This window comes from Arsukibacterium sp. MJ3 (assembly GCF_000987765.1).
Taxonomy (GTDB): Bacteria; Pseudomonadota; Gammaproteobacteria; order Enterobacterales; family Alteromonadaceae; genus Alishewanella.
The window spans coordinates 1-57,671 of record NZ_LAHP01000010.1 but is presented as its reverse complement, the minus strand read 5'-3'; the positions used below and the strand labels follow the sequence as shown (position 1 = coordinate 57,671).

General features: G+C 46.0%; 41 protein-coding genes, 1 tRNA gene and 1 pseudogene (1 of these 43 running past the window's edge). 20 read left to right on the top strand and 23 right to left on the bottom strand.

The genetic code is table 11. The features are described 5' to 3' along the window. A protein-coding gene (locus VT06_RS09130) for a spermidine synthase (protein WP_235357394.1) crosses the window boundary here: on the top strand, positions 1–1,608 show its 3' portion. Its footprint begins 435 nt before the window's first position; only the last 1,608 of its 2,043 coding nucleotides appear in the window; the start codon falls outside the window, past its left edge; its stop codon occupies positions 1,606–1,608. 251 nt (positions 1,609–1,859) lie between these two features. Here VT06_RS09130 and VT06_RS09125 read toward each other — a convergent pair whose 3' ends face one another. Both VT06_RS09125 and VT06_RS17550 read right to left on the bottom strand, forming a co-directional pair. Next, the gene (locus VT06_RS09125; protein ID WP_046553989.1) at positions 1,860–2,336 is read right to left on the bottom strand and encodes a hypothetical protein; all 477 of its coding nucleotides are present in this window, start codon (positions 2,334–2,336) and stop codon (positions 1,860–1,862) included. Positions 2,337–2,339: 3 nt separating this feature from the next. Further along, the gene (locus tag VT06_RS17550) at positions 2,340–3,722 is read right to left on the bottom strand and encodes a hypothetical protein (protein WP_052750213.1); all 1,383 of its coding nucleotides are present in this window, start codon (positions 3,720–3,722) and stop codon (positions 2,340–2,342) included. Positions 3,723–4,524: 802 nt separating this feature from the next. Between VT06_RS17550 and cls the strand changes: the two genes are divergently transcribed. Beyond that, positions 4,525–6,045: a cardiolipin synthase gene (cls, locus tag VT06_RS09115; protein WP_161795039.1), complete on the top strand. Its 1,521-nt coding sequence runs from the start codon at positions 4,525–4,527 to the stop codon at positions 6,043–6,045. A 520-nt stretch (positions 6,046–6,565) separates the two neighbouring features. On the opposite strand, the gene putA is transcribed toward cls, so the two are convergent. The 8 genes and pseudogenes from putA to VT06_RS18725 all read right to left on the bottom strand — a co-directional run bounded on the left by putA (position 6,566) and on the right by VT06_RS18725 (position 15,428). Further along, positions 6,566–10,372 carry a bifunctional proline dehydrogenase/L-glutamate gamma-semialdehyde dehydrogenase PutA gene (gene putA, locus VT06_RS09110; RefSeq protein ID WP_046553988.1) on the bottom strand — a complete coding sequence of 1,269 codons (3,807 nt, stop codon included), beginning with the start codon at positions 10,370–10,372 and terminating at the stop codon, positions 6,566–6,568. Positions 10,373–10,929: 557 nt separating this feature from the next. Beyond that, a complete protein-coding gene (locus VT06_RS09100; protein WP_046553986.1) occupies positions 10,930–11,268 on the bottom strand; it encodes a YajD family HNH nuclease in 339 nt (112 codons plus the stop codon). Between the two features lie 267 nt (positions 11,269–11,535). Further along, positions 11,536–12,027, bottom strand: a pseudogene (locus tag VT06_RS18840) (alpha/beta hydrolase); the annotation flags it as partial. A gap of 344 nt (positions 12,028–12,371) precedes the next feature. Continuing rightward, positions 12,372–12,656, bottom strand: a complete 285-nt coding sequence (locus VT06_RS18465) for an RDD family protein (protein WP_200897947.1) — start codon at positions 12,654–12,656, stop codon at positions 12,372–12,374. After that, complete coding sequence (locus VT06_RS18460) at positions 12,551–13,186, bottom strand: hypothetical protein (protein WP_200897946.1); 636 nt, start codon at positions 13,184–13,186, stop codon at positions 12,551–12,553. Before VT06_RS18460 ends, VT06_RS18465 begins: the two co-directional genes overlap by 106 nt. Continuing rightward, positions 13,150–13,362 (bottom strand): hypothetical protein, encoded by a 213-nt coding sequence (locus VT06_RS09085; RefSeq protein ID WP_046553984.1) that lies wholly within the window; start codon positions 13,360–13,362, stop codon positions 13,150–13,152. The genes VT06_RS18460 and VT06_RS09085 overlap by 37 nt, the downstream gene beginning before the upstream one ends. A 57-nt stretch (positions 13,363–13,419) precedes the next feature. After that, the gene (locus tag VT06_RS09080; RefSeq protein WP_046553983.1) at positions 13,420–15,168 is read right to left on the bottom strand and encodes a hypothetical protein; all 1,749 of its coding nucleotides are present in this window, start codon (positions 15,166–15,168) and stop codon (positions 13,420–13,422) included. Positions 15,169–15,305: 137 nt separating this feature from the next. Beyond that, positions 15,306–15,428 carry a hypothetical protein gene (locus tag VT06_RS18725; RefSeq protein ID WP_255353033.1) on the bottom strand — a complete coding sequence of 41 codons (123 nt, stop codon included), beginning with the start codon at positions 15,426–15,428 and terminating at the stop codon, positions 15,306–15,308. Between the two features lie 127 nt (positions 15,429–15,555). On the opposite strand from VT06_RS18725, the gene VT06_RS09075 reads away from it, so the two are divergent. The 5 genes from VT06_RS09075 to VT06_RS09055 all read left to right on the top strand — a co-directional run bounded on the left by VT06_RS09075 (position 15,556) and on the right by VT06_RS09055 (position 20,377). Then, positions 15,556–16,263, top strand: coding sequence for a DUF4386 domain-containing protein (locus VT06_RS09075; protein ID WP_046553982.1), 708 nt, complete (start codon positions 15,556–15,558; stop codon positions 16,261–16,263). Further along, positions 16,260–16,811, top strand: a complete 552-nt coding sequence (locus VT06_RS09070) for a hypothetical protein (protein ID WP_046553981.1) — start codon at positions 16,260–16,262, stop codon at positions 16,809–16,811. Before VT06_RS09075 ends, VT06_RS09070 begins: the two co-directional genes overlap by 4 nt. A 249-nt stretch (positions 16,812–17,060) precedes the next feature. Beyond that, positions 17,061–17,468, top strand: coding sequence for a BlaI/MecI/CopY family transcriptional regulator (locus tag VT06_RS09065; RefSeq protein ID WP_046553980.1), 408 nt, complete (start codon positions 17,061–17,063; stop codon positions 17,466–17,468). 2 nt (positions 17,469–17,470) lie between these two features. Continuing rightward, complete coding sequence (locus VT06_RS09060) at positions 17,471–19,018, top strand: M56 family metallopeptidase (RefSeq protein WP_046553979.1); 1,548 nt, start codon at positions 17,471–17,473, stop codon at positions 19,016–19,018. Positions 19,019–19,135: 117 nt separating this feature from the next. Then, the gene (locus VT06_RS09055) at positions 19,136–20,377 is read left to right on the top strand and encodes a serine hydrolase (RefSeq protein WP_046553978.1); all 1,242 of its coding nucleotides are present in this window, start codon (positions 19,136–19,138) and stop codon (positions 20,375–20,377) included. A 93-nt stretch (positions 20,378–20,470) separates the two neighbouring features. Here the strand turns inward: VT06_RS09055 and rraA are convergent, their stop codons facing one another. The 6 genes from rraA to VT06_RS09025 all read right to left on the bottom strand — a co-directional run bounded on the left by rraA (position 20,471) and on the right by VT06_RS09025 (position 33,006). Beyond that, positions 20,471–20,953, bottom strand: coding sequence for a ribonuclease E activity regulator RraA (gene rraA / locus VT06_RS09050; protein ID WP_046553977.1), 483 nt, complete (start codon positions 20,951–20,953; stop codon positions 20,471–20,473). Positions 20,954–21,154: 201 nt separating this feature from the next. Then, entirely contained in the window at positions 21,155–22,567 is a 1,413-nt protein-coding gene (locus tag VT06_RS09045) for an FAD-dependent oxidoreductase (protein ID WP_046553976.1), read from the bottom strand. Between the two features lie 9 nt (positions 22,568–22,576). Next, positions 22,577–27,052, bottom strand: coding sequence for a glutamate synthase large subunit (gene gltB, locus VT06_RS09040; RefSeq protein WP_046553975.1), 4,476 nt, complete (start codon positions 27,050–27,052; stop codon positions 22,577–22,579). A 397-nt stretch (positions 27,053–27,449) separates the two neighbouring features. Continuing rightward, on the bottom strand, positions 27,450–28,631 hold the full coding sequence (gene iadA / locus VT06_RS09035; protein WP_046554063.1) for a beta-aspartyl-peptidase: 1,182 nt from the start codon (positions 28,629–28,631) through the stop codon (positions 27,450–27,452). A gap of 10 nt (positions 28,632–28,641) precedes the next feature. After that, positions 28,642–30,126 (bottom strand): putative basic amino acid antiporter YfcC, encoded by a 1,485-nt coding sequence (yfcC, locus tag VT06_RS09030; RefSeq protein ID WP_082122485.1) that lies wholly within the window; start codon positions 30,124–30,126, stop codon positions 28,642–28,644. 60 nt (positions 30,127–30,186) lie between these two features. After that, positions 30,187–33,006, bottom strand: a complete 2,820-nt coding sequence (locus VT06_RS09025) for a TonB-dependent receptor domain-containing protein (RefSeq protein ID WP_046553974.1) — start codon at positions 33,004–33,006, stop codon at positions 30,187–30,189. Positions 33,007–33,438: 432 nt separating this feature from the next. Here VT06_RS09025 and VT06_RS09020 point away from each other — a divergent pair, with 432 nt between their 5' ends. Continuing rightward, positions 33,439–35,280, top strand: a complete 1,842-nt coding sequence (locus VT06_RS09020) for a cyanophycinase (protein ID WP_046553973.1) — start codon at positions 33,439–33,441, stop codon at positions 35,278–35,280. A gap of 41 nt (positions 35,281–35,321) precedes the next feature. Beyond that, positions 35,322–37,613: an ATP-binding protein gene (locus tag VT06_RS09015; RefSeq protein WP_046553972.1), complete on the top strand. Its 2,292-nt coding sequence runs from the start codon at positions 35,322–35,324 to the stop codon at positions 37,611–37,613. Positions 37,614–37,651: 38 nt separating this feature from the next. Here VT06_RS09015 and arcA read toward each other — a convergent pair whose 3' ends face one another. The 5 genes from arcA to trmB form a co-directional block, all read right to left on the bottom strand. After that, positions 37,652–38,359, bottom strand: coding sequence for a two-component system response regulator ArcA (gene arcA, locus VT06_RS09010; protein ID WP_046553971.1), 708 nt, complete (start codon positions 38,357–38,359; stop codon positions 37,652–37,654). 198 nt (positions 38,360–38,557) lie between these two features. After that, positions 38,558–40,288 (bottom strand): HAMP domain-containing sensor histidine kinase, encoded by a 1,731-nt coding sequence (locus VT06_RS09005; protein ID WP_046554061.1) that lies wholly within the window; start codon positions 40,286–40,288, stop codon positions 38,558–38,560. A 140-nt stretch (positions 40,289–40,428) separates the two neighbouring features. Continuing rightward, positions 40,429–40,767, bottom strand: coding sequence for a hypothetical protein (locus VT06_RS17535; protein ID WP_052750209.1), 339 nt, complete (start codon positions 40,765–40,767; stop codon positions 40,429–40,431). Positions 40,768–40,771: 4 nt separating this feature from the next. Further along, complete coding sequence (locus VT06_RS08995) at positions 40,772–41,791, bottom strand: class I SAM-dependent methyltransferase (protein WP_046553970.1); 1,020 nt, start codon at positions 41,789–41,791, stop codon at positions 40,772–40,774. Then, positions 41,791–42,531: a tRNA (guanosine(46)-N7)-methyltransferase TrmB gene (trmB, locus tag VT06_RS08990; protein ID WP_046553969.1), complete on the bottom strand. Its 741-nt coding sequence runs from the start codon at positions 42,529–42,531 to the stop codon at positions 41,791–41,793. Before trmB ends, VT06_RS08995 begins: the two co-directional genes overlap by 1 nt. Before the next feature lie 131 nt (positions 42,532–42,662). Here trmB and mutY point away from each other — a divergent pair, with 131 nt between their 5' ends. From mutY to rlmM, 5 genes are all read left to right on the top strand, one after another. Then, positions 42,663–43,733, top strand: coding sequence for an A/G-specific adenine glycosylase (gene mutY, locus VT06_RS08985; RefSeq protein WP_235357393.1), 1,071 nt, complete (start codon positions 42,663–42,665; stop codon positions 43,731–43,733). Positions 43,734–43,746: 13 nt separating this feature from the next. After that, positions 43,747–44,019: an oxidative damage protection protein gene (locus VT06_RS08980; RefSeq protein ID WP_046553968.1), complete on the top strand. Its 273-nt coding sequence runs from the start codon at positions 43,747–43,749 to the stop codon at positions 44,017–44,019. A 21-nt stretch (positions 44,020–44,040) separates the two neighbouring features. Next, positions 44,041–44,976, top strand: a complete 936-nt coding sequence (locus tag VT06_RS08975) for a transcriptional regulator GcvA (protein ID WP_046553967.1) — start codon at positions 44,041–44,043, stop codon at positions 44,974–44,976. Further along, positions 44,957–45,598, top strand: a complete 642-nt coding sequence (locus VT06_RS08970; RefSeq protein ID WP_046553966.1) for an alpha/beta family hydrolase — start codon at positions 44,957–44,959, stop codon at positions 45,596–45,598. Before VT06_RS08975 ends, VT06_RS08970 begins: the two co-directional genes overlap by 20 nt. Before the next feature lie 133 nt (positions 45,599–45,731). Then, entirely contained in the window at positions 45,732–46,811 is a 1,080-nt protein-coding gene (gene rlmM, locus VT06_RS08965) for a 23S rRNA (cytidine(2498)-2'-O)-methyltransferase RlmM (RefSeq protein ID WP_046553965.1), read from the top strand. Between the two features lie 32 nt (positions 46,812–46,843). Here the strand turns inward: rlmM and VT06_RS08960 are convergent, their stop codons facing one another. Beyond that, positions 46,844–47,974 (bottom strand): endonuclease/exonuclease/phosphatase family protein, encoded by a 1,131-nt coding sequence (locus VT06_RS08960; protein WP_152659001.1) that lies wholly within the window; start codon positions 47,972–47,974, stop codon positions 46,844–46,846. A 382-nt stretch (positions 47,975–48,356) separates the two neighbouring features. Between VT06_RS08960 and VT06_RS08955 the strand changes: the two genes are divergently transcribed. The 5 genes from VT06_RS08955 (at position 48,357) to VT06_RS08935 (ending at position 54,673) form a co-directional block, all read left to right on the top strand. Further along, positions 48,357–51,500 carry a TonB-dependent receptor gene (locus tag VT06_RS08955; RefSeq protein ID WP_046553964.1) on the top strand — a complete coding sequence of 1,048 codons (3,144 nt, stop codon included), beginning with the start codon at positions 48,357–48,359 and terminating at the stop codon, positions 51,498–51,500. 122 nt (positions 51,501–51,622) lie between these two features. Beyond that, positions 51,623–52,255: a uridine kinase gene (gene udk / locus VT06_RS08950; protein WP_046553963.1), complete on the top strand. Its 633-nt coding sequence runs from the start codon at positions 51,623–51,625 to the stop codon at positions 52,253–52,255. 20 nt (positions 52,256–52,275) lie between these two features. After that, complete coding sequence (locus VT06_RS08945) at positions 52,276–53,484, top strand: NupC/NupG family nucleoside CNT transporter (protein WP_046553962.1); 1,209 nt, start codon at positions 52,276–52,278, stop codon at positions 53,482–53,484. A gap of 30 nt (positions 53,485–53,514) precedes the next feature. After that, entirely contained in the window at positions 53,515–54,462 is a 948-nt protein-coding gene (locus VT06_RS08940; protein ID WP_046553961.1) for an isopenicillin N synthase family oxygenase, read from the top strand. Positions 54,463–54,587: 125 nt separating this feature from the next. Continuing rightward, positions 54,588–54,673, top strand: a tRNA-Leu gene (locus VT06_RS08935). A 31-nt stretch (positions 54,674–54,704) separates the two neighbouring features. Here the strand turns inward: VT06_RS08935 and VT06_RS08930 are convergent. Next, positions 54,705–56,171 (bottom strand): RimK family protein, encoded by a 1,467-nt coding sequence (locus VT06_RS08930; protein WP_046553960.1) that lies wholly within the window; start codon positions 56,169–56,171, stop codon positions 54,705–54,707. Between the two features lie 162 nt (positions 56,172–56,333). Between VT06_RS08930 and VT06_RS08925 the strand changes: the two genes are divergently transcribed. Next, positions 56,334–57,470, top strand: a complete 1,137-nt coding sequence (locus VT06_RS08925; RefSeq protein WP_046553959.1) for a GNAT family N-acetyltransferase/peptidase C39 family protein — start codon at positions 56,334–56,336, stop codon at positions 57,468–57,470. Positions 57,471–57,671 lie beyond the last annotated feature (201 nt).

Below are 57,671 nucleotides of genomic sequence, written 5' to 3'. Positions count from 1 at the left end.
GTTGGTTCACTGGGTGGCTTGCTGACTTATCCTTTTCTGTTAGAGCCGTTATTAAGCCTGAGTGCACAACGCCAGTATTGGGTAGCCGGTTTTGTGTTATTTGCCTTGTGTTGTTTGTTGCTTATATGGCGTGAATTGGGGCAGTTACCCCGCAGTTGGCGAGCAGCGAGTGCGCGAGTGAACTCACATTATACGCTGCGCTGGCTGGCGTTATCGGCTTGTGGCGTGGTACTGCTATTGGCGGTTACCCAACAGCTTACCCAAAATGTGCCGCCCGTACCATTTCTGTGGATACTGCCACTGTGCTTATATCTACTCAGTTATATTGTGGTGTTTAATAAACCAACTTGGTATCAACGCGGTGTGTGGCTCTATTTGTTTTGCCTCGGTATGGTGTTTGCGCTGTTGTTATTTTACCTTGGCGGCCAATTTGATTTAATTTCGCAGTTGTTGATTTACCTGCTGATCTTATTTAGCGGTTGTATGCTGTGCCACGGCGAACTGGCCCGCTTAAAGCCAGAGCCGCAGTATTTAACTGGTTTTTATTTGCTGCTGGCCGCCGGTGGCGTGCTGGGTAGCGCCGCCGTTAATGTATTAGCGCCATTGTTATTTAACCAGTATTGGGAGTTTTTACTGGGTTTGTTGGCCATTTATCTGTTACTAGTTTTGCCAGATAAAAATGCCAAGCCTCGCTGGCAACAGGCGTTATGGCTTAGCGGCGCTATGCTGTTTGCGTTAAGTATTATTGGCTTAGAATGGCAGTTGGGCCAGCATAATATTTATAGTGAACGAAATTTTTATGGCAACCTAATAGTGCGCGATTTAACGGTAACTGACCCGGCAGGTCAGAGGCAACTTCAGCGTCAACTTATTGATGGCACCACCAGTCATGGTGCACAATATCTTGAGGCTCCGCTATCGGGTTTCGCGCAAAGTTATTACCGCAAAGGCACGGGTGCGGCATTGGCGATGCAACATTTTTTACCAGCAGCTTTATCACGCAATATTAACCAGTTGCAGCAACGACAATTTGGCCTGGTGGGTTTGGGCGCCGGCGCGTTGGCCGTATACGGTAAGCCCGGCGACAGTATGCTGTTTTATGAACTGAACCCCGCGGTAATAAAGGTAGCCACTGAGTATTTTAGTTATCTTAAAGACAGTGCGGCTAACATTGAAATAGTAGTGGGTGACGCCAGGCTAACGTTAGCTGCTCAGCTGGCGACAGGGCCGGCACAATTTGATGTTCTGGTATTAGATGCCTTTAGTAGCGACAGCATTCCGCAGCACTTACTCACTATTGAAGCGATGCAGCTGTATTGGCAGCATTTGCAAAGCGATGGCGTGCTGGCGGTGCATGTCTCGAATAATTATCTGGATTTAACCAGCTTACTGCGAAATCAGGCAGCGAAGCTGGGGTTTAAAGCCTATTTTATTGCTACTGAGGCTGCCGGTATTCAGCCGGCAGCAGAGTGGGTACTGATTAGTAATAACCAACGCTTTATTAACCAACCGCTGGTTCAGCAGGCACTTAGCCCATGGCCATCGGCGTTAAAACCAGATGTTAGCTGGACAGATGAGCGAAGTAATTTGCTGCAAGTGTTGAAGTAATCTGGTCTTATCAGGGCAGGTTGGTTGGCGTATTTATGTAACAGCAGTATGGATGCTGCACAGGCTAAAGGGGCACAGGGATGTGATCTCTGAAGCCGGTGAAGTCAGTATTCTCAACTTGCCTGCCCCTGCGTCCACTATAAAAGAAAAATGGGTCAGAGTGATTTACTGGATTAGGAACAGCCTTCCTTTGGGTTAAGTAGTTCGCTGCGGTTACGCGCGATTAATTGCCAATTCCATTGCGCTGCAAGTTACAACTGACGAAGTACATTTAACAAACCACCTTCTTTTAGCAGCCGATCGGATACTTGGATCTCCTGAAAATCTTCTCTAAATTTTAAGTTGTCACGGCTGGCATTTATGAGGACAAAACCTTTACTGCGGTCGTCACCAACCGCCATTACGCGACGTACGGACAACTCTTCACCCTCAACTACCTCTGTCACTGAGTTTTTCCCAGAAGGTTCGCCACCTTCAGCGGCAGAGCGCCATAACCTATTTTCGATAGCGTTAATTAACCAAGTCGCCGCAATGCGCGGAAACTCAGTTTGGTACAATAATATTCCCGGTTCATCCTGTCTGTTTTTATATGGTGATGGAGATTTTTTAATAAAAATCAAATCATTGTCTGACGAAACAACAAACAGCTTTTCGTCGTCAAACAGTAAATAATCCATACTAGCTTCAACTTGGTAGCCACTGGGTAAATTGTCTGTATGTAGTAACATAGCTTAGCCTCTGAGGGGTTTGGCGGGTAATATGGCTACAGATGAGCCTAGCTCATTAACGATTAGTGGATCACGTTCGAAGGTAAAGGTTTCGGCCACACCAAATTGTTGAGGAACATTTTTACCATAGCGATTCTTGCTGTTGACTTTTGTTAGACCATTACCTGAATACAAAGAGTTAGCACCACACTCAGATTGAATCTTATGTCGTAATATCACTTTGTTGATTTTCTCATCATCGGCATTTATTGTCATCAAATGCTCTTTCACTGCATCGGCGTTGTGTTCACTTTTTCCGGTAGCTGCATAATCCGCCATGAAAGCTTCGTATTCTACAGAAAATTCTTCATTTAATACTGCTGATACATCACCAATATTGCCTAGCTCTTTTGCAGACAGCTCATTGTTACAAAACGCTGACATCTTATCGAATGTTGGCACAAAACTTTGTCGTTCAGCTTTCGGCGGCATGTTGTGTGTATCAATAACAACGAGTGAATACTCGTTGTCAGGAGAATAATCTTTAATACCCAATATGCATGCTAGTAGCTCTGGATCGGTATCAGCTGCCTCAGCCATATCAAACGTCGTTGCCCAGTATGGAGCTCTGTCTGTGGGGCGCTTAAAACCGAGTGTAGACGTTTTAATATCTTCAGCGCTTTTATTTATCAAGCGAACAAGAAAACGGTCATTGGCGATATCACCAGCTTCTGCCATTGCCAGCAATTCAGCATCAGAATGTTTGGGCTGAAAACCACTTTGCTCAATTTGCTTTCGCCGCTCTGCCAGAATATGTTGGGCATGCTCAAGATTTTCGGGTTCAACTTTTTTAGAAGGTGTAGGTTTGGCCGCAGCTGCCTGTGTGCTTGTCACCTCATGCACTGCCGCTTTAGCTTGAACCGTTTCATTTGCCGCCACGCCACCACCTCTGGGCTTGGTTTTACTTAGCTCGGGCGGGGCCGCAGCATTGCTGTCGGCGTCTACACTACCCGCAGCGCTATAGTCACCATTACCGGAGCTTATGGGTTGCTTTGCCCAGCCGTCGTTAAGGCGCCATACTCTAAGCTCGTCACGTTGAAACAGGGTTAGCAGCTCGGTGGTTAACTGGTTGTTGTCCAGGCCAGATAAGTCGGTTGCCCAGGGTTTGGCGTAGCGGTATAAGTTACGCATAATGCTGTCGCGCTGCCAGGTGGGTTCGATATCCTGCAGAAAATAGCCGCCATAAATATTGTTGTACACCGCTGTTACTACTGCAGAGTCGGGCAAATCAACGTATGTGATGCGGTTTTTGCTGGCAAAAAACAGCTCGCCCCATTTGCCATAAAATAGCTGGCCGTCGAATAATAGTGGTTTTAAGTCTTCGGGAATTTCCGCTTCCATCCACATCTATGGCACCTATGTCACTGCTCGTGCGGCAACAATTAACGTTTATTTAAAAAAGTAATACATTCTGTTTTCTTATTAGGGGCTTGTCAACTGTAAATCGAATAAGGAGTCGGAGCTAATAATCGCCATGCCTTTGCAAGACATTGAAATACAAAGTATTAATAAAAAGTGTCTTTAATTAGCTCCGCCCCCTTTTTCCGAAATGATTCAAATACAGATAGAGGAGGTCCACCAATTCTTGCGAACGCCTGAGACCTAAGAAAGTGGGAGTGGGATTTGAAGGCGCATTGGTCCTTACTCAAGTGCCAAATTCATCGTTATATGGTACTTGTAAACAGGGTGCGAGTTTACGCCATTGAATATGTTGGGCGACTTCGATTTGCATCTTAAAATTGTGGATGTTAATTTGGCCGCTGTGAATGATTTTTTTCAAAGCCTATGCATAGCTTGATGCCGAAACCGGGAGTGACGAGGCTACTCGTAGCCCATGTTCAAAGATGTGCAGATATTCAGTTGGGAGAATGATGTGATGAAACCCCATGAATCCGGACTATTAGCGATCTGGCAAGCGTTTGCGGGGGCAATCGAAAATATCTTCGAAAATCAATCAGAGAATCAGTTTGCTACTAGTGTTGAAATTTAGTGCACGGTCAGAGAAACGGAAACCAGTATCTTTGAAGCCATTATCAATATTCTACATAATGGATTTAACAAGGCTTTCAAACCCAGACTTGAGGGGCTGGGCCCCAAGCCAGCAGATGCGCCTGAAGATTGAGTGGAATATAACTTGCCGGAGCAGACTGTGCCAACCACTTACCCGTTTAAAAACTCAATCCAAAAAATCTTTACTGCTGCCAAAAATTGGCGGCGTGACAAGCCACGTCCTCCGTGGAGCCGCAAACGCAAAATAGTAACAACATCAGTTTTGTTGTTTCTGGCACATTTGGTTGGGGCGCTGACTTCACTTCATGCGGTGATGAGTGATCGCAGTTCTCAAGGCGCAATAGCGTGGGTGGTTAGTTTGAATACCTTCCCTTATGTCGCCGTGCCAGCCTACTGGGTACTGGGGAAAAGTGAATATGACGGCTACGTTAAGGCCTACCGTTCGGCCTTGGAAGATCCCGAAAAGAAACTGGCTGAAGTGTATGAGTACGTGCGAAAAAATGAAGTAGGCTCGAATGACGATGAAGAACGAAGCTTGGTGGAAAAACTCAAGGGCTTGCCTTACACCACAGGAAACAAGCTGGAACTCTTGATTGATGGGCGCGCTACGTTCAAGGCGATGACCGAAGCTATTGAGTCCGCAAAGAGCTATGTGCTGTTTCAGTTCTATATCATACGAGATGACGAGCTCGGGCAACATTTCAAAGACTTGCTGATCAAAAAGGCCAGCCAGGGAGTCAAAATATATTTTCTTTTTGATAGGCTTGGTAGTCGTAAATTGTCAAATGCCTACCAGCAGCAACTGATCGAAGCGGGCGTTGAGGTGGCCAGTTTTGGCCATCTTGATAAAGGCACAGGTATATTCCAGATAAATTTCAGGAACCACCGAAAAGTAGTTGTGATTGATGGTCAAAAAGCGTTGGTGGGTGGGCTGAACATTGGCAATGAATATCTGGGGTTATCTGAGGAATTTGGAGACTGGAGGGACACGCATATTGCGATTTCAGGTCCTGCAGCAATGGAAGCGCAACTTTCGTTTCTCGAAGACTGGAAGTGGGCCAGTGGTGAATGGCTTGATCTTAACTGGAAAACGGCAGCGAACCCCGAAGGTGATGCTGTTGCAATAACGATAGCGACGGGGCCTGCAGATAAGTTTGAAACGGCAGAAATGCTCATTTTACAAGCCATCAATTCCGCCAAGAAAAGAGTATGGATTTCGACTCCTTATTATGTGCCAAACTCTGCCATAGTCGCTGCTCTTGAGCTCGCCGCATTGAAAGGTGTTGATGTGAGGATACTGCTGCCAGACAAAACAGACAACAAACTGGTTTCATTTGCTGCAAATACTTATTTCGAACAATCCATGCGAACCGGAGTCAGGTTTTTCAAATATTCCAATGGATTTATGCATAGCAAAACGATTCTTGTCGATGACAATTACTCCATTGTTACCTCTGCTAATCTGGACAACCGGTCTTTGAGACTGAACTTTGAAATTTTTGCGTTGTTACGCGATCAGGAGTTCAATCGGAAAATGGAGCAGATGTATCTGAATGATTTTGCAGCCAGTCACGAACTTCCCAAAGACGTGTTTTCATCTATGCCGATATGGTATCGATTAGCCTCAAGGTTGGCCCGGCTGACATCACCCGTATTGTGATGGTGCTGTTGCCACCTCAACATCCTTGCATCGTGGCAGTATAGGTTTGATCGCTGGCCCGCTTTAAATAGGTTTGTTGTTTTGCTGTGCTGCGCTGGTCACTGGTGGTGCTCGCAGAGGCGGCAGTAAAGTTGTTGCCTTTGCCAATGAATAATATTTTTTACCGAGGTGAGTCAGTATTTTTAGAATAACCAGTGGCTCTGTAATACAGGCAAGCCAATTAGCTGTCTAACACCTTACCCGCTGTACCTTGGATTGGGCGATAATAGCGAAAGCCGATACCCGATTTACCAGACGTTGTTTTCAACCGAACTCAGCACAGTTGTCCTTAATAATATCCGCCAGAGCTTAACGCATAATTATCCGCTGGGTGGCGAGCGTTTTCGCTCAGAAATTGAGAAAATGTTGGGCGTTCTGCTAGGCAAATGCGGGCCGGGCAGGCCAGAGGCAGAGCGGGGTAGAAGCTAATTAGCTCCGACCCCTTTTTCCCTTTTCCTTGCCTATGAGCATAGGTTTTAAGCTATGACTCGTCGTCCTCTACCATGGTCATTAGCGAGGTATTACCACCAGAGGCGGTAGTATCAATGCTGATGGTTTTTTCAGTCACTAAGCGTTTAATCAGGGTGTCGTAATACTCGGCACTGATCACCGGTAAAATGGCGCCCTTACGCGCAGCCAGTTGCTGGCTAAAATAACCTAAGCGGGATGAGCGCGCCGCGACAACCGCTCCCGCTAAATGCGGATGAGCCAAAATTGCCTGCAGCTGATCCGGTTTAGCAACCTGAAACACCCCTTTGGCTACACCGGTAGCAATAAACTTGTCTTTGAAGGCCATGGCTTCTTCATAAAACAGCTCAGAGGCGACGGTAATTACCGTGTTACCCGCCGCCAGAGCGGTAATAATTGAAATTGCCCAGAAGTTAAATGACGTGCTCTTGTCGGCATAACACACCACACAGCCGCGGGGCTCAATATGCAGCGTATTTGATTCGCCGGTTGGTCCTGGCAAAACAGTCGGTTTACGCATGTGTTTTTCCAGCCGGTTTAGCTGCGCTCTGGCATCAGCTAAAGTTGAACCTAAATCGTCGGCCAGCTCGTCAATAATATCGACAGTAGCAATTTTGGCCAGCAATTGACGAACCGCTGAAATACGATCGTTTAAGGCAGTGGCGCGCCAGGTTTTTTCATCGCGCAGTGAGTTTGCCATTAACTGCTGCACTTGCGCTTCGGCATCGGGGTTGTGATGTAAATTCAGCTCATCCGGGGTCAAGTTGGTCATTTGTACATTGTCTGGTGAAGCCTTTTCTTTTACCAGCCGCAGTAAGTAGTTGGGGCCACCTGCCTTAGGGCCGGTGCCAGATAAGCCACGGCCACCAAAGGGTTGTACCCCGACTATAGCACCAATCATATTGCGGTTAATGTAAACATTACCCGCCCGTGACATTTTTGCCAGGTACTCACAGCGCTCTTCAATACGGGAATGCACGCCCATGGTTAATCCAAACCCGGTACCGTTGATCTGGTCAATAACGTTATCCAAATCTTTGGCTTTAAAACGAATAACGTGCACGCAAGGGCCGAATACTTCCCGTTTCAAGACCGATAAATCGTTAATTTCATATAAACGTGGTGCAAAAAAGTAAGCACCTTGTGCGGTATTATCCGGAATGTCACATTGATAGTGCAAGGTGGCTTTATCTTTCAGGTAGTCAACATGCTCATTTAAGCTTTTTAAGGCTTTCGCGTCGATGATTGGCCCGATGTCGGTGCTAAGCATGGCGGGATCGCCAACATGTAGTTCTTTTAAGGCGCCTTTGAGCATAGCGATAATGCCATCGGCCACATCTTCTTGAATAAATAATACTCTAAGTGCGGAGCAGCGCTGGCCGGCACTTTGAAAACCAGAGCTTATAACATCGTCTACTACCTGTTCTGGCAGGGCAGTAGAGTCAACAATCATACAATTTTGGCCACCGGTTTCGGCAATTAGCGGTACCTGAATACCGTTTCGTGCGGCCAGAGTTTGCGAAATAAGCGTGCCGGTGTCGGTAGAGCCGGTAAACATCACTGCCTGAATGCGAGGGTCAGGTACGATGGTTTTACCCACGTCACTACCGCGGGCAATTACCGCTTGAACCACATGCTCGGGCAAGCCTACGGTGTGCATCAGTTCAATGGTGCGCAGCGCAATTAAGCTGGTTTGTTCAGCGGGTTTGGCAATGACAGTATTACCGGTAACAATAGCTGCAGCCACCTGGCCTAAAAATATAGCCAGTGGGAAGTTCCAGGGGCTGATACATAAAATAACGCCACGCGGTTCAAACCGCTCGTCTTTAGTTAGCTCTTCAGCGCGGGCGGCATAATAGCGACAGAAATCAACTGCTTCACGTACTTCGTCTATACCATCTTGCGCCACTTTGCCAGCTTCTTTAATACAAATGGCTACCAATTCGTCGTGATGACGCTCTAAAATATCGGCAATTCGCCGTAATAAGTTTGCCCGTTCAACCGTAGGGGTTTGTGACCAGCTACTAAAGGCGTTATCGGCGTTTGTTAACAGTTGCTGCATTTGCTCGGTGTTGTGCAAGCTAACATGGCCGATAATTTCCTGATGATTGGCTGGGTTTTTAACGGCTATGGCATCTTTTGGCAGTTGCTCTTTGGTAAGTAGGTGCTCACTGAGCCAGTTATCTAAATTGGCTTTAAATGGCATCAGGCTGTCAATGTCAGTTAAGTCCATGCCTTTAGAGTTAGCACGTTCGGCGCCGTATAAATCGATAGGCATTTTAATTTGCGTGTTGTATTTGTTACGCAGGCTTTGCAAAGTCTCAACCGGATCGGGTAGCAACGCTTCAACCGGCTGGGAGGTGTCGACAATGGCATTCACAAATGACGAGTTAGCACCGTTTTCCAGCAAGCGCCGCACTAAATAGGCTAACAGGTTTTCATGCTCGCCCACCGGGGCATACACCCGGCACTGTATTTTTTCTTCATTGACAATCTGGTCAAATAACGACTCGCCCATACCATGCAGTCGCTGAAATTCAAAACCCGTGTTGTCGCCTTTGGCGACTTCTAAAATGGTTGCGGCGGTATACGCATTGTGGGTAGCAAATTGCGGATACAATACATCACGTGCTTCCAGCAATTTAATGGCGCAAGCTTTATAGGACACATCGGTAGAGGCTTTTCGGGTAAATACCGGAAAATGCGCTAAACCATCTTGCTGAGTGGTTTTAATTTCGGTATCCCAATAAGCGCCTTTTACCAGCCGCACCATCAGTTTACGGTTAACTTTACGCGCTAATTGCGCCAGCCATTCAATGACAAAAATAGCCCGCTTTTGATAGGCCTGTACGGCTAAACCGAAACCACCCCAGTCGCCTAACTCCGGGTCGCTGAATACCGCTTCAATAATATCCAGTGAAATATCTAAACGGTCGGCTTCTTCAGCATCAACCGTAAAGCCAATATCGTAACTTTTGGCCACTAGCACCAGGGCTTTTAGTTTTGGTACCAGTTCAGTCATTACCCGTTCGCGGTGGCTAAACTCGTACCGCGGATGAATAGCGGATAACTTAACAGAAATGCCCGGGCTTTTAATCGGGCCGCGGCCTTTACCTGCTTTACCAATGGCATGTATCGCCGTTAAATAGCTTTGGTAATAGCGGTCGGCATCTGCCATGGTGCGGGCACCTTCGCCCAGCATGTCATAGGAGTAGACATAGCCTTTTTTCTCGGTGTCAGCCGCGCGGTCAATGGCGTCGTCAATGGTAGTGCCCATGACAAACTGCTTGCCCATAATTTTCATGGCAAAATTTACTGAGCGACGTATAACCGGCTCACCTAAGCGGCCAAGGGTTTTTTTCAAAATACCAAACTGCTGCGCCTTGTTGGTATCGTTATAGTTCACCATTTTGCCGGTAACTAACAGACCCCAGGATGAGGCATTTACAAACAGAGAATCGCTGCTGCCTAAATGTGAGCTCCAGTCGCCATGGGCCAGTTTGTCACGAATTAATAATTCCTGAGTTTTCTTATCGGGTACCCGCAGCAATGCCTCGGCCAGACACATTAATACCACGCCTTCTTCACTGGACAACGAAAACTCGTTTAGCAGTGCGTCTATACCGCCTTGGCCATCCTGATCTTTTCGAATGTTATGCACAATTTGCCGCGCCCGCTCCCAAGCCCTGCTGCGTGCTTTCATGCCCACTTCTGCCAGCGGTAAAAGATGCCCTATAACCTGGTTTTCATCGATACGGTAATAGTCGCGGATCTTTTGTCGGATTGGACATTCGGTTGTTAAATCACCGGTAAATAACATAAATAACCCTTTTCAATGAGGAGGCTGGCCATAAGTGCAATTACCGCTAGGGTGGCACCGATTAACAGCGTGCATACTAATCAATATGTAGCAGAATGTGCTGGTTTAATTGCGATTTATTTCCCTAGTTTGCAGGGTGTAACAGGCAATTTTCCGTATAAAATACTGCCGTTTAGTGCAAGGTGTTTAACTTACAGTAGTCAGTTGACTATATTGATTAAACGGATGACATCTGGTTACAGTAATTAGCCAGACAGTATACTAAGCTGCGAGTTCAGACTAATAGCAATAAGCAGGACCATCAAATGACACTACTTAGATATTTATCTGCCGGTATCACCGGCACCGTTTTGTTGGCTTTGACGAGTCAGACAGTGCAGTCTTTGCCGGCATGATCCGTTGGTGCATTGAGCACCACTGGTATGGCAGTAGTATCAGTAATAGCTCACTTACCGACCGCGACAGCGGTTTTTCGGTATTTTATTCAGGTCGAATTTTTTTAGCGATATGCCACCGCTAATACCAGGGCGGGTGTTGTTTACTGTCACGTTGCTATATCACTTTGGTTTATTAAGTAACGCTTTTAAATCAGCAAAAGGGTTATGCGTTGCTGCTGTCACTTTTTGCTCGGTAGTGCCGCCATACATAATATATTCGTGAAACTTGTTATGCTCGTTGTCGTGACAATAAATACACAGTAATTCCCAGTTACTGCCATCACTCGGGTTATTACTGTGGTTGTGATCCACATGATGCACCGTTAACTCGCGTAAATTAGAGTGCACAAATTCGCGGGCACAACGGCCACACACCCAAGGGTACAATTTTAACGCTTTATCGCGATAGCCCTGCTCTTGCTGCTGATAGGCCTGCGCCCCGTTGCTGGTTTTATTCATAACTCATCCGATTAACCCTGTTGTAGCGCTGCTTTGGCACCAGGGTACTGTGCAAACCTTGTTGAGTGATTTTAACAGCGTTGTGGGCTGAAGCAATGGCTGATTTGATATGTTGCTTTCTCCTTGTAAACATGAGGTTTAGCTTAACTACCCGAACCGGTAGGTTTATCGTTTTACGCCTTTTTCACCAATAAAAAATGATGACCCCGCGCTACTGATGGAAGCGGCAAGCTGACTGGCGGCTAGGTAGCTATTGTGGTTGCCGGCAAAGCGGGTTAGCGTGGCCACGCCGGGGGCAAAAGCCTGATACAGTGCCTCGCTGCGCGCACGGCCTATTATTTCGTCTTGTTTTGCCATTAAGATCAGGGTGGGGCTGTTAATAGTTGGCGCATACTTAGCAGAGTTATAGGTATCTTTTAACAACCATTGCACCGGAAATACCGGAAACTGCTGGCGGGCCAGGGCGCTCAGGCTATCAAAAGGCGTAATTAACACCAGTTGGGTTACTTTGCGCTGTGCCGCCAGCTGCACCGCAACGCCAGAGCCCAGGCTACGGCCCAGCACGGTAATGTCACTATGTTTGCTATGCACCTGGTCATACAGCGCCAGCGCATCTGCGACCAGTGCTTGCTCTGAGGGCCTGCCACTACTGCCGCCATAACCGCGATAGTGCATCAGATAAATAGCATGGTTGGGGAAAGCTGCGGTAAACTCCGACAGAGACACACTAACATCCTCGGCATTACCGCCAAAATACATCAGCGCCTTATTGCCTTCATGAGATTTGCGACTTACCAGCACGGTGGCATTGGCCTGTTGCAGCACCAGCGGATCGGTTGGCGGCAATTGTGCCGGTACCGGGAAATAAATTAACTGGCGCTGTAGCAGATACAACGCCAGGCACAGCAAAAAGTAGCCCGCCAGTATATAACCTGAAAGAGTAAACAGCATGCGCATCATATATCCGGCGGTTGGCTAAAGTTGTAAAGCAGCTTAGCGCAAAGTTTGGCGAACGGCACGGCGAAAGCAAGAATCAAATAATCTGACCCCATTGATCCATGCATTCTATATTAATCACCGGCACTATATTTTAAGTACTTATTTTAAGTACTTATTTTAAGTACTAAGGTGTCGGCTACTTTATCCTGAATAGCTTGCCGGTTTGGGTCCCAGTATATTTGGATAAAACCCAGCAGCCCGGTTGCAAAACCTGCGCTGTAGCCGCCCTGGCGCCCAAATGCCTGCCACAACGAGAGCGGTGTGTTATTTAGCTGCACCACTTTTATACCCATAACGGCTTTGCCAAGGGTTTGGCCACCATTCCAACTGATAAACAGGGTGAACAGCCAAAACCAATGCCTAAGTCGGTTAAGATGCCTTGCAGCCATTTAAGAGCACTGTGATCCGATTGTGCTAACTGTTGCCACCAGGAGGTGTTTGATTCGGGCTCAGTGGTTTGCTGAATTAACGCCTCTGTAGCTTGCCCAGCGGCCTGTTGGCGATGCTCTTTAATATTGCTCATCACGTTACTCAGCGCAGCCTGCTGCTCTGCCGGTGTCAGTATTAAGTCCTCGAGCAAGTCTGTAACCATGCTGTCAATTTCATCATCAGTGAGCTTACTGCCACGTAATTGCTCGCTGATATTGTCTAGCTGCTTATCAGCGCACTCGGCATTGCACTCTGTCTTGGTAAGCGCAATGGCGCTTGCTGCAATTAATAAACCCGCCTTAACTTTGTAGTCGTTGCGCTCGTCGGTTTTTTCGGGCACTAACGGCAGTAAAAACAACGATAATAACGCAATGGCAATGACAGTATTTCTACGCCGGTGTTTATGTTGCAAATGACAGCGAAAGGCCAGATAAGCCGCCACAGGCAGCAGAACTAGCAAGCTACCAGAGGTAAGTAAAGCGATAAGCACCGCATCCAGGGCTTTGCCAGCGCGCGACCCACCAGAGCATTGGCTACCGTAAAATCGTGCGGGGTAACCACCTGGCGCACTTGCTGCGGTGAAAGCTGGTGGCCATTAATGTCAATATACACGCCCGGTGACACTTCGGTAATGCTGGCATTACCGTCAAACTGGTGCAAACTCATCACAATGTTGCTCTACCATTTAAATTTAAATTACGCCAAACAGGCTGGAGCGTTAATTTAACCTGCTGCTTTTGTTGCCAGCCTTATATAGGGGCTGATCTTTGGTGGGACAGTTATACAGGCAATTTCAGCTTCTGATTGCTTGTTTTTGTTCTTTAATACAACCTTGCCGCCATTTGTGCACGTTTCGTGGAATAACTGGTACGCCGCTATACCTTGCTTGTGTATGTCAAAATCGTCAACGTACTGGATTTCCATGTTCTTTTCGAAGGCTTTACACGATGGTATCGGGTACGTTTTTACGTGGTCGTCAGCTTTGCTAAAGCTTATTGATTTACAGTGCATCCGCATAAGGCTAGCAATAACTTGCTGGCCCCAATGCTGGGTTATCGCTGTTGGATGATCTTCTAATAATGACGCTTCTGATAATGACACCGCTATAGCGGTTTGCTGAAACCAGGATGCCAGCTCGGCCTGATTATCCAAATCAGTATCGTGGCTAAATCTGGCGAATGCTTCTGATAAGTTATCTGAGCCGGTTAACAGCGTTAACTGATTAAAATAGTCTTGTTGATTGTAGGTTCTGCTTGTGGCATTGGATTTGAATATTGCTTTCCAGACATCAAACACAGATTTTTCTGGTGCTGTTGTTTGTATGGCAACATGGCTGGCTAATGCCATGGCGGCACCACAGTTGTAGTAATTGCGATATCGCCATAAGCTGGCGGACTGCTCCAGCGACTCTGCGCCTTTGTTTAAGACACAGCTGTTAGCGGCTTCTTCGAATTGTTGCAGCATTTGTGGATGATTGATAAGGCCAAATTCCAGCATAGCCAAATTGGCAAAAGCATCCGCGCCTCCCTCGTGTAACCAGGCGTGATTTTGCTCTGCAAAGGAAAACATCTGGCCGTTCCAGAAATGGGCAGCCTCATGCGCTAAGAAGAAAAATAGTGTGTTGAACTGCTCTTCGTTTTCTTCACTCCAGCGCTTGCCGTTTATCGTCAGTTGCACCAGACCATCTAAGGTACCACCACTGTAATTAGCATAGTCGCCGCTAAGCTGGTCGAAATTAAAAAACACCACCGGTTTAAAATTTAACGCCTGGCCGGTTTTTTCCTGATAAAAGTTAAACAGCTTTGGAAAGTACTGCTGAGTGTGAGCCCATACCCATGGTGGCAGTTTGGGATCAACAATAGCGAGCATATTAGCGGTTTCAATGGGCGCTATAGTGCCAAAGTAAATGTAAGTACCCTCGTTTTCTAAAGTCCACTGCGCGTGATCTTTGTAGTGCTGTCCAAGAAATACAATGTTTTGCCCGGGGGCATAAAAGTGGAATTGGGTGCCAGCAAAAGAGGCGCCAATTGGGCTTATCGCTGTGTCATCAATAATGTTAGCGCCCAGCGCCAGATGATTGGTATAGAGCAGCGAACTGCCATCGGTATATTTTATATTGTGGGTATAGTCTTTCTGGATAAAGTCATAGTAAGAATTAAAGCTCAGTTCAAGTGAGGTGAACTTGCTGCCGTCTATGCTTTTTATCAGCAACACATCGCCCGCTTTATCCCAGACAAATTTTGCCGGGTCAATTTGGTATAGGTCACGCCGGTCAAAATTACTGTTGCGGCTAAAAGCGACATGATCCACCGCTATCGGCAATTGATAGATAACCTGCCATTGGTTCTCTTTTTGCGGGTAATGCACATGAATGTGCAGGGTAAAATCGTTTTCCTCAGCACTCACCTGAAACACGAAAATGTGCAGTAACACGGTAATCAGTAGATAAAGTCCGTTAATCCGACAGCGCATGTTAGAAAATCTCTTTTAGATGGTACTTTTTTATAAGTGACTTATTATAAATAGAGCAGTAAAAATGCCAAGCATAAATTTTCAGACGTAGTGATAAATGAATACCATAGGGCAGGTCGGCAATATGCTATGTAAACTCAAACCAGCAGCTGCTTAGTCGCCACCAATACGCCATTATTATCGGCATAAGCAAACTGGCCGGGGATAAAGTCTACCCCGGCGAAGGTGACTGTTAGGTTGATATCACCCAAGTCACGCAAATATTTCCACAAACATAAGTTGTAACAATAGCCCTGTAGGCAAAACCCGTTTTTCGGTGCAGTATCATGTTGCCAGATAGCTGCTGTGGCAGCGTCAAATTATGTCATTAACAAGCATAGGTATAACATGAGTTCAGTTAGTGCTGTGGTGTCACAGAGCTATGTGCGTTTTGCTGGCTGCTGTTATTTGTTAATTATTGGTTTAGGTTTGTTTTCTGAAACACAAGTGCGTGGCAGCCTGGTTGTTGCCGGCGATGCTATTGCAACTGCAGCGCAAATTGGCGCTGCAGATACGTTTTGGCGTAGCGGCATTGTGGCCGATCTTTGCATGCATCTGCTCGACATCCCGATAATTGTGCTGTTTTATCTGCTATTTAAGCAGGTTAATGTTGCCCTTAATTTAACGGCTACAGCGTTTAACCTGATCCAAACCGCGGTGCTAGTGGCAAATAAACTGTGTCTGGTGCTGCCGCTACTGCTGTTAAGTGGCGCGGCGTATTTAAGCGCGTTTTCGCCGGAGCAGCTAAGCGCGCTGTCGTACACGGCAATACAACTACATAATTATGGTTTTGCCATCGGTTTGCTATTTTTCGCGCTGGCCTGCGTTATCCGTGGCTATCTGATTATTAAATCAGCTTATTTCCCTAGGTTGCTGGGCGCTCTGCTAGCACTGGCCGGCGTATGTTATCTGGTTAACAGCCTGGCACTGTTGCTGGCACCCGGCATCGCAGCCTTACTGTTTCCCGCCATTATGCTGCCGGTATTAATTGCCGAGCTGTCGTTAAGTCTGTGGATGATAGTTAAGGGTGCGAATATGGAGCAGGGACGCAAATGAGTATTCAACCGCGGTTCCCGTTGTGGCTGCCAGTAGCCGGTTTGTTATTGGCTATCGTGCATCTTAGTGTTGAACATGTCAGCGGCGGTATAAAAAGCCATCACCTGCTTAATAGTGCCGACTTGCCGGAAATTTCAAATTGGTTTGAGCTGATTACATTGCCGCTGCTCGCGGTGATGCTGGGCTTAAGTTGCCGCAACCAAACGGCTGTGACAACACGGTGGGCCGGTGTACCGGTTAATATGCTGCCAGCATTTTTCGGTGCCATGCTGTATGGCGCAGCAATAGCAATATCCTTTGCGCTGGGTGCAGCCGCTGTCACAGAAGCGGCATTCTTTGGTCTGTTTGGCTGCGCGTTATTGTTGCCAATATACCGAGTTCAGTTTATTACCGGTTTTGTACTGACAATGACCTTTACCTTTGGTGGCGTCCTGCCGCTAATCATAGCAGCCACGTTAGCGCTGCTTTCCTGGGTAAGCCGCTTTATCATTGCAACCGTTGTGGCATGGTGGCGTAAATACCATACCCAGCCAGCAAAAAAGCTATAAAGGGATTCGGGGTCAGGTCTTGCCTTTTGCACCGGCTAGAACGGAAGAGACTTCCTACAGCAACTGCTTAGTCGCCACTAACACGCCATTGATATCGGCATAAACAAACTGGCCGGGGATAAAATCTATTCTATGATTCTGGCGCCGCAATAGCTGTTTTTTACTTGAAGTGTTAAAAACTAAACTATTAGTTGCAAGACGTTTACTGTTCAGTTAGATTTAAAACTAATTCTTTAGTAGGTGTTAGGTATGGTCAGGAAAAAATCAACCGAGCTAACCAGTGCTGAGCAAAAAGTTATGCAGGTGTTGTGGCAGCATGGTCCTTGTTCTGTGAAAACCATTACGGCTGAATTGAACAAGCAAGCGGCATTAGCCTATACCACTGTACAAACGTTATGTCGTATTTTGCTCGATAAAGGCCATGTGCAATGTGAAAAGCAGGGTAAAGCCTTTATTTATCAGGCAATCACTGTGCAACAGGAGGCGCGTACCCAGGCTCTGACCGTTTTACTAAAGCGTTTTTTCGCTGGGTCACCTACCTTGCTGGCACAGCATTTACTGGAGCAGCCACTGCCCGCAGAGCTGCAGCAGGAATTGCAGGCACAAATTGATGCGCAGGCCAAGCATGCTGCGACTACGGAAAAGCAGGAGCGCTGAGCATGTATGAATTCAGCTGGTTGCTGTTTTATTTACTGCTCCACCTGGGGATTGCTGCGCTAACGGTACCCTGGCTGTATTGGCTTGGCAGAAGCCGGTGGCAACCTGCACCGCAACTTATGTTGCGTTGCTGGACCGGCCTTAGCGTACTGCTGTTTATCTTACCTTTGCTGATATTAACGCTTACATCTGAGGGCACCACTGAGTCGCAACGGCTTGGCAGTGACGTGGTTACATTACCCCTTCAGGCCGAACCTTCAGCACAATTGCCATTTTCTGAGCTCGCTACCGCTGAGGCTGCGACAGAAATAGCTCAACGCTGGGCGTTGACGCCGCAACTGTTTTATTTACTGTCGCCATCGGTGTGGTTACTTTTGTTATTGCCGTTAGTTTGTCTGGCGCAATGTTATCGTTTTTACCAAAGTTACCGGCTCAGCCACCGGTTATGGGAGCAGGCGCAGCCGGTGTTCCGGCCAGCTGCTGCAACCGGTTACCCTGAGCTATATCAGCACCCGGCAATCAGCAGCGCGATGTTGCTTGGCTTGCGTCGTCCCAGGATTTTGTTACCCAGCCAATGGCTGAATAGCTTATCTGCAGAGCAACTACAGCATGTCATTGAGCATGAAAGGATGCACTGGCAGCGTCGTGATCTAATGGCTTTTTACTTACAGCAGCTGGCAGGGATCGTCTGCTGCTGCAGTCCGCTGTGGCGGATGTTGACCCGCCAGTTAAACAGTTATCGGGAATTAAGCTGCGATGCTGCCGTAATTGCGGGTTTAAGCCAGCCTTATCGTTATGCTCAGACATTGCTCGATTGTAATATGAAAATTGTCACCGCTCAGCCGGCAATACTGGCAATGCCCTGGCAGCAACAGCCTTTGCTGGCGCGGCGGATCAGTACGGTATTACAGGGCTCCACTGGCAGAATAACGCCGGTGGCTGCTGCGATGCTTACCACGATAGCTGTGGTGCTGCTACTAACTTATAGCCTGACACAGCATTGGCAAATTGCCAAACTCCCCAAACAATATGGGCAAATAAAGCTAAGTCAGCTTGGGCCACTAGATCAGTTGACCCACAGTATAAAGCAGAACGATTTGCCAACCGTACAGCAGCTGATTAAAAAAGGGGATCTGCTAAATCAACCCATGCCGGGCGAGGGTACACCACTGATGGTGGCAGTACGTTATGAAAATACTGAAGTGATTAACCTTTTGCTGCAAGCGGGTGCTGATGTGAATGCCAGCAGCAGAGGCGATGGCAATGCGCTGATTATTGCAGTACAACGGCGCAACCTGACACTGGCTCAACAATTAATAGCGGCCGGTGCCGATGTCAATGCGGTGGTGCTGGCAGATGAAACCGCGCTGATCAATGCCAGTTTTATTGGCGATCTGCCAATGGTGCAATATCTGGTGAGTGTCGGTGCCAGAGTAAATCTGAAAGTTGAAGCACCGCTAATGGACGGCCGGGAACTACGATCCGCGCTCAGCCGGGCTTCCACCGAAGAGATCCGGACTTATCTGCAAGCACAGGGAGCCAGCCTCTGATGATTCGACGACAACCTTAACAACTTTCCACCCTATATCAATGTGATTACAGGTCTGTTTGAGGCTGGTGGCGAAACTTTGCCTGTAAAAAAAGAATATAAATTCGGAGCATAACCAATGAAAAAAATACTGTTAAGTGTACTGGGTCTGTTGTTAGTTGCCGGACTAGCGATAGTGGGGTACTGGTTTTCCGGATGGATGCCATTAGCTGTCGCGGTGCCCCAGCAAAACGAGGTGTATTCGCAACAGTTCAGACAGGCGGCTGAGCAAGCTATGGCAGAACTGGTTCTGGCACAGCAGGAGCAACAGTTTCCGGCAGTGACAGCCGCTGTCGCGTGGCGCGGCCAGCTTATTTGGGTCGGCGCAGTAGGTTACGCCAATCTGGCGACAGAGCAGGCAGTTAGTATTAACAGCCAGTTTCGGATTGGCAGTACCTCTAAAGCAGTTACTGCCACCAGCTTAGCCCGGGCGGTGGCGGCTGGCAGCATTGACCTGGATAGTCCGATCAGCCGCTATATGGCCGACTTACCTAATCCAGCCTGGCAAGATTTTACCTTGCGCCAACTTATGTCTCATACCGCAGGATTGCCGGGCTATCAGCAGAACACAGATAGAATGGGTGCTATCAGAACACTCTTGAAGCAACGTAACTATACCAATGTAGAACATGCACTTACTGTGTTTGATGGCAGTGAATTGTTATTTAGCCCGGGTGACGGCTTTCATTACAGCTCTTTTGATATCAATCTGGCCAGTGCCGTGTTGCAAAATGCCGTTAAACAGCCATTTTTGCAGTATCTGGCGGGATCAGTCAGTACACCATTACAATTAACTTCGTTGTCAGCAGACTATGCCGACCAGTTTTTACCCAACAGAGTTAGCTTTTATCACACCCATGATGGTTACGCTAAACAACACTGGCAGGTGAATTTAAGCCAGAGATGGGCAGGTGGTGGCTTAGTGGCAAGCTCTGCTGATTTAGCAAGATTAGGCTCTGCCTGGTTTAACCCGGAGTTTATTCCTACCGCTTTACAGCAGGAGTTCTGGACACCGCAGATCTTGAATAACGGTGAGGTAAATGAGCAACTTTATGCCCTGGGCTGGCGTCATTTCTCCCAGGATCACCTGTTTTGCGATAAAGAAAATCGACTGAGTCATGCCGTGAGTTTTGTGCACCATGGCGGCGTGTCTGATGGTGCGCAAAGTTGGTTAGTACTTTACCCAGACTTACAATTAGTGGTGGCAATGAACACCAATACGGTGAAGGAAAATTACTGTGATTTTGCCGGCCAGGCTGCCCGGATTACCCGGCCTTTTTTGCAGAAAATAGCACCTGAGTGGCTACCGCCGCAACCTTAGCCGCGCGTAGAAACTGTGCTGACACAGATAAACTGTGACTACAGTAGCTCAGGGTAATTTCTCGCTTTTAACTGTGCTATTCAGGCGTGGGCTCTAAACCAGCTGCTTCGTCGCCACCAACACGCCATTATTATCGGCATAAACAAACTGGCCGGGGATAAAGTCTACTCCGGCAAACGTCACAGTTAGGTCGATATCGCCTAAGTCACGCTTGTCGGTTTTCATTGGGTGAATACCCAGTGCCTGCACGCCAAGCGGGGTTTGGCGTATTTCGTCAATATCCCGAATACAGCCATTGATAATAATGCCTTCCCAGCCATTTGTTGCGGCTTGTTCGGCCAGCATATCGCCCAGTAGCGCATGGCGTTTTGAGCCGCCACCGTCTACTACCAGTACCTTGCCCTGGCCGGGTGTGGCGACCAGTTGTTTTACTTTGGAGTTATCTTCAAAGCATTTTATCGTAACAATTTGCCCGCCAAAGCTTTGCGTGCCACCGTAGTTTTGAAAAATGGGTTCAGCCACCCGAATGCAGTCAGCATGGGCGTCGCAGAGATCGGGTAGGGTGAAGTGGGGCATGGTGTTAGTCCTTGTAAGCTCAGCATGGTGTTCTGCGCATGGCTCGAACCGGTTTGCCCACGCCAACACGCCGTGAACCCATCCCTGGGGACTCATCTCCGCCCGTCCGGGGCGTAGACGGTTGGCTTAGGGCAAACCTAATCTCGCTGATCAACAACAGCTTGGTGGTTGGCCACTGCACGTAGCCAACCTTTTCAGCCTTTATACTTTTAAGTAATCCAACATACCTTCAGCAGCTTTGCGGCCCTGGGCAATGGCGGTTACAACCAAGTCAGAGCCGGACACCATATCACCACCGGCAAAGATTTTTTGCTGGTTGGTTTGCAGCGCAAACGGGCTTTGTTCTGACGCCACCACCCGGCCTTTATTGTCCAATGCCACGCCCATATCAATTAACCATTGTGGCGGGCTTGGCTGAAAGCCGAAAGCAATAATTACCGCATCGGCAAAAAGTATCTGCTCCGAGCCCGCAATGGGCTCTGCACTGCGACGGCCTTTGGCATCAGGCGCACTGAGCAAGGTGCTTACCACTTTAACGCCACACACCTTACCCGCACTATCTATTTCAATGCTCAGTGGTTGTAAGTTAAATAAAAATTCTACCCCTTCTTCGCGGGCATTTTGCACCTCTTTACGTGAGCCTGGCATATTGGCTTCGTCACGCCGGTAAGCACAGCTCACTTTAACTGCGCCCTGGCGAATTGACGTACGTAAACAGTCCATTGCCGTGTCGCCACCGCCTAGTACCAGTACGGTTTTATCTTGTAAGCTAACAAAAGGATGCTCGGTTTGCCAGCCCATCAGGTTATTAATATTACCAATTAAAAACGGCAGTGCTTCATATACCCCTGGCGCTTCTTCATTAACCAGACCGCCTCTCATTGGTGTGTAAGTGCCAAGCGCTAAAAATACCGCATCGTATTCATCTAACAGGCTGTCGAAGCTAACATCGACCCCGACATTGGTATTTAACCGAAACTCAATACCCATGCCTTCGAAAATTTCACGCCGACGACTTAATACCTCTTTTTCTAGTTTAAATGGCGGAATGCCGAATGTGAGCAGGCCACCAATTTGTGGATAGCGGTCAAACACCACCGGCGATACGCCATTGCGGATCAGCACGTCGGCACAGGCTAAGCCAGCCGGGCCGGCACCAATTACCGCGACACGGCGGTCGGTTTTAATCACTGCCGATAAATCAGGCCGCCAGCCCATTTCAAAGGCTTTGTCGTTAATGTACTTTTCAATACTGCCGATGGTTACTGCGCCAAAGCCTTCATCCAGCGTGCAGGCACCCTCGCACAAGCGGTCTTGCGGGCAGACCCGGCCACACACCTCTGGCAGGCTGTTGGTTTTATGCGACAGCTCGGCTGCCTCAATAATTTTGCCTTCGTTGGCCAGCTTTAACCACTGTGGAATATAGTTGTGCACCGGGCACTTCCATTCACAGTAAGGGTTGCCGCAATCCAGACAGCGGTCGGCCTGGCCTTCCACCTGAGTGTTGGTCATGGGTTGATAAATTTCTACGAACTCAATAGTGCGTTCGCTGTGAGAGCGTTTTGGCGGATCAATCCGTTTTACGTCGATAAACTGATATACATTCTGTGCCATAACTCTTCCTTACATCGCCTGAACCCGCAACTCGGCAGAAGAGCGAGCGCGGTGTCCAAGCAAGGTGTTTACATCGCTGGTTTTGGGTTTAACCAGCTTAAATTTGCTTAAATAATCGTTGAAGTTAGACAGGATGCGCTGTGCTTTATCGCTGCCGGTTGCTTCGACATGTTGGTGTAACAGGCTACGCAGGTGTTCTTGCAAAATTGGCGTGCTGACATCCAGTGCTTCAATCAGCTCAGGGTTAAGCCGCAGGTTTAAGTCGTTTTGCTCGTCAAACAGGTAAGCAAAGCCACCGGTCATGCCGGCGCCAAAGTTAACCCCGGTGCAACCTAGCACCACCACCACGCCGCCGGTCATATATTCGCAGCAGTTATCGCCGGTGCCTTCTACTACCGCTAAGGCCCCCGAATTACGCACGGCAAAGCGTTCGCCAGCCTGGCCGGCTGCATAAAAACGGCCGCCGGTAGCGCCGTATAAACAGGTGTTGCCGGCAATGGCAAAGCCGTTTTTGGCGAAGCTGGCACCTTTGGCCGGGAAAATAGCAATTTGGCCGCCAGTCATGCCTTTACCTACATAATCATTGGCATCGCCTTGCAAGGATAAATGCAGGCCGCCGGCATTCCAGACGCCAAAGCTTTGGCCGGCGGTGCCGTTAAAACGCAAGCGGATTGGGTCGGTGGCCATGCCCTGATTGCCATGCTGACGGGCAATAAAGCCTGACAGTGTTGCACCGACCGAGCGGTCAGTGTTACGAATGGCCAGGTTAAGCTGGCCACCGGTTTTATGCAGCACCATGTGCTGACAGCGCTCGAGTAACTGCTGGTTTAATGCGCCCGGGTCAAACGGTGTGTTGTTTTTAACACAGAAAAGTGGCTTATCTGAGGTTACGCCGCTCGCTAGTAAAATGGGGCTTAAATCAAGTTTGGCCTGTTTTTGGGTTTCACTGGCTTTGGGCGTTAATAAGTCAGTGCGGCCAATTAACTGGGTAAGCTCACTTACACCGAGCTGGGCCATTAGCTCACGTACTTCAACAGCAAGAAACGTAAAGTAATTCATTACCATTTCCGGCAGACCGGTAAAATGATCGCGGCGCAGGGTTTCATCCTGAGTGGCCACACCGGTAGCACAGTTATTTAAATGGCAAATACGCAGGAATTTACAGCCAAGTGCCACCATAGGCCCGGTGCCAAAACCAAAGCTCTCGGCGCCTAAAATAGCGGCTTTTACCACGTCGAGGCCGGTTTTTAAGCCGCCATCTACCTGTAAACGCACCCGGTCACGCAGGCCGTTTTCAACTAGCGCCTGATGCACTTCAGCCAGGCCAAGCTCCCACGGGCTGCCGGCATATTTTACGGAGGTAAGCGGGCTGGCGCCGGTACCGCCATCGTAGCCAGACACGGTAATTAAATCGGCATAGGCTTTGGCCACGCCGGTAGCAATGGTACCGATGCCAGGCTCTGATACCAGTTTTACTGAAATGAGTGCCTGAGGGTTAACCTGTTTTAAATCGAAAATCAGCTGGGCTAAATCTTCAATAGAGTAAATATCATGATGCGGTGGCGGCGATATTAACGTTACTCCGGGCACCGAATAGCGTAACCGGGCAATTTCAGCAGTTACTTTTTCGCCGGGTAACTGACCCCCTTCGCCTGGCTTGGCACCCTGAGCGACCTTAATCTGAATAACTTCAGCATTCACTAAGTAATGCGGGGTAACGCCAAAGCGACCTGAGGCAACTTGTTTTATTTTCGAGTTTTTCTCGGTGCCAAAACGGCGGGGATCTTCGCCGCCTTCGCCTGAGTTAGAGCGCCCGCCTAAGCGGTTCATGGCAATGGCTAAGGCTTCATGTGCTTCCGGGCTTAGCGCACCAATAGACATCGCCGCACTGTCAAAGCGCGGATATAAGTTTTCGGCCGCTTCAACTTGGTCCAGCGCAATGCTGTTGTTAACAGCACCGGTATTGCTGGTCAGTTGCAATAAGTCTCGCAGGTGGGCTACCGGGCGCTGATTAACATGGTTGCTGTAAAGCAGATAATCTTCGTACTTGCCCGAGCGCACGGCCTTTTGCAAGCTGGTTACCACATCAGGGTTATAAGCATGGTACTCGCCGTCGTGCACATATTTAAGCAAGCCACCGTGGTTCATTGGCTTGCGTTTTAACCAGGCGATATTGGCCAGCTGTTGCACGTCTTGTTCAAAGTCGATAAAACCGGCACCACTAATACGAGAGGGCAAGTCGGGAAAACACAGCTGCATTACCTCTTTATTAATGCCAACCGCTTCAAACAGACAAGAGCAGCGATAACTGGCTACAGTTGAAATGCCCATTTTTGACATTATTTTCAGCAGGCCCTTATTAATGCCTTTGCGGTAATTTAATACCGCCTGGCGCGCGCTTAAATTAAGTGTGCCTTTTTCAACCAGTTGCTCTACTGTCTCATAAGCTAAAAACGGATAAATACCGGTTGCGCCTAAGCCAATTAACACGGCAAAATGGTGTGAATCGCGGGCACTGGCGGTTTCAATAATAATATTTGAATCGCAGCGTAGCTGGGCATTAACCAGTGCGGTTTGTACTGCGCCTACCGCCATAGCGGCAGGAATAGGAATAAACCCCTGGGCTATCTGCCGATCAGTTAAAATAACTAACACCACATTACCATCACGTACTGCATTAACTACTGCAGTTGCCAGCTGGTGGGTGGCTTGCTCTAAATTTTGCTGCTGTGGGTCAAAATTAAGTGAGAATACTTGGTTCTTGTAATATTTTTCGTCGGCCTGGCGCAGCTGCTTTAAGTCGGAATACATCATTATTGGCGATTCAAACTGAATGCGCCGCGCATAACCGGCGGTTTCTTTAAAGACATTATGTTCCCGGCCAATACTGGTGGCCAGCGACATAACATGTGCTTCACGCAGCGGATCAATAGGCGGGTTAGTTACCTGCGCAAATTGTTGGCGAAAGTAATCAGACAGGTTGCGGGGCTTGCGAGAGAGCACGGCCATTGGCGTATCGTCACCCATTGACCCTACCGCTTCCTGGCCATCTTTAGCCAGCACCGTCATTACCTGCTCAATTTCTTCATAGCTGTAATTAAAGAGCTTGTGATACACCTGCATGGTGTCGTCGTCAAAGACCCTTTTACCAATCAGGTCGGTTTCGTATTGCTCGTAAGGCACCAGTCGTTGCACGTTGTCGTTTAGCCAACTGCGGTAAGTATGGCGCTGCATTAAATCGGCATCAATTTCATCCGAGCGCCAGATTTTACCGCTGGTGGTATCTACTGCCAGCATTTCACCGGGGCCCACCCGGCCTTTTTCGACCACTTCATCCGGCGTGTAATCCCAAATGCCTACTTCTGAGGCCAGGGTAATCAGCTTGTCGCGGGTAATAACAAAGCGGGCCGGGCGCAAACCGTTTCGATCCAGGTTACAGGCAACATGCTTGCCGTTGGTCATTACTATGCCGGCCGGTCCGTCCCACGGCTCCATATGCATGGAGTTAAACTCATAAAATGCTTTTAAGTTATCGTCCATTACGCGGTTACCTTGCCAGGCTGGTGGCACTAATAAACGCATAGCACGAAATAAATCCATACCACCGGCCAGTAATAATTCTAACTGGTTATCTAAGGAACTGGAGTCGGAGCCGGTTTGGCCAACAAAAGGCGCAGCGTCTTGTAAATCGGGTAAAAGTGGTGAGGCGAATTTGTATTGGCGTGCTCGTGCCCACTGGCGGTTACCGGTAATGGTGTTAATTTCACCATTGTGCGCTAAATAACGAAAGGGCTGGGCTAATGGCCAGCGCGGCATGGTATTGGTAGAAAAACGTTGGTGAAACACACAAATGGCGGTTTCCATCCGAATATCGGCCAAGTCAGTGTAATAGCGCGGTAAATCGGCTGGCATCATCAGGCCTTTAAACACCGTAACCAAGGACGAGAAACTCGGAATATAAAAATCGGTATCGGCAGCTAATTGCTGCTCTACCCGGCGCCTTACCATATAAAGCCGACGCTCTAAGTCATGATCGCCCCAGCCGTGTGGCGCGTTAACAATAACTTGTTCAATATGGGGCATTGAATCCAGTGCCAGTGGGCCGAGTACACTGCTGTCTACCGGCACGTTGCGCCACACCACCAGGCTTAGTGTTTCACGGGCAATTTCTTTGTTAATTATGGCTTTTGCCAGCGCCGCTTTTTCCGGATCCTGGCTTAAGAAAATCATACCAACGCCGTATTTTTTTGCCAGGTTCCAGCCGTTTTCTTCAGCAATGGCCCGAAAAAAGCTGTCAGGTTTTTGCATTAATAAGCCGCAGCCATCACCTGTTTTACCGTCGGCAGAAATACCGCCGCGGTGCTGCATTCGATCTAAGCCATTAATCGCTGTTCTGACAATACGATGGCTGGCGGCACCTTCTAAATGTGCTATCAAGCCAAAGCCACAATTTTCCCGCGCCTGACTGTGGTGATACAACGCCATGACTTACCTCCAAACTTGCATTGCAAATCAATAATTATCTACAAAAGATGAATTGTTATTCTATTTGTAGCGGTGTGTCACTACTGAAAGAAAGTAACGACTATTCTTTCAGAGGTTAATGCGTTGTAGTGTATTTGCACTAATAAGCTAATTGCCCTAAACCCATCATACAGAATAGGTATACTAATAAATATTATAAAAAGCAAGTGGTGTTTATCCGTCTGGCCGTCTGTATTAATTCGAAAATGTTGGTCTGTAAGTGAAAATAAATTACATGAATTGGCGATATTTCCGCCATCAATAGCAGTTTGGCATAAAAAAAAGCTGCCAAAGCAGCTTTTAAAATTGGGCGTAACTTATTATTTTTTATATATTTATGCTAAATCATTTTTGGGGCTTAGCGTTCAAACATGCCCTTTACTGTGGCTTTGCCTTCGACAACCAGTTGTTTACCCATAGCAAACACCTGATTTATAGTTAAATCATCACGGTTAAGTAACACTAAGTCGGCATCTAAGCCTGGTTGTAACCGGCCTTTTTGGCCCAGCTTTAAAATGGCTGCAGGGGCGGCGGTAATGGCGCAAATACTGTCGGTAATACTCACCTTATGCGTTAAAATTGCGTCACGTGCTGCCTGATACAGGCTACTGACCTGGCCTACTTGCAGCCCCAGCAGTTCGCCGTTGTTACTGTAAATGGGCAGGCTGGCGTTGCCGTCAGAGCTTAGCGTTAATTGCATTGGGCTTATTCCGGCTTGCAAGGCCTGCGCTAAAGCGGCGGCGGCGGCTACTTCGCCATGCGCTAAATCATATTCAGTAGTACTGGTAGTAAAATCAATGATACCGCCTTGTTTTGCATGGGCCAGGCCCGCTTTAAATACCGCGCCATTCCGGTTCATATGTGTCGGGTAGAACTGTTTTAAACTAAGCTCTGTGCCTGCTACTGCATCATATATCGGTTGCAAGATACGTTCGCCGGTACCCATATGCACACTGACAATACCGGCTTTGCCAGACAAAATTCCGCCCACTTTAGCCGCTGCGGCGACTTTGCGAATTTCATCGCTGGTGGGCTGAGATGAACGATGGTCACTAATAGCAATTTCGCCAACGCCAATAAATTTATCAATCAGGATAATATCATCAGTAATACTACCAGTCAGAGTGCGGCAGGGCACCTGATAAGAGCCGGTATGACAATAGGTAGTAATACCTTCTATTTGCAAAGCATGCGCTTTTGCTAACAAATTGGTTAGGGTGCGGGTGGTGGCATCGGTACCAAGCACACCAATTGCGGTGGTTACGCCACCAAGCGTGGCATCGGTAAGTTGCATTTCCGGGGTGCGGGTAGCAAAGCCACCCTCGCCACCGCCGCCAATAAAATGCACCAGCGAGTCAACAAAGCCGGGCACGGCGATACTACCATTACCATCAATGACAGTAAGCGGTAAGTCGCTGCTGCCAGTAGTAAACTGCTGACCAATAGCAATAATTTTATTGCCGGCAATAACAATGTCTTGTTTTCCCAGTGGCTGCGGTGCAAACACCTCGACATTTTTAATAACAAAAATTGTGCTCAAAATAACCTCGTTACTGATACCCGATAGCAACCGCTATCAGCATAAAAAGACTGGCCAATGCAAACAGCCACAGCTGTAACTTCCAAAAAAATTTAAACCATATTGTCCAATCAATTCTTACCACGCCCAAGCAACCAATTAGCGCCGCAGAGGTAGGAATAATGCAGTTTGTTAAACCATCACCCAGTTGAAAAGCTAATACGGCAATCTGGCGGGAAAGTCCGACTAAATCGGCTAGTGGTGCAATAAGTGGCATAGTTAACGCCGCCTGGCCGGAACCAGAGGCAACAAAAAAATTAATTACCGATTGGATAATCAGCATTAACCACGCAGATAAATAGGCCGGTAAATCGGCCAATGCCTGACCACTATAATAAAGCAAGGTGTTAAGTACCGACGGTGAATTAGGTTCATCTCCCCCAAGCAATAGCACGATACCTTTGGCCATACCGACAATTAGTGCGGCTGGTAGCAGTTCTGCTGCACCATGTTTAAAGCCATCAGCGGCTTCGTTCATGGTTAAGCGTTTACCGAGTACCGCGATAACGGCGATGACAATGCCAATAGTAAAGAATTGGCTGGCAAGCTCTGGAATAAAATATTGGCGAGTGGTAACACCCCAGATGATCCAGATTAAACCAGCGAAAAACGCCAGCAAGATAATGCTATCAAGCTTGTTGTAGTCATTTTTTGCTTCAGCACGTTGTTGTGCTTTAAGCTTTTGATCGGTACTAAAGCTTAATGACAGCTCAGGCTTCGCTTTTACCCTAGCGGCGTAGCGCATGGTAAAAATCATACCAAACAGGGTAAATACCAGCCACATGGCAATACGTAACTCTTTGCCCGACATTAATGGTATTTCAGCGATGCCCTGTGCAATAGCCACATTAAAGGGGTTCATCCACGAGGTGGCAAAGCCAATTTGGGTAGCTACATAGGTTACCAGCACGGTGGTAATAGCGTCATAGCCCAGTGCCAGCATTAATGGCAGCAGGATAATGCAAAATGCAATGGCTTCTTCGCCCATACCAAACACCGCACCGCCTAATGAGAACAGACCGAACATCAGCGGAATAAACACGAATTCCATCTGTTTGGTTTTGTCTATTAACGCCAGAATGCCGTTATGAATAGCACCGGTTTTCATAATGATGCCAAAGGCACCGCCTGTTAGCAGAATAAATGCCACCACACCAATGGCAGAACCCCACTTATTGCCAGATACCAGCCCCTCGAAGGCGTAGTTAAAAAAGCCAATTCCACCGCCCTCAGCAAACAGTGGCACTCCTTGCTGCGCATCGGTGGCGAGGGTAAAGCTGTTTGGGTCAATTTTGCCCTTAAGTTTGGCTGCGCCCTCTGCAACGGGTGCGGGTTCGGTTAGCGTAAAAGAGCCCGCCGGGATCAGGTGCGATGCTATGGCCGCCAGAATCATCACAAAAAATAAAATGACAAAGGCGTCCGGCATCGACGTCGGTTGTTTTACTTGGTTAACCATAGAGTAAGCCCCTAGGAACTGTTGAATAAATAGGGGGAGTATGGCTCCCCCCAGTTCATTTTAGAAGCGGTAGCTTGCCAGTACTCGATAGTTGCGGCCCAGTGCATCATGGTTAATGAAATCCACATTTTTGCTGCGGCCAAACACAAATGGCGGATCTTTATCCAATAAATTGTCGATGTTGACACTGATTGTAAAGTTATCGCTGAAGTCATAGCCAAAGTTGGCATTAACTTTGGTCCAAGACGGTACACGTCTGTCCAGGGATACGGCAAGCACTTCAGTAATGAAGTCCTGGTCAATTTGATCCAGCAAGCGGATTTCATCCTGGTAGTCACTGGTGTAGCTTAAACCTACAGAGCCAAACGCTCTATCGCCTGACCAACGTAGTTTCAGACTGCCAAGGTTCTGCGGGTAGCGAAACGAATCAGCTAACTGTTCAGTTCCGGAAAATAAAGTGCGCTCTTTTTCAAAGCTAATCAACCTGGTGAAATCAGCCGAAAATGTTAGTCGGCCAAAGTCGGTATTGAAGCGATGGGTATAGGTTAAATCTACACCCCGGGTTTTTTGATTCCCGGTATTTTCCAGCAGCAATATGTGGTCTCGGCCGAGAATAGGGTCTGATCCTGCAAACTCGCGGTAATCTGCTACCAAAGCGGCTAAATCACCGTTGAAACCGCTCTCTAGGCCCATGTCATCACAGAACCAGTTGTCGAATGACAAGCCAACCTGATCAGCTGGTACCAAGCCACAAAAGCGTACCGAGTTGTCAGTTAATGAGCGAAGGAACATAGACTCTAAATCTGTGCCGATAGTTTTTTTGTGGTCAAACTGCCAATAGTCAACAGTAAAGGTAGCTGTGTCAGAGGGGCTCCATGCAAAACCCAGGTTAACTGATTCGGATTCCTCAGCTTTTAAGTTGGCATTACCCAGTTCAAGGGTATTTGGCGTAATTTCGCCACCGGCATTGTTGCCACAGAAGATAGCGGCGTATTCGCTTAAACATCTGGCTGTCGTGCTGGTGGTTCTCAACTCGGTACCCGCTTGGGTTAAAGACGGTGCTCTGAACGAGGTTGCCCAAGAAGCCCGCAACACCAATTCATTAATTGGCCGCCAGGTTAAACCCACTTTAGGATTAAAAGTACTACCAAAGTCATCGAAATGGTCAAAACGGCCAGCTAGTTGCAGGTCAATAGTGTCGCTGACAGGTGCAAAAAACTCGGCATAAGCGGCAAACTGATTACGTTTTGCACTCGATTGACTAGAGCCAAAACCGATGACATCAACAATATAGCCGCGATCAAACCGTGCTTTGGCGTTGTCAGATGGCGTGTCAGATATTTTTTCCTGCCGAGCTTCTATACCAAAGGCAGCAGCAACTGGGCCAGAAGGCAAGTCGAACAGATCGCCGGTTAAACGTAAGTCGACCCCTAGTAATTCAGACTTACCTTTGCGGGTTGGAAATTCTTCAATAATAGCCAATGCTTGAGCATTATCGAGCTGACCACTAAAGGGGTTATACCACAGGCCACCTGCATCTGGCGCGCAGTCAGTGCTGCCATCTGCACATAGCTCACCAAACAGAGCGGCGTTAAATTTATAGCGGTTGTAAATGCCCGACAATGCTTGTTGATCTGATTCGCTGCGTGAATACAGTGCCGCAGCTTCCCATTCAAAGTCGGCCACAGTGCCGGTAACACCGGTTACCAGGCGCAAGGCATCGGTGGTGTTTTCAACTTTACGCGGGTCTATAAATCGGGCACGAAAACGCACGCTACTAATATCATCGCGTAACAAACTTAACAGCTGTGAATTGGCCTGAATGCCAGGGTTGTCAATTGAGGTAAACATCCTGGACGTTGAATCATCAAGGTTTGCCATAATAGCTGGCGAGCTTTGAGCGGTAGATTTAGAGCGACTGATAAAGAAATCAGTAAAGAAATTGGTATTACCTATTTCTTTGTTAAAAATAAAACCGGCTGAAGCGGCTTCCATCTCTGGGCGAATTTGGATCTGTGAATTAGGGTTGTAGCCACACAAATCATCATCGAAACTGTCGCGCCAAACCAGCTCAGCTGGACATGCCGGATCGGCAAAACCGAAGCCATCTTCGGCTGATCGGAAACTAACGCTGGGGTACTGACCGGTATAAAACACATTTAAGGCGTTTTTAGTTATATCGCGGTCTGCATAAGCAAAGGCTTTACGTTCAAAATAATCAGCAAAAACTGTTAAGTTACCACCGGCAATATCGGTGCCGTAAATGAAATTAACGTTGGTTTTACCTTCATTACTACTGGCGGTTGAGTTGCCGTAACTGGCATTTAACTCTGCACCGCTGTAATCTTTTTTCAGCACATAGTTAATCACTCCAGCTACTGCGTCAGCACCATAAATAGCTGACGCGCCAGTTGCCAAAATTTCTACTCTCTCAATAGCATTAATTGGAATAGAGTTTATATCCACAAAGTTCTCTGTACCAGCGGCAAAAGAAGATGCAGCAATACGGCGGCCATTGATCAGTGTTAAGGTGGAAGATGGGCCTAAGCCGCGTAACGATGCAGCTGCTTGGCCCGCAGGGGTGTCGTTAGATCCGGTGCCGCTCTCTGTGGTATCAAAAGTACCCGAGCCACCACGCAACTGGCCAACATCTTTTAGTAAGTCATAAATGGTGCTGGCACCTGAGTTTCTGATGTCTTCAGCAGAGATAACCACCAGTGGTTGAGTACCTTCCAGATCCACGCCTTTGATGCGCGAGCCGGTCACTTCTATTCGTTCGACTTTTTGTTCTTCTTTGGCGGTTTCTTGCTGTGCATAGCTAAAAGGAGACGTTAGTAAGCTGCCGGCAATAGCCAACGCTAGCGGGGTTAATTTACGCATAGTTACACCTGTATAGTTTTCGATGTGCGATCAGCTAAGGATTGGGCACACGCTTTGTTTTATTTTTTTTTTTAACGGGTTTGTTTAAATAAAAAGCCTCAGGTCAACCGCAGTTGCCTGATAAGTTTCTATTCGTTAAACCACTCAGAAAGGTAGTAAGACGAATAGTGATATGAACCGAGCATTATTGCTTTCTTTAACATATCGCTACTTTAAAAAGTTAGAACAAAATTCATCAATTGCATTGTGCAACGATATTTTGGTGACTTCAGGCGTTATCAAATAAGGCTAAAGACAATCTTATTTCTACTTCTAATTGGCAAAGATGTCAATACAGGATAATCTACAACCACTAAATATAGGGATTAGCGCTTAAGCGCATAACCAGTTTTCAGCAGGCAGCGCTGCCTGAATAACAATAAGAAAGAGCCGATGAAAAAAATAACTGCTTGTTTCTCAGCCATTTTATTGGCATTGCCGGTTTTTACTCTTAGTGCTAATGATGAAAATAGGACACTGCCAGACTACTCAATGTTGTTGATGGGCGGTGGCCTGGCAACCTGTAGCTCTACTGCAACCCGCTATTGCACTTCAGCTGATGTATTTTCTGCTGCAGCAAAAAAAAATAATCAATATCAGCTTAGTACCAGTCATTTGCAAGCCATTAATAGTGTGGGTTTTTGGTCAGAAGATCGGATAATCGAGCAACAACAAACACTAGCAATTTTAGAGTTTTTACGTGGGCAGTTAGGTGAAGAAGTTATTGCAGAACGGGAACTAATTCGACTGTGGCGAGGTGCTGAAATTGAAGTGGATGGTATTTGGGTGTCAGGTCGAACAGTTTATACAGGCCTGAGTAGCCGCGAACTAAGTTTTGTTCTGGACCAATTGGAGGTGCCGGTGTTAAACGCTAGTACTGCTGGGCGTAGCAACGAGCGTAGTCGTGAGTTTGCCGATTTAGCGCAAACCAGCAATGGCTTTAGTGTTGAATTATATAATCAGTTTGTGGCAATGGCGCAGCAAGTGGCAGGTGATAAACGTAAACCCCGTATTTTGGTGGTGACGGCCTCGTCACGCGATCCGTTTGCGGCAGTTGACTTTTACACTAATTTACTTAAAGAAGCGGGTGCAGAAGTTAGCTGGCTGCCAATAACTGCGGCGTATCAGGCTGCCTGGCAGGATGAAGAGCGCAATAGTTGTGCTAATTTAGAGCAACATCTGGCTGAGCAACATGGTAGCTATCAGCGACAGCGGGTTTATGCGGATTTAATGGCAGAAAAAGTCGCGTTTTGTCGTGCCGGTAGCAAAGGTGCCATAGCGCAAATTCGGCGTTCAGATGGCATATTTTTTAACGGTGGCGATCAGAGTTTAACGGTTAAAGCGTTTCGTTTGGCTGATGGTTCTGCTTCATCTGAATTGCAGCAAATTGAACGAATGTTGCAAGCTGGACAAATAGTTATTGCGGGTACTAGTGCCGGCACAGCGGTAATGTCTGGTGGCAGTTTTGCTGGGCAACGCACGCCAATGATTACCAATGGTGATAGCACAAGTGCCTTGTTGTATGGCGCATTTGACTTAGCACCACCAGCTGTGGGTTGTGACAAAGACCAGAGCTGCAGTAACGGTTTGGCTGAAAACCATTTAACCTACAATAGTGCTGGTGGTTTGGGCTTGTTCCGTTGGGGTGTGCTGGATACCCATTTTTCAGAGCGTGGCAGGCAAGGCCGGTTAATTCGCTTGTTGCACGATAGCCAGAACCGTTTTGGTTTTGGTATTGATGAAAATACTGGTTTGTTAGTCGGTTTTCGCCGTAGTGATGATGAACCCGAAGTTCGATTTTCGGTTATTGGTGAAGCTGGGGTTTTTGTAGTTGATATGGCGAGCGCCAGCAGTAGTGGTGAGGGCAGTGCACTAACTCTGAAAAAGGTCACTAGCCATTATCTTACTCGTGGCGATGAAATGGAGCTTAGCGCTAATCAGTTACGCAGCCGTTTTGCCAACTGGAAGTTTGCGCCGAATAATCTGGCACAACCACTGCTCAGTTCTGGTGATATATTCGAGCGTGATAATTATAAACAATTAAGCCATTTACTTTGCACCACTCAGGCACCAAAGGCTGACGGCCGTGCGGTAAGGGTCGGGCAAGGTTTCGCTGTTGCCATTTATAAATATCATAGTTCTTATGCTCGCCAGGGTACTTTTAGACAACAGGCAGAAGATATTTCATACTGTTCATATCGCAATATGATGGTTGACTTGCAACCTGCCAACTAAAAAGTGGCTTGGGTTAAAAACTGCGGTAAGGGTAGGGCATAATGCAAAGTCCGGTACACCCACAGGTTAAAGCATTTGCAGGATTAATGAAGCGTTGGGGTAAGTTACGCCTTGGTGCTTTGCTGCTAGTTAGCTTACTGATTCTGCTGGTGTTGGTACATTATTGTTATGCGGCCCTGTTGGCGGTGGTCGTTGACTGGCAAATGCTGCAATCACAACTATGGTTAGCGTTGTTAACTGCCCCGATTGCTATTCTTATTATCTTTTATTTAATACTGCACTTAGATGCTGCTTTATTATATTTGCAAGATTCGGCACACCAGGAACGGCTGCTAAACCAAAATATGCAAGACAGCATTCGCCAACTTAATTTTGAGATTGAAGAGCGAAAAAAAGCGTTTCAGGCCAAACGGCGAGCAGTAGATGAGTTACGTAAAGAAATCTCTGAGCGCAAAAAAACCCAACATGAACTGGAAGAGCAGAGCTTACTGATCCGTTCTATTGTCGACAGCTCTCCGGATCTTTTTTACTACCGGGCTGAAAATGGCCAGCTGGCTAGTTGCAATAAAATGTTTGAAATTATTATGGGTAAGTCTGCGCAAGAGCTTATTGGTCATCATCCGGCTGAGCTTTATACCGAGGACAGTGCCCAGGCTGCCTTTTTAACTGAGTATGAAGAAGCGGCAGAGCAAACTGAGCTAACACTGGATGTAGAATTTGTTAAACCGGATGGCCAATTACTCTGGTTTGAAATGCGTAAAGTCCCTTTTTATGACCGGCTAGGTCGCTACATTGGTTTGCTGGGATTTGGCCGGGATATAACGTCGCGTAAATTGGCAGAACAAGCATTAGAAAAAGCCTATCAGGATAAAGGTAAATTTATTGCGACATTAAGCCATGAGCTCAGAACACCGCTCAATGGTATTGTTGGTTTAAGCCGACGTTTACTAGACAGTACTTTAGGTGTTGAACAACACAGCTGGGCAAATACTATCTTTAGCAGTGCAGAAACACTGGGTAATATTTTTAATGATATTATAGACTTAGATAAAATTGATCGGCAAGATTTAGATATTGTTTATCAAAGCATTCATATTCAAAACTTTTTAAAAGACATTGCTAATTTTGCTGAGTTGATTTGCCAGCAAAAAGGCCTCAAATTTGACATGATAATACGTGGTGAATTGGATTGTTATCTTAATCTGGATGCCACCCGTTTGCGTCAGGTACTGTGGAATTTACTGAATAACGCCGTTAAATTTACTGCCGAGGGCCAGATCACTTTAGATTGTTCACTCGAGACGCATCCTGCTGAGCTGCTATTTAACGTTAAGGATACTGGCATTGGTATTGCGCCGGTTGAACAAGAGCGCATCTTTGATATGTATTATAAGTCAACCGATGGACGCCGTTTAAGTATAGTGGGTTCTGGCATTGGTTTATCGGTATCGCGGGCTTTGGTTGAGGCAATGGACGGCAGCATAGTAGTAAGCAGCAGGCCTGGCGAGGGTAGTTGTTTTAGCGTGTGGCTACCAACTGAGCAAGTAGCGGCACCGAGCAATAGTACGGTAACGTGCCCTGCACTTACCATACTGCTGATTGAAGATGTTCCGCTTAACGCTGATATAGCAACGGCCTTGTTGGAGCAACGCGGCCATACCGTTATTCATGCAGAGACCGGCGAAGACGCCTTAGCCTTGCTGGAAACCGAAGATGATATCGATTTAGTCTTGTTAGATATGCAGTTGCCCGATATGAATGGTGATCAGATAGCACGGTATATACGCAGCGAAAGTCATTTGCAGAATATTCCGATAGTAGTATTAAGCGCTAATGTCAGAAAAGCAGAAGAGCAATTAACTGATATTCAGGTAGATGGTGCCTTAGCTAAACCCATTAATACCAACAAACTTGATCAAATGCTGGCAAAGTTGTTTTCACCCAGTGCGTTGAAGTTGCAGCAACGTAATATGATTAAACCGCTAAGCACTGAAAACCAGATACTTGATTTAGCTATTTTGCAAGATTATCTGCAATCGCTGGGGCGTGATGCGATGAAGCGCAGTATTCAGTTATTTGCTCAGTTATTACCTGGTTACATTAATAAAATGCTGGAAGCGGTGGTGCAACAACAGCCGGAGGATTTCAAAGAATCGGCTCACAAGCTTAAAGGCGCGGCTGCATCCGTAGGGCTGTTATGGGTTCAGCGGCAAGCTGGGAAATTCGAACATGAACCGATTGTTTGGCAGGGTTTGGAACGTCAGTTAGTGGATTATCACTTAAAAACAGAGCAGCACCTGGCTGCTCTGCATCAGTTTATTGAAGCTAACTAAGGTTATATACCCGTTGTACTTGAGTATAATTTGCTTAATTACTTGTCGATTTTACCAACAAAGCGATAGCCTTCACCGTGAATGGTGCTAATTAACTCAGGGCTGTCTATGTCGGATTCAAAGTGTTTACGGATCCGACGGATAGTAACGTCTACAGTACGATCATTGGGGCGCAACTCACGGCCTGTCATATGTCGGATCAGTTGTTCGCGGGTAAAAATTTTACCTTGTGTATCAAGCATTAAGCGTAAAGCCCGGTATTCACCTTTTGGTAAACGACGCGCCATACCTTTAGGAGAGGTAAGGTTACGACTGTTTTCATCCAAGGTCCAACCATTAAACTTAACGATACTTTTGTGCTCTTCTACTACAGGTTGCGCGACGGTGCGGCCTAATAAGTTGCGAGCACGAATAGTTAATTCGCGCGGGTTAAATGGCTTAGTCAGGTAGTCATCAGCACCAATTTCTAAGCCGAGGATCCGATCAACTTCGCTGTCACGACCAGTTAAAAATATTAAGCCTATATTTTCTTTCTGGCGTAATTCACGCGCCAGGATCAGGCCATTTTTACCCGGTAAGTTTATGTCCATTACGACCAGATTAACCGGATTTTGTTCCAGTTTTTGATACATCTGTTCGCCATTAATTGCTTCGATGACGTCATAACCTTCACCCTGGAACAGATTAACCAGATTGAGTCTGGTAACTTCTTCATCTTCAACGATAAGAATCATAGGTGTTTGCATTAGAGTTGAGCCTTATGTGTTTTTTTTGTGAACGATATAGCGTACTAATTACTATAGTTGACGAAGACATGTCAAATAATGTCTTAATTATAGCGGGGTGGCCAAATGTTAACAAGATATTTGTTAACATTTGGCCCGAAGCGAGTATAGAGCATGTGCTCAACCGTTTATTGTTTAATTAAAACAGTGAGTTAATCTTTATTTGGTTTTATAGCTACTATTGGCTATCGGAAAGTCTATCAGAGTCTCGACGCCTTCTCCCAAACAACTGTTAAACACAATTGTGCCATTTAGTGCCTGAGTTACCAGATTATAAACCAGATGCATACCCAGGCCACTGCCGCCTGCACCGCGCTTGGTGGTAACGAAGGGATCAAATATCCGTTTCTTTATTGTCTCTGGCACGCCGCTGCCATTGTCCCGATAAGTTAATCGACAACGACTGCCATCAATTGTTACGACGATCTGCATTTCGCCATGCTTGTTGTTGTCAAATGCATGGATCAGACTATTCATAATAAGGTTAATCAGAATTTGGTTTATCGGCCCGGGTTTACTGTCTATTATGAGTTCTGGCGGACAATCAACCAACACCCGATGTTGGTTTTTTTTAAGTTTGGGGCCTAAAGATAACAACACTTCGTTGATTAATTGAGCCATATTAAAATGTCGCTGACTATCGTTAGATTGGTCAACTGCAACTTGCTTAAAGCTACTGATTAAATTGGCAGCGCGTTCCAGGTTGCGATAAACAATGCCCAGGTTTTCTTTACTTTCGCTTAAAAAACGTTCTAGCTGGGAGGACGTTAATTTTTTATCAGTAAACGCTCGTTGGATGTCGGTTAATCGGTCTTGTAGCAAGGTTGATGCCGTAACACCCAAACCAATGGGGGTATTTACTTCGTGCGCTACACCAGCGACCATCTGACCTAAACTGGCCATTTTCTCAGTTTCAACAATCTGGTTTTGATATTGATGTAAAGTTGCAAGGGTATTCAGCAGTTCCTGGTTTGACGCTTTCAACGCCATAGTCCTGTCATTCACTTTTTGTTCTAATTTTTGATAAAGCTCACGAATTTCTGATTCAGAGTGTTGCTGCATAATGATTTGTCGCTCTATTTTGTCTAACATTGCATTGAGTGCTTTACCCAGTACGTTAAATTCCTCGATGCTGTTGTGCCCGGCCCGAACCTGATAATCTTTGTCTTTTGCGACTTTTTGCACGATGAAAAGCAGTTCATTAATTGGCGCGCTAAAACGTTGCGCCAGTTTTTTGGTAAGCCAATACACAATACTAAGCGCGCTTAAAATAATTAATAAGTTTAACAATATCCGGTTCTGAATGTGATTTTGCAGATCTTGTTGGCTGGCTCTGATAAAGACATAACCAGACAATGTGCCCTGCTGGCGTATTTCCTGGCTAATCTCAATATAATTATCACTGATAACAGGTGTGGCAAAGCTAGCGACCTTATCAAACTGAGTAGGATAAGGTCCAATACTGGGAGCGTTGTAAATAGAATATAGTTGTAAGGAGTTTGTGTGTTGTGGCAAACGATATATATGGATGTTATAGAGCATGGGTACCGCCATAAATGACCGTAAACGACTCTCTTCAAGACTGGCATAATCATTGAAAACATCATTGGAAACGTCATTTAAAATAATGTCTTGTGCATCTGTTGGTGCTGGCGGCAACTTTGAAATGGTTTTTTCGGCACTGGCAAAACTTTGCTGAGCATTAAAAGCAATGATACTGGCATAACTGTTTAACTCATTAATCAGCGCTTTACGCTGTTGTTTAATATCTTGTAACGTTGAGACAAACATAGCAACGCAAAGCGTAAGGCTACAGATGGCCATCACGCCCAAAAACAGCGCGTTGCTTATGCTGCTGGTTTTATTACTTGAGGTTGCTACTGCGTTCATGCGTTGCTCACTGTTGGCCGGCATTGCTGCAACTTTTTAATATTATTGAAATGATGTTATGCAGTTAATGTCGTTTTAGCAAACCTCTTTAATAACAGGCTGAAGCATATGTGGCAAAGCCGGATAATTTTCCTGTTGAATTAACGCTGGCGTTTTACGATAGCCAGGATCACCGTTAAATCACTACCAAGCTGCGCTTCGAATTGCCGCCGGCTCATGTTTTGTTCAATTTGTTGCTGTTCACCCTTTACGGCTTTAATTAACGGGCTGAAATCGGTGACACAGATACAAAGCAACTGTACGTTACTTTGTGAAGGTAATTTATCAGCACGGTATAGCTGGTGGGGGCATGCTGTCTGGCGGTTTTTTGCTTGTATACATGGCAAAGACGTTGCTGCATAAACAGGCAATAATAGCGTAAGCACTGTGCTTATCATCAAACTAATAACCACAGTAAGCATGCCCGCCACAGATCTCATGGTGTTACCTTTTAATTGCCTGATAAATAATAAAACCGTTTGCTTTTGCCAGCATAGCAACATTACCAAAAGTTTGCTCAAGCAATTCCTGATAGGCTAAATGACTATTTGCGACCAGTGTTAAACTACCACCGGAGGTTAAGCGAGCTTTGCTTTGGTTAATTAAGGCCTCACTAATGCTATAGTCGGTTTTAATGCCAGTATGAAATGGCGGGTTACTGACAATATGATCGAAGCTAACCGGTTGGACCGGTAAGCCATCTGCAGTAATGACAGTACCTTGCAAATTATTGGCGCTAAGTGTTTGGCGGGTAGCTTCGGTAGCAAGTGCACTGACGTCTGAGCAAAATAGTTTAATAGCGCTGTGGCGTTTTTTTAAATAAGCGCCGATAACGCCACAACCACAGCCAAAATCTAACACATTACCTTTATTGATATGTTGTAGATGATTTAATAATAAGGCAGTGCCGTTATCAAGCTTGCCATGGTTAAAAACCCCGGCAATAGAGCAAGTAGTAAGCTCTGTGTCGTTAATAGTGAATTTATGCTGGCTATATACCGGCTTAAGCAGCTTTTCTAATGAACCCGTAAGGCAATACCACAGGCAATGTTTGGCATTGTCCAGTTTATGCGCTTGTAAACCAAGTTTAGTGGCATGGTTACTAACACTTTTAAGCCCGCCTTTATTGTCGCCAACCAGATATAATTGGCAGTTGTTACTCATGGCGGGTGCTATGGCTGCCAGAGTTAAATTTAATTGCTCTTTACTTTTGGGATAAAAAACCACAACAGAGTCGAATTGACCGCTGAATTCTGGCAGCGCACTAAAATAGCAAGTTACCGCTTCGTGTTGCCAAGCCGTGGCTACGGCAGCGTTGGTAGTATAGCAACTGAGGCTACTTTGAGCCGGCATGGCGGCCAATAAACTGCGGGCCAATGTATCTGCAGCAGGTTCTACAATCAGGATATTGCCGGCGAGATCAGCAATATTACGCAGCAACATCTGGCTGGTGTTAGTAAGCATTAACTTATCCTTTTAAACATAAGATCCCAAACGCCGTGGCCAAGACGCTGACCTCGTTGTTCAAATTTGGTTAATGGCCGCTGCGCTGGGCGTTCCACATAATTATCCGTTGGTGAGAGATTGTTAAAACCGTTAGCACTTTGCATTATTTCTAACATGTGCTCGGCGTAGTCTTGCCAATCTGTGGCCATATGAAACACGCCACCTATAATCAACTTTTGCCGCAGTAACTGCACAAATTCGGGTTGTACTATACGGCGTTTATGGTGCCGTTTTTTATGCCATGGATCAGGAAAAAATAGTTGTACAGTCGTCAGGCTATTATCGGCAATACTGTTGTTTAGTACTTCTACGGCGTCATGTTCAAATAGCCTCAGGTTATCAATGCCGGCAGCGGCGGCATCACCCAGACAAGCGCCCACACCAGGCTTATGCACTTCAATACCAATAAAATTATGCTCAGGTGCATTGCTAGCCATAGTTACCAGCGATTTGCCCATGCCAAAACCAATTTCCAACACAACAGGGGCCTGGCGACCAAATATCTCTGCCAGGTTTAACGGAGTTGCCTGATAACCTAAACCAAATACCGGCCAATGAGCATCCAGGGCATTTTGCTGGCCCTTGGTCAGCCGACCTTCGCGCAATACAAAAGAGCGAATTTTACGCATGTAAGGCACAGTGCTGGTGTGCTCGGTGGTGTCTTGCTGTAGCTCAGGCTGCTCTGGGGTATGGCTCATTATGGGCTCCGTATTGAAACTGCGGCGCACATTATGCGGATATTAGCCGCTAAGCTCAACTGACGTTTTGCGTTGGCATTTAGGCTTTGGCTGCTTATACTGCGTTGAAATTTGCTATGGGGAGACAGTGGTTGCAAAAAGAAATTGCTAATTGGTTTTCAGATCAGCTGCTTAGCTGGTATCAGTTACATGGCCGTAAAACCCTGCCCTGGCAAATTAACAAAAACCCCTACAAAACCTGGTTAAGCGAAATAATGCTACAGCAAACCCAGGTTACTACTGTTATTCCGTATTTTGAGCGATTTATTAAGCGCTTTCCCACTGTTAGCCAATTAGCGGCAGCACAATTGGATGATGTATTACATTTATGGACTGGCCTTGGGTATTACGCCAGGGCCCGAAACTTGCACAAAGCAGCTCAAATTATTACTACGGAGCATCAGGGCGAATTTCCAATTGCTTTTGAACAGGTGCTGGCTTTGCCGGGAATAGGGCGCTCTACTGCTGGCGCGATATTGTCATTAACCCTGGGGCAGCAGCATCCCATTTTAGATGGAAATTGCAAACGGGTCCTTAGCCGTTTTGCTGCGGTAGCCGGTTGGCCCGGTAATAAAGCGGTTGAGCAGCAATTATGGCAACTTGCCGGTGAGGTTACTCCTGAAAATGACCAGGTAATGGCTTTTAACCAAGCCATGATGGACTTGGGTGCCTCGTTATGTAGCCGCAGTAAACCCCGCTGTGCGTCATGCCCGCTTAAGCTTCATTGCAAGGCTGCATTAGCTGGCGAGCAGACACAGTATCCTGGTAAAAAACCCAAAAAAGTACTCCCTGAAAAACACAGTTTCTGGCTGATGTTTCAACACAATGAACAAGTATTACTGCAGCAACGGCCGGCAAGTGGTTTATGGGGGGGCTTATACGGTTTTATGGAATTTAGCAGCAAGCTGCTGCTGACCGATTATCTGCTAATAAATGGCCTTGGCAATAACAACAGCATTGAGCTGCCCGCTTTCAAACATACGTTTAGCCATTTTCACTTATGGATATCACCAGTGCTGGTGCAGATTAGCGCTAAACCTGACAGTGTGCAGGAGCAAAGTGCCGCGCAATGGTTTACAATAACGCCATTACCGCAGGTGGGGCTATCAGCGCCAGCAAAGTTACTCCTGCAACAGCTGCAGGCTACATATAAAGCGGAATAAGGAAAGTATATAAATGAGCAGAACGGTATTTTGTCAGTACTTAAAACAAGACGCACCAGGGCTGGATTTTCAGCTATATCCCGGCGAGTTGGGCAGTAAAATTTTTTCATCCATCAGCAAAGAAGCCTGGAGTAAATGGCAGGCTAAGCAAATTATGCTGATCAATGAAAAGAAACTGAATATGATGAACCCCGAGCATCGGCAATTTTTAGAGCAACAGATGGATGCTTTTTTGTTTCAGGGCCAGGATATTGAAATTGAAGGCTACAAGCCACCAGCCAGTTAATTATTGAGCTAAGCAAAAGTTATGGCGCGTCGTCTGCCCCCATTGAATGCATTAAAGGCTTTTGAAACAGCGGCCAGGCACCTTAGTTTTACTAAGGCGGCTGAAGAGATGTATGTTACCCAGGCTGCCATAAGCCACCAGATAAAGGCACTGGAAGACCATCTGGGCTTAAAGTTGTTTATGCGCAAAAACCGCTCTTTATTATTAACTGAAGAGGGCCAGAGCTATTTTCTGGATATTAAAGAAATATTTTTGCAGCTGCATGAATCAACAGAAAAGCTATTGGCTCGTGGTGCCAAAGGCTCGTTAACCGTAAGTTTGCAACCCAGCTTTGCTATACAGTGGTTGGTGCCACGCTTAAACCAGTTTAGCGAGCAACATCCGGATATCGATGTTAGAATTAAGGCCGTTGATTTAGACGAGGGCTCGTTAACAGACGATGTTGATGTGGCTATTTACTATGGTCGTGGTAACTGGCGTAATTTACATGCTGACAAATTACATACTGAATATTTGTTACCAGTGTGTTCACCGTTGCTATTAAATAGTGGTAAGCCACTAAACGAGCCGACTGATTTAGCAAAGCACAATCTATTACATGACAGCTCGCGCCGCGCCTGGAAAGCCTGGTTTACCAGCCAGGGCTTTAAGCAGTTTAATGTTAATCAGGGGCCGATATTCAGCCACTCGTCAATGGTGCTGCAAGCGGCTATTCATGGCCAGGGTGTGGCGTTGGCGCACAACGTTTTGGCTCGGCCAGACATTAACTCTGGCCGGTTAATCGTGCCGTTTAATCATGTGCTGATCAGTAAAGACGCCTATTATTTAGTTTGCCGGGAAAGCCAGACAGAACTTGGTAAAATTACCGCTTTTCGCCAATGGATGGTTGATATGGTTACCGCTGAGCAACTACTATTTACCGAGCAACAATTTACCAATGCCGTCGTTATTGATTAATCACAAAGCCGATTTACACCACCCCAGAGCAGCAGCTAAAGCCAGGTTAATTCTGGCACATGGCGCTGGTGCAGCATGCAATAGCCCTTTTATGCTGGCGCTGGCGGATGCTTTGGCCGGTTTTAACATTGAAGTGCAGCGTTTTAATTTTGCATATATGCAGCGCAGCATTGAGCAGGCAAGCAAAAAACTGCCTGATAAGATGCCACTGTTGCAGCAGCACTTTATGGAACAAATTAACGCGGTGGATAACAGTTTGCCATTATTTATTGGGGGCAAGTCGATGGGCGGACGGGTTGCCAGTATGCTAACGGCCGCTAAGGTAAAAGCAATTTTTGCTTTTGGTTATCCGTTTCATCCGCCAGGTAAAAGTCAATGGCGTACTGATCATTTTGCCAGCTTGCCGGCACCGCTTTTTGTGGTGCAGGGCGAACGTGACCCGTTTGGTAAGCGTGCAGAGTTAACGCCTTTCAGTTGGCCTAAGGTTAGTGTGTACTGGCTAACTGCAGCGGATCATGACTTTTCACCTACCAAAGCCAGCGGCCTAACCCAGCAACAGCTTATTGCCAGTGCAGCTGCTTATTGTAATAAGAAAATTGATGAAATACTGCTGGCCAGCTAGTAGTAACCAAACTGCAGGATGCCGGAGTATTCGAATTACCATTTTATTCTTTTGTCTTAGCTTTAATAGGCAGACAAATTTTGATTATTGGCTGGGTGTTGCTTGTGGTAAGCGCCTGGCAAAAGGACATTAAATGAAACAATTGTTATTATACTGCCGTGCAGGTTTTGAAAAAGAATGTGCCGCAGAAATTCAAGATAAAGCCAGCAGCTACCAACTATTTGGTTTTTGCAAATTAGTTGCTAATTCGGCGTATGTTATTTTTGAGGCTTACGATGTTGATAGCTTAGCGACATTTTATCGTGACTTCGAATTTAACCAGTTTATTTTTATCCGGCAGTGGTGTTTATTAGCTGCGCCATTATTGGATTTGCCGGCTGCTGACCGGATTGCGCCGGTTTTAGACGCATTACAACATACTGAAATCAGCGGCATAGGTGAGCTGCGGGTCGAGTTTCCACAAACTAATGATGGTAAAACGCTGTCTACTCTGGCCAGGAAATTTACAGTGCCTCTACGTCAGGCATTGCGTCAGGCTGGTGTCATGTTGCAAAAAGAGCAAAAACGGGCGCCGGTGCTGCATTTGTTTTTGCTCAGTGGTCAGCAGGGGTATTTGGGGTTGTCTTATCCTGAGAATAATAGCCCACTGGAAAATGGCATTTTGCGCTTAAAGTTCCCCAATGAAGCGCCAAGCCGCAGTACTTTAAAGCTGGAAGAAGCGTTTATTGAGTTTATTCCCCGTAACGAATGGGACAAGCGGCTGGCACCTGGCATGCTCGCGGTGGACTTAGGGGCCTGCCCCGGCGGTTGGACTTATCAGTTGGTTAAGCGCAGCATGATGGTAACAGCAATAGATAACGGCCCCATGGCTGAGTCATTAATGCAGACGGGTCAGGTTAAGCATTTAATGGTAGATGGCTTTAAGTTTGAACCGAAAAGAAAGAATGTTTATTGGTTGGTATGCGACATGATTGAACAGCCACAGCGGGTGGCAGATAGGATAGCCGATTGGATCATTAACGGTTGGTGTCAGGAAAGTATTTTTAACCTAAAGTTACCGATGAAACGCCGCTATGAAACAGTACAAGAGGTGTTGGAAAACTTGGAAAATAAGTTGCTATCAGCGGACATTAAATACCAGCTCTTAGTAAAGCACCTTTATCATGATCGGGAAGAAGTCACGGTATTGGTGCGTAATGTAGTGATGCGCTAGCGGCTGGGCTGCTTTGGCCATGGCATGGCCGGTTAATCAGCAGTAAGCGCCAACGTCAGCCAGACCAGCTTATGGTCTGAACTGGCACCCCTGCTACCCACTAAAGGGTAATCGGCGTCATCTTTTGCTGGCCAGAATACGCCACCGTCTTTAATGTTAAAACCAAAATCAGATGCCAACACATAATCTGCCCGCATGCGCCAGCTCGCGGTATGGTATTTTGCATGAAAAAGTTCAGGAGTATTTTCTGCGCCGCCTTTACTAGCAGGGGTAAAGCTTTGGTTTATTCTATGATGGCTAACCAGGGCTTTTATAGCCGTACTAATTGCATCACCATCGCCATCGGCCGAGGCATTTAAATCACCAAGCAGCACAAAACGGCTGTTGTCGGTTAGGCCACCTGTTTTACCGTTATCATCATAAATGTAACCGGCCTCAGCGGGATTAAGATAATCAAGCCAAAAGCGGATTTCATCATGGTTACGAATACCATTGCGGTTTTCTTCGCCATCAAATACCGGTGGAGTAGGGTGGCTGGCCAAAATGTGCACGGTTTTACCATTAATAAGCAGTGGGACATCCCAGTGGCTTTTCGATGATAGTGGAAACTGTTGCCAGGCAGCTTTGCTGTACCAAGGGCTGCCGTCGGCTTTTATGGTAGGCATAAAGTTTGGCATATCTTGCCATTTAAAATGCTGAAAAGTACGAACCTGGCCAGTGTTAATCGGGTATTTGGATAAAATAACCATGCCGTATTGTCCGGGGTAAAAACCGAAACCCCAGGCATCAGCACCCACGCCAGTGGCTTTACCATTATTATCCAAGTCAAAGGGGCTGGGTTGGCCGGTATTTACTGTTGAGTAATAAAAGTAAGGATAGTCAATCGGCTCACTGCCTTGCTGAGCCTGATTAAGGTAATTTTTGATAAAAGCCTGGATGCCAAACTCGGGCATGGCAATGTAGTCAAATTCATTCAACAGCAGCACGTCAGGCCTTACCCGTTGAATAATAGCGGCAATATTTTTTATCTGTGGGTTGTCACCGTTCACCAGAATAGTGGCTAGCACAGTATTGTCGCCGGTTGCTCCAGGCGGCAAGTAGTTGCTAGATTCCATACTAACATTAAAGGTGGCAAGCCTAACTTCAGTGGCGGTGTTGGCCATAGCTGCTCCGGACAAAAATAATAATAACAACAAGCCGAAATACATATGTTTAAACATAATTAAATTTAGTTTTGAAAACAGACGAGCAGCATAACGGGGACAGCAGTACAACGCCAGCATGACTATGTTATATCCTAAAAAGGTAGCGCAACAACTGATATTTTTTTAACCAATTTAAAGTGCGGTTGTTCGCAAGATAGAGTAGCCATGTTACACTTGCGTGACAGGCGCCCTTTGACTAAAGAAGAGCTTAAAAGTTCCCGGTTAAATTGTTATGTAACGAAAATGACATAAAAGTCAGTTACACTTAGCCTAAGCTTAAAAACAGCCTCTGTATTTAAACGGAATAAATTACAACTATCAACTACCAGGTGAAAACGTTATGAAAATAAAAAGTTTAGCTCTTGCGGTCACGCTCGCTCTTGGTGTCAGCAACATTGCGTTTGCTCAGGAAACATCATCAGCTGTTCGTGGTGTTGTTACAACCGAAGCAGGCACAACTGTTGCTAATGCAACTGTCTCTGTAATGGACAAGCGTAATGGTACAACAAGAACTGTTACTACTAATGATACCGGTACTTTTTCTGCCCGGGGTTTACAAGTTGGCGGCCCATATTCATTAACAGTTGTTGGGCCAACAGGCCGGACTGAAACTATTGACAATGTTTTTCTGACTTTGGGCGAAACGCAAAACCTGAATTTAGTTATACAGCAGGCTGATGTTGAACGAATTGCTGTTACCGGCTCAGCTATTAGTAATGCTAATTATGGCAGTACAAGCCCATCTGCTAATTTTAGTTTGACTGATTTAGAATCTATTCCTGCAATTAACCGTGACTTAACGGACATAGTTGCTGCAGACCCACGTATTTATATTGATGCTGGATTTTCTCGTGGTATTCAATGTAATGGAGCCAGCCCGCGTTTCAACAGTTTAACTGTTGATGGCGTTAAAATGAATGATAACTTTGGTTTAAACAGCAACGGTTATCCTACTGAACGGATGCCATTTTCTTATGATGCTTTGCAGCAGGTTTCTGTTGAATTTGCTCCGTTTGATGTTAAATATGGTGGTTTTACAGCCTGTAATATTAATGCGGTAACAAAATCAGGCGGTAACGAGTTTAAAGGTTCGGTTTTTTATGACTTTACCAATCAGTCTTTACAAGGCGATAAACTTGAAGGCACTAAACTAGATCAGGATAATTTCAGTGAAAAGCGTTATGGTCTGAACATGGGCGGCGCCCTGGTCCAAGACAAACTGTTTGTATTTGCTGCGTATGAAAAATACGAAGGTGCCGATACGTTTAGCCGCGGCCCGCAAAATTCTAACGCCGGAACACCTGTTGCCGGTTTAAATCAGGCTGATTTAGACCGTATTGCCCAAATTGCAGCTGACGTCTACGGTTATAATGTTGGTGCACCAATCGGTTCTTCACCGGTTGAAGATGAAAAGCTGTTAGTTAAGCTTGACTGGTATATTAACGATGCCCATCGTGCGGCTTTAACTTATAATTATAACGATGGCGGTTCGGTAAACGAGGCTGACTCACAAAGCTTTAACTACGAATTCTCAGACCATTATTATGATCGTGGTGCAGAGTTTGAATCATATGTTGCTCAGATTTTTTCAGATTGGACAGACAATTTTTCAACTGAAATTCGGGCCGGTTACTCACAGTTAGACAACCGCCAGGTTAATATTGGTCCAGGTGGTTTAGGTGAAGTTCAAATTACAGTTAACAATGGTGCTAGTGCTACCGTTTTCTTAGGCGTTGATGATTCACGTCAGTCTAATAAATTAAATTACGATACTACTTTTCTCAAACTGGCTGGTACCTATTCATTAGGTGATCACCTCATTTATGCTGGTTACGAGTTCGAAGAGTACAACGTATTCAACTTATTTGTGCAGCACTCAATTGGTGAATACCGTTTTAACAATATTGATGATTTTGAAGCAGGTGTGCCAGCACGTATTTATTACGGCAGTGGTGCAGGGACTAATAACCCTAAAGACGCAGCAGCGAATTTTGGTTATTCTGTTCACACCGTTTATGCTCAAGACGAGTATTACTTTTATGATTATGACCTAACTGTTACATTTGGCTTGCGTTATGACTGGTATAGCAGTAGTGATAAACCACGGGTAAATGAGAACTTTGTTAATCGTTACGGTTTTGCCAACGATACGACCTTTGATGGTGAAGGTTTATTACAGCCTCGTTTAGGTCTGAACTGGAACGTTAGTGACCAATTAGAATTGCGCGGTGGTGTTGGTCTTTACTCAGGTGGCAATCCAAACGTTTGGTTGGCTAACGGTTTTCAGAACGATGGCGTTACTCAAATTCAGATTGAAGACCGGTCTCGTCCTAATTTGTTCCAAATTCCATTGTCCGGTTCAGGCCGGCCACTTTATGATATACCTCAGACATACTTTGATCAGGTTGCTAATGCTTCAGGCGATAGTGCAGTAAATGCTGTTGATCCAAACTTTAGTGTACCAAAAGAGTGGAAATATGCATTAGGTGCTACTTATACCTTTGATGAAGGTACTGTGGTAATGGCTGACGTGATGTATACGGTTTCTAAAGATCAGTCTATTGTTCGTGATATTGCTAAAATACAGACAGGAACTTTATTTGACGGTCGTCCGCTATATTCAAGCGTTGAAGGCAACCGTTCACAAGATTTCCTGTTAACGAATGCTACTGAAGATGCAAAACAGTATTCGTTTAGCACCTCAGCAAGTAAAAGTTTGGATTTTGGTCTGGATTTGACGTTGGCATATGCCTATATTCAGTCTGAAGATTCAAATCCAATGACCAGCTCAGTGGCGTTTTCAAATTTTGCAAACTATGCCCGAAGTGATTATAACAATCCTGGCACTGCTACTTCAAACTACGAAACACCTCACCGTTTTACGTTCAGAGCAACTTATAATCATGACTTCTTTGAAGGATACACTACTTCAGTGAGTCTGTTAGGTTCGCATAATAAAGGTCGTCCTTATAGCTATACCTTTGAGAGGAACTTCTCTGGTGATGGTGCAACAGGTCGTCAATTGTTATATGTACCAACGGGTGTAAACGATCCTAACATTGTTATTGGTAGCGTTACTAATCCACGTACTGGAGTGGTTACTCCATTTGCCACTGATGCGTTTTTTGCATTTATTGACGAAAGTGGTCTGAGTAAGTTCGCTGGCGGTATCGCAGATCGGAACGAATTTTATAGCGACTGGTGGACCAAAGTAGACCTGCGTATATCTCAGGAGCTGCCAAGTTTTGTGCAAGGTCACAAAGCTAAAGCCTTCTTTGTTATCGATAACTTAACTAACCTGTTAAATGATGACTGGGGTGTTTTGTACGAGGCCAGCTTCCCACAAACAGCTGCTGTAGTGGATGCTACTATTAATGCACAGGGACAATATGTGTTTAATGCCTTTACTAACCGTAATCCGCAAGGCCGAAGAGTTGCACCTTCTCTGTGGCGCATGACAGTAGGTATAGAATACAAGTTCTGATAATTCTTTCTGTCTTAAAACGAATGCCCGCTTAATGCGGGCATTTTTTTAGCTTTTTTTATTTCTATCTGCAGTAGAATTAGCGATAATCGCCAGCTGTTTTGTTAAAAGTAGGCGACGTTGTGGGTAAAAACACCATTATTGCTATTGCGGGTGCTTCGGCGTCAGGTAAAAGTTTATTCGCATCAACAGTTTATCAAGAACTGGTTGCTGAGTTAGGCGGTGAGCGAATTGCTATTTTATCGGAAGATGCTTACTACCGCGATCAAAGCCACTTGTCGTTTGAGCAGCGGGTACTGACTAATTACGATCATCCGTCTGCTTTTGAACATACCTTGCTCGTTGAGCATTTGCAGCGACTGCGCGCTGGGCAGAATATCGAAATGCCGCAGTACAGCTATAAATTTCACACCCGGCTGGATGAAACCATTAAAGTGCAGGCAGCTAAAGTAATCTTGGTGGAAGGTATTTTACTGCTTAATGATGAAAAACTGCGACAGCAATTCGATATCAGCGTATTTATGGATACCCCACTGGATATTTGCTTGTTGCGACGTATTAAGCGCGATTTAGAAGACCGTGGCAGAAGCCTGGCTTCAGTTACCGAGCAATATGAAACTACGGTGCGGCCGGCCTTTTTTGAATTTATATCACCATCAAAACAATATGCCGATCTGGTGGTTACCCGTGGGGGTAAAAACCAAATTGCTATTGATATTATAAAAGCAAAAATTCGTCAATTACTGGCAGAATAACAAAAATTAGGGAATAACCTATGATGGGATTAGTGGGCGTTTTTGCCTTATTATTAGTGGCTATTGCTGCTTCAGCGCATCGCAAGCGCATTAATTGGCGCACCGTGGGTGGTGCTTTTGCTATTCAGCTGGGTATTGGTGCTTTTGTGCTGTACGTGCCGTTTGGCCAGGATGTGTTATACCGTGTGTCGCAAGTTGTCGCTAATGTTATAAGCTACGCCAACGCTGGTATTTTGTTTTTATTTGGCGACTTGGGTAATTTTTCACAAGGCTTTATCTTTGCCATTCACGTGTTAACTATTATCATCTTTTTCTCATCGTTAATTGCCGTGTTATACCATATTGGCCTGATGAGCTGGGTTATCCGATTAATTGGTGGCGGCTTACAAAAACTATTGGGTACCAGCCGGCCAGAGTCTATGTCGGCGGCCGCGAATATTTTTGTCGGTCAAACGGAAGCGCCGTTAGTGGTAAAACCTTTTATTCCCACCATGACCCGTTCTGAATTGTTTGCCGTAATGGTAGGGGGGGTGGCGTCGGTGGCCGGTTCAGTGCTGGCCGGTTATGCCGGTTTAGGCATTGACCTAAAGTATCTGATTGCAGCTAGTTTTATGGCGGCACCAGGTGGTTTCTTAATGGCCAAAATAATTTTGCCAGAAACTGAACAGCCTAAAAACGAACTAACTGAAATAAGCACAGAAAAGCCGCACACTAATGTTATTGACGCAGCGGCAGCGGGTGCTTCAAGTGGAATGCAACTGGCGCTAAATGTTGGTGCTATGTTGTTAGCATTTGTCGGTTTAATTGCCTTAGTCAACGGTATTGTTGGTGGCGTTGGTGGCTGGTTTGGTTTGGAAGGTCTGACCTTGCAGCTCATTTTTGGTTATGTATTTCAGCCTTTAGCTTTTATTCTTGGCGTATCCTGGGATGAAGCCAGAATGGCGGGTAGCTTTATTGGTCAAAAACTGGTTATTAATGAATTTGTTGCATACCTCGATTTTGTGCAAGTAAAAGATCAGTTGAGCGCGCATACGCAAGTCATCGTCACTATTGCGTTATGTGGTTTTGCTAACTTTTCTTCAATTGCTATTTTATTAGGCGGTCTGGGTGGTATGGCACCTAGTCGCCGAGCTGATATTGCTCAGTTAGGTCTTAAAGCCTTACTTGCGGCAACATTGGCTAATTTAATGAGCGCTACTATTGCAGGGCTCTTTTTTACTTTAGGCTAGGCTGAACAAGCCAACAAACAGGTCTTTTATATGACACAGCAAGTTCCAACGTTAGATATAAGACGGTTTGCCACCGACAAAGATAACTTTGTTGCCGAAATTGGCAAGGCCTACACTGAGTTTGGATTTTGTGGCATTAGCGGCCACGGTATTGCGGATGAAGTGGTAGCAAATACTTACAATGCGATTAAGCAGTTTTTTGCTTTACCAAATGAGGTTAAAGCAAAGTACCATAAACCAGGGCAGGGCGGTGCGCGAGGTTACACTGCGGTTGGCGTTGAAAAAGCCAAAGATTCAAAGCATCCTGATTTAAAAGAATTCTGGCATGTTGGCCGGGAGCTACATGGCCCGGCGCCACACCCCAGCTTGTACCCTAATGTCTGGCCTACCGAAGTGTTGGGTTTTAAAGACGCTACTTATACGTTATTTACCGAATTAGAGCAGTTAGGTAATCGGGTGCTGGAGGCGTTGGCATTGTTTTTGGGACAGCCGCAGCAGTATTTTGCTGACAAGGTGAATTATGGCAATTCAATATTGCGGCCAATTCACTATCCACCTATTAGTGATACCTCAACCGAGTCTATCCGGGCTGGTCAGCATGAAGATATTAATCTGATTACGTTATTGGTGGGTTCAAATGAGGCTGGTCTGGAAATACTTCGTCGTGATGGTAGCTGGTTACCGGTAACAACCATTGAAGGCACTATTGTGGTCAATATTGGCGATATGTTGCAACGGCTAACCAATCATATACTGCCGTCTACCACGCATCGGGTTGTTAACCCAGCGGGTATTGCTGCGGGTGAACCACGTTACTCTATTCCGTTTTTTATGCATCCAAATCCTGACTACGTTATTGAAACGCTGGCAAGCTGCATTAGCGAGCAACGGCCTAACCGTTACCCACAACCCATTAATTCTAATGACTACTTAATGCAGCGCTTGGAAGAGATTGGTTTGTTGAAAAAGGCGACCTAAAAACAGCATTGCTTAGCAAATAAGCGAACGGCTAAATAGCAGCAGAATAGTTTAATTCAATTGTTGACTAGTTGTTTTGAATCGCTATACTGCTCGCCATGTTAGGCACCTAGTGCAAAACATATGCAGATGTGGTGGAATTGGTAGACACGCAAGCTTCAGGTGTTTGTGCCCACAAGGCGTGAGAGTTCGAGTCTCTCCATCTGCACCAAATTAACCGGCTAAGGCCGGTTTTTTGGTTTTTATCGTTTTAGTTCAATGCGGCGAATAAAGTCTTCTACCAGAATATCATACAGCTTATTGCCTAAGTGTAAGTCTTCCACACCATCATCAATGTTAGGGTTATCATTTACTTCAATAACATACACTTTCTCGCCATCTTGTTTTACATCTACGCCATATAAACTATCACCTATTGGTGCACAGGCACGAATGGCGGCGTCAAGCACATGTGCCGGAACTTCATTTACCGCGCAGGTGCTAAAGCCACCACTTTCAGTTTTAGCCTTACTGTGTTTATATATTTGCCAGTGATTTCTGGCCATAAAGTACTTACAAGCAAAAATTGCCTGGCCATTTAATACACCAATGCGCCAGTCATATTCCGTAAAGGTATATCGCTGAGCCAAAATAATAGCGCTTTGTTCAAATAGCGTAGCTAGAGTGGAACGAAATTCGGTAAGTGTTTTAACCTTAATTACCCCGCGGGAAAAGCTGCCATCGGGAATTTTTAATACCAGTGGTAAGCCTAGGCTATCAACTGCACGTTCAAGGTTATCTTCGTCCTGCTTAAACAACATTAAGCCATCAGGCATCGGTACTTTATGCTGCTCAAATAAGGTGTGCAGGTAAACTTTGTTACCACAGCGCAAAATAGAGCTGGGATCATCAACCACCGCTAAACCTTCTCGCTCAGCCTTTTGCGCCATATGAAAAGTATGATGATTAACAGCAGTCGTCTCTCTGATAAATAAACCGTCAAATTCAGCTAAACGTTGCATATCTTTAGCAGTAATTTGTTCAACATCCATAGCCGCTTTTTTTGCTGCGCGGACAAACAGTTCAAGTGACTTTGGTGTGCAAGGCGGAAATTTTTCTTTTGGGTCAACCAATACTGCTAAATCATATTTAAACTTGCGGTTCGCCGGCTCAAGCCGCCAGATTTTATGGCTATAACGTTCTAAAATATTACCAAACAGGCTTTGCTCAGTTTCAGTTAACTTATTAACACTGCCAATTTTAAGTGTTTTTACCTGCCAGCTGGCTTTTTTTTGCAGTTCAACCCGTAGTATGGGTACTGGAAAAGCCTCAAACAGAAAAGACGCTACCTTCTTTAACGCTTTATGCTCTGTTTCACCAAAATAAATATTAAAGGTAAGCTGCGTTGCAAGTTCATCTGTCAGGGCTTTATTAAGTTGTTGCAACAGCGCAAGAGGAACCTCATCAGCAAAGTCAGCAATTTCGTGGCGGTTAAACTTATTAAATGCTCGAACAGAGGGCATAACATTGTGGCCGCGAGCCTCGGCCAGCAAAGAGCAATAATAACCACTACCGAGGTAGTGTGACTGCCGACATAGATTTATAACTCTTACCCGCTGTTTTTGTTTTGCCGACCATTTAAGATAAGCAGGTAAACTCATTACGCCGTCATACTGATGAAAGGGCGCCCAGTCCTGAGCTTTATCTACTATTATTATCAATTTTGCCATGTTGCCTCCTGTTAGCAGAGCTAGCCTGACCGAATATAACATTGAAAGACAGCAAAATTTTTTTCAGCATAGCATCAGAATTTCTTACTGGTATTTCATAAGCATAACTGTTTTGATGCCAAACTAAATTAACGCTGGCAAATGAAGTAAAGGATACGGTTAATGACAGCGCAAGTAGTAAAAACAGCTCACATTAGTACCATAGCATTGCGGCCTGCTGCACTGAGCGATGTTACTGCTTTGGTGGCACTGGAACAACGTTGCTTTAATTCCGACAGGTTGAGTGTTCGTAGTTTTCGCCGCTTTATTACCGAAAAACGCAGTGATATAACAATATTGGACGTGGCTGGTAAGCTAGCTGGCTACTATTTGCTAATTTACCGGCGTGGTACCAGCCTGGCTCGATTATATTCAATAGCAGTAGACCCCGAATTTCGACAGCAAGGGTTAGCAGAAAAGTTGATGATGCAGGCTGAGCAACAAGCCGCTGGTAGACTTTGTGCACTGCTTCGGCTAGAAGTACGAAAGGATAATACTGCGGCTATAACGTTATATCAGAAACTACACTATCATGAGTTTGCTATTAAGCATGCCTTTTATGAAGATGACTCAGATGCAATATGCATGCAAAAACAGGTAATTCAGTTTAATAGTGGATCTGTAATTCGCCAAGTGCCTTATATAGCGCAAACAACACCTTTTACCTGTGGCCCCGCGTGCTTATTAATGGCTTTTAATTATTTTAAGCCAGGACAATTTGCGCCATACCAGTTAGAAATTGAATTATGGCGCGAAGCGACGACTATATTTATGACTAGCGGCCATGGTGGTTGTGGTCCACGAGGCTTAGCACTTGCCGCTAAAAGCCGCGGTTTTGCTGTTGAAGTGTATCTTAATAACGACGGTTTGCTCTTTGGTGATACAGTTCGAAGTGTGGTTAAAAAAGCCATTTTACAGCGAGTGCATGATTCTTTTAAACAACAGACAGAGCAGCAAGCCATAGCAGTGCATCATGCGGACTTATCGATAAGTGCTATAAAACAGTATTTACAACAAGGGAAATTAATTATTGCCCTGATCAGTACCTGGCAGTTTGATAAAAGCAAAGCGCCACACTGGGTAACGCTATGTGCTGCCGATGAACACTTTATTTATATTAATGATCCTGATACTGCCGATATTCCCTGGCTGTCTGCGGCAGAGCGACAGTATATTCCTGTTGAACACAAAATATTTACTAAAGCATTTAGTTACGGCAAAAAACGGCTCAAAGCAGCCATCATTATTGGTTTAGACTGAAAAATACAATTTATAGTATAAAATTTAGCTTACTTGTTTGCTTTATAAGCAAACGATAAGGATTGGACAGTTTTTATAAGATAATCGCTTGCACCTGAATTAAAACACCCTATAATGCGCGCCATGCCAAGGGGTACTGCGGGTTGGGTACACTGGGTGAGATAAGCCGGGTAGCAAAAATCTTCTAAAAAGACGCTTGAC

What these genes read in the sequence shown, in the direction of transcription:
- VT06_RS09015 (WP_046553972.1), top strand. Translation starts at nt 35,322, where the DNA reads ATGCAAAGTCCGGTACACCCACAGGTTAAAGCATTTGCAGGATTAATG.
- yfcC (WP_082122485.1), bottom strand. Translation starts at nt 30,126, where the DNA reads ATGGTTAACCAAGTAAAACAACCGACGTCGATGCCGGACGCCTTTGTC.
- VT06_RS09055 (WP_046553978.1), top strand. Translation starts at nt 19,136, where the DNA reads ATGAAAAAAATACTGTTAAGTGTACTGGGTCTGTTGTTAGTTGCCGGA.
- VT06_RS08975 (WP_046553967.1), top strand. Translation starts at nt 44,041, where the DNA reads ATGGCGCGTCGTCTGCCCCCATTGAATGCATTAAAGGCTTTTGAAACA.
- rraA (WP_046553977.1), bottom strand. Translation starts at nt 20,953, where the DNA reads ATGCCCCACTTCACCCTACCCGATCTCTGCGACGCCCATGCTGACTGC.
- VT06_RS08940 (WP_046553961.1), top strand. Translation starts at nt 53,515, where the DNA reads ATGACACAGCAAGTTCCAACGTTAGATATAAGACGGTTTGCCACCGAC.
- VT06_RS09045 (WP_046553976.1), bottom strand. Translation starts at nt 22,567, where the DNA reads ATGGCACAGAATGTATATCAGTTTATCGACGTAAAACGGATTGATCCG.
- trmB (WP_046553969.1), bottom strand. Translation starts at nt 42,531, where the DNA reads ATGAGCCATACCCCAGAGCAGCCTGAGCTACAGCAAGACACCACCGAG.
- VT06_RS08955 (WP_046553964.1), top strand. Translation starts at nt 48,357, where the DNA reads ATGAAAATAAAAAGTTTAGCTCTTGCGGTCACGCTCGCTCTTGGTGTC.
- VT06_RS09075 (WP_046553982.1), top strand. Translation starts at nt 15,556, where the DNA reads ATGAGTTCAGTTAGTGCTGTGGTGTCACAGAGCTATGTGCGTTTTGCT.
- VT06_RS08970 (WP_046553966.1), top strand. Translation starts at nt 44,957, where the DNA reads ATGCCGTCGTTATTGATTAATCACAAAGCCGATTTACACCACCCCAGA.
- VT06_RS09020 (WP_046553973.1), top strand. Translation starts at nt 33,439, where the DNA reads ATGAAAAAAATAACTGCTTGTTTCTCAGCCATTTTATTGGCATTGCCG.
- VT06_RS17535 (WP_052750209.1), bottom strand. Translation starts at nt 40,767, where the DNA reads ATGAGATCTGTGGCGGGCATGCTTACTGTGGTTATTAGTTTGATGATA.
- VT06_RS09080 (WP_046553983.1), bottom strand. Translation starts at nt 15,168, where the DNA reads ATGCGCTGTCGGATTAACGGACTTTATCTACTGATTACCGTGTTACTG.
- arcA (WP_046553971.1), bottom strand. Translation starts at nt 38,359, where the DNA reads ATGCAAACACCTATGATTCTTATCGTTGAAGATGAAGAAGTTACCAGA.
- VT06_RS09005 (WP_046554061.1), bottom strand. Translation starts at nt 40,288, where the DNA reads ATGAACGCAGTAGCAACCTCAAGTAATAAAACCAGCAGCATAAGCAAC.
- VT06_RS08945 (WP_046553962.1), top strand. Translation starts at nt 52,276, where the DNA reads ATGATGGGATTAGTGGGCGTTTTTGCCTTATTATTAGTGGCTATTGCT.
- VT06_RS08980 (WP_046553968.1), top strand. Translation starts at nt 43,747, where the DNA reads ATGAGCAGAACGGTATTTTGTCAGTACTTAAAACAAGACGCACCAGGG.
- VT06_RS17550 (WP_052750213.1), bottom strand. Translation starts at nt 3,722, where the DNA reads ATGTGGATGGAAGCGGAAATTCCCGAAGACTTAAAACCACTATTATTC.
- VT06_RS08930 (WP_046553960.1), bottom strand. Translation starts at nt 56,171, where the DNA reads ATGGCAAAATTGATAATAATAGTAGATAAAGCTCAGGACTGGGCGCCC.
- putA (WP_046553988.1), bottom strand. Translation starts at nt 10,372, where the DNA reads ATGTTATTTACCGGTGATTTAACAACCGAATGTCCAATCCGACAAAAG.
- rlmM (WP_046553965.1), top strand. Translation starts at nt 45,732, where the DNA reads ATGAAACAATTGTTATTATACTGCCGTGCAGGTTTTGAAAAAGAATGT.
- VT06_RS08925 (WP_046553959.1), top strand. Translation starts at nt 56,334, where the DNA reads ATGACAGCGCAAGTAGTAAAAACAGCTCACATTAGTACCATAGCATTG.
- VT06_RS08960 (WP_152659001.1), bottom strand. Translation starts at nt 47,974, where the DNA reads ATGGCCAACACCGCCACTGAAGTTAGGCTTGCCACCTTTAATGTTAGT.
- VT06_RS09065 (WP_046553980.1), top strand. Translation starts at nt 17,061, where the DNA reads ATGGTCAGGAAAAAATCAACCGAGCTAACCAGTGCTGAGCAAAAAGTT.
- VT06_RS09085 (WP_046553984.1), bottom strand. Translation starts at nt 13,362, where the DNA reads ATGAGTTTGCACCAGTTTGACGGTAATGCCAGCATTACCGAAGTGTCA.
- VT06_RS08995 (WP_046553970.1), bottom strand. Translation starts at nt 41,791, where the DNA reads ATGCTTACTAACACCAGCCAGATGTTGCTGCGTAATATTGCTGATCTC.
- VT06_RS09025 (WP_046553974.1), bottom strand. Translation starts at nt 33,006, where the DNA reads ATGCGTAAATTAACCCCGCTAGCGTTGGCTATTGCCGGCAGCTTACTA.
- VT06_RS09070 (WP_046553981.1), top strand. Translation starts at nt 16,260, where the DNA reads ATGAGTATTCAACCGCGGTTCCCGTTGTGGCTGCCAGTAGCCGGTTTG.
- VT06_RS09060 (WP_046553979.1), top strand. Translation starts at nt 17,471, where the DNA reads ATGTATGAATTCAGCTGGTTGCTGTTTTATTTACTGCTCCACCTGGGG.
- VT06_RS18465 (WP_200897947.1), bottom strand. Translation starts at nt 12,656, where the DNA reads ATGGCTGCAAGGCATCTTAACCGACTTAGGCATTGGTTTTGGCTGTTC.
- VT06_RS09100 (WP_046553986.1), bottom strand. Translation starts at nt 11,268, where the DNA reads ATGAATAAAACCAGCAACGGGGCGCAGGCCTATCAGCAGCAAGAGCAG.
- VT06_RS09125 (WP_046553989.1), bottom strand. Translation starts at nt 2,336, where the DNA reads ATGTTACTACATACAGACAATTTACCCAGTGGCTACCAAGTTGAAGCT.
- gltB (WP_046553975.1), bottom strand. Translation starts at nt 27,052, where the DNA reads ATGGCGTTGTATCACCACAGTCAGGCGCGGGAAAATTGTGGCTTTGGC.